General features: G+C 65.9%; 58 protein-coding genes and 1 tRNA gene (1 of these 59 only partly in view). 46 read left to right on the forward strand and 13 right to left on the reverse strand.

Translation table 11 applies throughout. The features are described from left to right. From FHG09_RS13545 to FHG09_RS13555, 3 genes are all read right to left on the reverse strand, one after another. Window positions 1-66 carry the 5' portion of a sodium:solute symporter family protein gene (locus tag FHG09_RS13545; RefSeq protein WP_152348183.1) on the reverse strand. 1,632 nt of this gene lie to the left of the window's left edge, so only the first 66 of its 1,698 coding nucleotides appear in the window; it begins with the start codon at window positions 64-66; its stop codon lies off the left edge, out of view. A gap of 150 nt (window positions 67-216) precedes the next feature. Further along, window positions 217-975 carry a DeoR/GlpR family DNA-binding transcription regulator gene (locus tag FHG09_RS13550; RefSeq protein ID WP_152348184.1) on the reverse strand — a complete coding sequence of 253 codons (759 nt, stop codon included), beginning with the start codon at window positions 973-975 and terminating at the stop codon, window positions 217-219. 135 nt (window positions 976-1,110) lie between these two features. After that, entirely contained in the window at window positions 1,111-1,827 is a 717-nt protein-coding gene (locus FHG09_RS13555) for an IclR family transcriptional regulator (protein WP_025777351.1), read from the reverse strand. A 175-nt stretch (window positions 1,828-2,002) separates the two neighbouring features. Here FHG09_RS13555 and leuC point away from each other — a divergent pair, with 175 nt between their 5' ends. The 7 genes from leuC (at window position 2,003) to FHG09_RS13590 (ending at window position 9,194) form a co-directional block, all read left to right on the forward strand. Then, the gene (gene leuC / locus FHG09_RS13560) at window positions 2,003-3,487 is read left to right on the forward strand and encodes a 3-isopropylmalate dehydratase large subunit (RefSeq protein ID WP_152348185.1); all 1,485 of its coding nucleotides are present in this window, start codon (window positions 2,003-2,005) and stop codon (window positions 3,485-3,487) included. A 16-nt stretch (window positions 3,488-3,503) separates the two neighbouring features. Further along, on the forward strand, window positions 3,504-4,103 hold the full coding sequence (gene leuD, locus FHG09_RS13565) for a 3-isopropylmalate dehydratase small subunit (RefSeq protein WP_152348186.1): 600 nt from the start codon (window positions 3,504-3,506) through the stop codon (window positions 4,101-4,103). Window positions 4,104-4,307: 204 nt separating this feature from the next. Continuing rightward, the gene (murA, locus tag FHG09_RS13570) at window positions 4,308-5,624 is read left to right on the forward strand and encodes a UDP-N-acetylglucosamine 1-carboxyvinyltransferase (RefSeq protein WP_152348187.1); all 1,317 of its coding nucleotides are present in this window, start codon (window positions 4,308-4,310) and stop codon (window positions 5,622-5,624) included. Next, window positions 5,621-6,394 carry a lysophospholipid acyltransferase family protein gene (locus FHG09_RS13575; protein WP_152348188.1) on the forward strand — a complete coding sequence of 258 codons (774 nt, stop codon included), beginning with the start codon at window positions 5,621-5,623 and terminating at the stop codon, window positions 6,392-6,394. Before murA ends, FHG09_RS13575 begins: the two co-directional genes overlap by 4 nt. Then, a complete protein-coding gene (locus FHG09_RS13580) occupies window positions 6,391-7,404 on the forward strand; it encodes an NAD(P)H-dependent glycerol-3-phosphate dehydrogenase (RefSeq protein WP_152348189.1) in 1,014 nt (337 codons plus the stop codon). The genes FHG09_RS13575 and FHG09_RS13580 overlap by 4 nt, the downstream gene beginning before the upstream one ends. Window positions 7,405-7,449: 45 nt before the next feature. Beyond that, window positions 7,450-7,983 (forward strand): YbhB/YbcL family Raf kinase inhibitor-like protein, encoded by a 534-nt coding sequence (locus FHG09_RS13585; RefSeq protein ID WP_152348190.1) that lies wholly within the window; start codon window positions 7,450-7,452, stop codon window positions 7,981-7,983. Between the two features lie 95 nt (window positions 7,984-8,078). Further along, window positions 8,079-9,194: a D-alanine--D-alanine ligase family protein gene (locus tag FHG09_RS13590; protein WP_152348191.1), complete on the forward strand. Its 1,116-nt coding sequence runs from the start codon at window positions 8,079-8,081 to the stop codon at window positions 9,192-9,194. A 21-nt stretch (window positions 9,195-9,215) separates the two neighbouring features. Here FHG09_RS13590 and FHG09_RS13595 read toward each other — a convergent pair whose 3' ends face one another. Beyond that, a complete protein-coding gene (locus FHG09_RS13595; RefSeq protein ID WP_152348192.1) occupies window positions 9,216-9,737 on the reverse strand; it encodes a DUF3515 domain-containing protein in 522 nt (173 codons plus the stop codon). 32 nt (window positions 9,738-9,769) lie between these two features. Between FHG09_RS13595 and thiL the strand changes: the two genes are divergently transcribed. Genes thiL through rsmD form a run of 4 tightly spaced genes read left to right on the forward strand, consistent with a single transcriptional unit; the run spans window position 9,770 to window position 15,131 of the window. Then, on the forward strand, window positions 9,770-10,807 hold the full coding sequence (gene thiL / locus FHG09_RS13600; protein WP_152348193.1) for a thiamine-phosphate kinase: 1,038 nt from the start codon (window positions 9,770-9,772) through the stop codon (window positions 10,805-10,807). Window position 10,808: 1 nt separating this feature from the next. Then, a complete protein-coding gene (locus FHG09_RS13605; RefSeq protein WP_152348194.1) occupies window positions 10,809-12,374 on the forward strand; it encodes a DAK2 domain-containing protein in 1,566 nt (521 codons plus the stop codon). Continuing rightward, on the forward strand, window positions 12,371-14,518 hold the full coding sequence (locus FHG09_RS13610; RefSeq protein WP_152348195.1) for an ATP-dependent DNA helicase RecG: 2,148 nt from the start codon (window positions 12,371-12,373) through the stop codon (window positions 14,516-14,518). The genes FHG09_RS13605 and FHG09_RS13610 overlap by 4 nt, the downstream gene beginning before the upstream one ends. 10 nt (window positions 14,519-14,528) lie before the next feature. Next, window positions 14,529-15,131 (forward strand): 16S rRNA (guanine(966)-N(2))-methyltransferase RsmD, encoded by a 603-nt coding sequence (gene rsmD, locus FHG09_RS13615; RefSeq protein ID WP_152348196.1) that lies wholly within the window; start codon window positions 14,529-14,531, stop codon window positions 15,129-15,131. On the opposite strand, the gene ehuA is transcribed toward rsmD, so the two are convergent. The 4 genes from ehuA to ehuB form a co-directional block, all read right to left on the reverse strand. After that, window positions 15,128-15,880 carry an ectoine/hydroxyectoine ABC transporter ATP-binding protein EhuA gene (gene ehuA / locus FHG09_RS13620; protein WP_193627395.1) on the reverse strand — a complete coding sequence of 251 codons (753 nt, stop codon included), beginning with the start codon at window positions 15,878-15,880 and terminating at the stop codon, window positions 15,128-15,130. The genes rsmD and ehuA overlap by 4 nt on opposite strands. 85 nt (window positions 15,881-15,965) lie before the next feature. Next, a complete protein-coding gene (ehuD, locus tag FHG09_RS13625; RefSeq protein ID WP_152348197.1) occupies window positions 15,966-16,625 on the reverse strand; it encodes an ectoine/hydroxyectoine ABC transporter permease subunit EhuD in 660 nt (219 codons plus the stop codon). Then, on the reverse strand, window positions 16,622-17,410 hold the full coding sequence (ehuC, locus tag FHG09_RS13630; protein WP_152348198.1) for an ectoine/hydroxyectoine ABC transporter permease subunit EhuC: 789 nt from the start codon (window positions 17,408-17,410) through the stop codon (window positions 16,622-16,624). The genes ehuD and ehuC overlap by 4 nt, the downstream gene beginning before the upstream one ends. 21 nt (window positions 17,411-17,431) lie before the next feature. After that, window positions 17,432-18,310, reverse strand: a complete 879-nt coding sequence (gene ehuB / locus FHG09_RS13635; protein ID WP_152348199.1) for an ectoine/hydroxyectoine ABC transporter substrate-binding protein EhuB — start codon at window positions 18,308-18,310, stop codon at window positions 17,432-17,434. 116 nt (window positions 18,311-18,426) lie between these two features. Here ehuB and FHG09_RS13640 point away from each other — a divergent pair, with 116 nt between their 5' ends. The 8 genes from FHG09_RS13640 (at window position 18,427) to FHG09_RS13675 (ending at window position 24,129) form a co-directional block, all read left to right on the forward strand. Further along, window positions 18,427-19,200, forward strand: a complete 774-nt coding sequence (locus FHG09_RS13640; RefSeq protein WP_152348200.1) for a GntR family transcriptional regulator — start codon at window positions 18,427-18,429, stop codon at window positions 19,198-19,200. Further along, window positions 19,197-19,706 carry a pantetheine-phosphate adenylyltransferase gene (coaD, locus tag FHG09_RS13645; RefSeq protein WP_152348201.1) on the forward strand — a complete coding sequence of 170 codons (510 nt, stop codon included), beginning with the start codon at window positions 19,197-19,199 and terminating at the stop codon, window positions 19,704-19,706. The genes FHG09_RS13640 and coaD overlap by 4 nt, the downstream gene beginning before the upstream one ends. A 3-nt stretch (window positions 19,707-19,709) precedes the next feature. Next, window positions 19,710-20,897 (forward strand): MFS transporter, encoded by a 1,188-nt coding sequence (locus tag FHG09_RS13650; protein WP_152348202.1) that lies wholly within the window; start codon window positions 19,710-19,712, stop codon window positions 20,895-20,897. A 74-nt stretch (window positions 20,898-20,971) separates the two neighbouring features. After that, the gene (locus FHG09_RS13655; RefSeq protein ID WP_227492764.1) at window positions 20,972-21,535 is read left to right on the forward strand and encodes a YceD family protein; all 564 of its coding nucleotides are present in this window, start codon (window positions 20,972-20,974) and stop codon (window positions 21,533-21,535) included. A gap of 2 nt (window positions 21,536-21,537) precedes the next feature. Further along, a complete protein-coding gene (gene rpmF, locus FHG09_RS13660; protein ID WP_025777330.1) occupies window positions 21,538-21,741 on the forward strand; it encodes a 50S ribosomal protein L32 in 204 nt (67 codons plus the stop codon). 4 nt (window positions 21,742-21,745) lie between these two features. Beyond that, window positions 21,746-22,450, forward strand: a complete 705-nt coding sequence (gene rnc, locus FHG09_RS13665) for a ribonuclease III (protein WP_152348203.1) — start codon at window positions 21,746-21,748, stop codon at window positions 22,448-22,450. 49 nt (window positions 22,451-22,499) lie between these two features. After that, a complete protein-coding gene (mutM, locus tag FHG09_RS13670) occupies window positions 22,500-23,399 on the forward strand; it encodes a bifunctional DNA-formamidopyrimidine glycosylase/DNA-(apurinic or apyrimidinic site) lyase (protein WP_152348204.1) in 900 nt (299 codons plus the stop codon). 334 nt (window positions 23,400-23,733) lie between these two features. Further along, entirely contained in the window at window positions 23,734-24,129 is a 396-nt protein-coding gene (locus FHG09_RS13675) for a DoxX family protein (protein WP_152348205.1), read from the forward strand. A gap of 21 nt (window positions 24,130-24,150) precedes the next feature. On the opposite strand, the gene FHG09_RS13680 is transcribed toward FHG09_RS13675, so the two are convergent. The 4 genes from FHG09_RS13680 to FHG09_RS13695 all read right to left on the reverse strand — a co-directional run bounded on the left by FHG09_RS13680 (window position 24,151) and on the right by FHG09_RS13695 (window position 27,770). Then, window positions 24,151-24,864 (reverse strand): CorA family divalent cation transporter, encoded by a 714-nt coding sequence (locus FHG09_RS13680; RefSeq protein WP_193627388.1) that lies wholly within the window; start codon window positions 24,862-24,864, stop codon window positions 24,151-24,153. Window positions 24,865-25,083: 219 nt separating this feature from the next. After that, window positions 25,084-25,557 carry a hypothetical protein gene (locus FHG09_RS13685; protein ID WP_152348207.1) on the reverse strand — a complete coding sequence of 158 codons (474 nt, stop codon included), beginning with the start codon at window positions 25,555-25,557 and terminating at the stop codon, window positions 25,084-25,086. Between the two features lie 90 nt (window positions 25,558-25,647). Next, entirely contained in the window at window positions 25,648-27,420 is a 1,773-nt protein-coding gene (locus tag FHG09_RS13690; RefSeq protein WP_227492765.1) for a BCCT family transporter, read from the reverse strand. 277 nt (window positions 27,421-27,697) lie between these two features. Then, a tRNA-Asn gene (locus tag FHG09_RS13695) sits at window positions 27,698-27,770 on the reverse strand. An 87-nt stretch (window positions 27,771-27,857) separates the two neighbouring features. Here FHG09_RS13695 and smc point away from each other — a divergent pair. The 18 genes from smc (at window position 27,858) to FHG09_RS13785 (ending at window position 47,086) form a co-directional block, all read left to right on the forward strand. After that, window positions 27,858-31,427 (forward strand): chromosome segregation protein SMC, encoded by a 3,570-nt coding sequence (gene smc, locus FHG09_RS13700; protein WP_152348208.1) that lies wholly within the window; start codon window positions 27,858-27,860, stop codon window positions 31,425-31,427. 237 nt (window positions 31,428-31,664) lie between these two features. Continuing rightward, window positions 31,665-32,066: a hypothetical protein gene (locus FHG09_RS13705; protein WP_152348209.1), complete on the forward strand. Its 402-nt coding sequence runs from the start codon at window positions 31,665-31,667 to the stop codon at window positions 32,064-32,066. Between the two features lie 162 nt (window positions 32,067-32,228). Continuing rightward, window positions 32,229-33,371, forward strand: a complete 1,143-nt coding sequence (gene ftsY / locus FHG09_RS13710) for a signal recognition particle-docking protein FtsY (protein ID WP_152348210.1) — start codon at window positions 32,229-32,231, stop codon at window positions 33,369-33,371. A 161-nt stretch (window positions 33,372-33,532) separates the two neighbouring features. Beyond that, window positions 33,533-34,753 carry an ammonium transporter gene (locus FHG09_RS13715; protein WP_152348211.1) on the forward strand — a complete coding sequence of 407 codons (1,221 nt, stop codon included), beginning with the start codon at window positions 33,533-33,535 and terminating at the stop codon, window positions 34,751-34,753. A gap of 529 nt (window positions 34,754-35,282) precedes the next feature. Then, complete coding sequence (ffh, locus tag FHG09_RS13720; protein WP_152348212.1) at window positions 35,283-36,893, forward strand: signal recognition particle protein; 1,611 nt, start codon at window positions 35,283-35,285, stop codon at window positions 36,891-36,893. Window positions 36,894-37,075: 182 nt separating this feature from the next. Continuing rightward, window positions 37,076-37,498, forward strand: a complete 423-nt coding sequence (gene rpsP / locus FHG09_RS13725; protein ID WP_152348213.1) for a 30S ribosomal protein S16 — start codon at window positions 37,076-37,078, stop codon at window positions 37,496-37,498. 1 nt (window position 37,499) lies between these two features. After that, window positions 37,500-37,730, forward strand: a complete 231-nt coding sequence (locus tag FHG09_RS13730) for an RNA-binding protein (RefSeq protein ID WP_152348214.1) — start codon at window positions 37,500-37,502, stop codon at window positions 37,728-37,730. 178 nt (window positions 37,731-37,908) lie between these two features. After that, window positions 37,909-38,409, forward strand: a complete 501-nt coding sequence (rimM, locus tag FHG09_RS13735) for a ribosome maturation factor RimM (protein WP_152348215.1) — start codon at window positions 37,909-37,911, stop codon at window positions 38,407-38,409. A 101-nt stretch (window positions 38,410-38,510) separates the two neighbouring features. Then, window positions 38,511-39,329, forward strand: a complete 819-nt coding sequence (gene trmD, locus FHG09_RS13740) for a tRNA (guanosine(37)-N1)-methyltransferase TrmD (protein ID WP_152348373.1) — start codon at window positions 38,511-38,513, stop codon at window positions 39,327-39,329. A 174-nt stretch (window positions 39,330-39,503) separates the two neighbouring features. Further along, a complete protein-coding gene (gene rplS / locus FHG09_RS13745) occupies window positions 39,504-39,845 on the forward strand; it encodes a 50S ribosomal protein L19 (protein ID WP_039210968.1) in 342 nt (113 codons plus the stop codon). Between the two features lie 31 nt (window positions 39,846-39,876). Then, complete coding sequence (gene lepB / locus FHG09_RS13750; RefSeq protein ID WP_152348216.1) at window positions 39,877-40,500, forward strand: signal peptidase I; 624 nt, start codon at window positions 39,877-39,879, stop codon at window positions 40,498-40,500. 160 nt (window positions 40,501-40,660) lie between these two features. Continuing rightward, window positions 40,661-41,368 carry a signal peptidase I gene (lepB, locus tag FHG09_RS13755; RefSeq protein WP_152348217.1) on the forward strand — a complete coding sequence of 236 codons (708 nt, stop codon included), beginning with the start codon at window positions 40,661-40,663 and terminating at the stop codon, window positions 41,366-41,368. After that, complete coding sequence (locus FHG09_RS13760) at window positions 41,368-42,156, forward strand: ribonuclease HII (RefSeq protein ID WP_152348218.1); 789 nt, start codon at window positions 41,368-41,370, stop codon at window positions 42,154-42,156. The genes lepB (FHG09_RS13755) and FHG09_RS13760 overlap by 1 nt, the downstream gene beginning before the upstream one ends. After that, complete coding sequence (locus FHG09_RS13765) at window positions 42,153-42,470, forward strand: DUF2469 domain-containing protein (protein ID WP_025777313.1); 318 nt, start codon at window positions 42,153-42,155, stop codon at window positions 42,468-42,470. Before FHG09_RS13760 ends, FHG09_RS13765 begins: the two co-directional genes overlap by 4 nt. A 169-nt stretch (window positions 42,471-42,639) precedes the next feature. Then, window positions 42,640-43,059 (forward strand): YraN family protein, encoded by a 420-nt coding sequence (locus tag FHG09_RS13770; RefSeq protein ID WP_227492766.1) that lies wholly within the window; start codon window positions 42,640-42,642, stop codon window positions 43,057-43,059. Continuing rightward, a complete protein-coding gene (locus FHG09_RS13775; RefSeq protein WP_152348219.1) occupies window positions 43,056-44,723 on the forward strand; it encodes a YifB family Mg chelatase-like AAA ATPase in 1,668 nt (555 codons plus the stop codon). Before FHG09_RS13770 ends, FHG09_RS13775 begins: the two co-directional genes overlap by 4 nt. Further along, window positions 44,720-45,949, forward strand: coding sequence for a DNA-processing protein DprA (gene dprA, locus FHG09_RS13780; RefSeq protein ID WP_152348220.1), 1,230 nt, complete (start codon window positions 44,720-44,722; stop codon window positions 45,947-45,949). Before FHG09_RS13775 ends, dprA begins: the two co-directional genes overlap by 4 nt. 27 nt (window positions 45,950-45,976) lie before the next feature. Further along, window positions 45,977-47,086: a tyrosine recombinase XerC gene (locus FHG09_RS13785; protein WP_152348221.1), complete on the forward strand. Its 1,110-nt coding sequence runs from the start codon at window positions 45,977-45,979 to the stop codon at window positions 47,084-47,086. 63 nt (window positions 47,087-47,149) lie between these two features. On the opposite strand, the gene FHG09_RS13790 is transcribed toward FHG09_RS13785, so the two are convergent. Further along, window positions 47,150-48,226: a D-alanyl-D-alanine carboxypeptidase family protein gene (locus tag FHG09_RS13790; protein WP_227492767.1), complete on the reverse strand. Its 1,077-nt coding sequence runs from the start codon at window positions 48,224-48,226 to the stop codon at window positions 47,150-47,152. 607 nt (window positions 48,227-48,833) lie between these two features. On the opposite strand from FHG09_RS13790, the gene rpsB reads away from it, so the two are divergent. The 9 genes from rpsB (at window position 48,834) to FHG09_RS20050 (ending at window position 57,097) form a co-directional block, all read left to right on the forward strand. Then, window positions 48,834-49,781, forward strand: coding sequence for a 30S ribosomal protein S2 (gene rpsB / locus FHG09_RS13795; RefSeq protein WP_152348222.1), 948 nt, complete (start codon window positions 48,834-48,836; stop codon window positions 49,779-49,781). Between the two features lie 33 nt (window positions 49,782-49,814). After that, window positions 49,815-50,642: a translation elongation factor Ts gene (gene tsf, locus FHG09_RS13800; protein WP_152348223.1), complete on the forward strand. Its 828-nt coding sequence runs from the start codon at window positions 49,815-49,817 to the stop codon at window positions 50,640-50,642. Between the two features lie 184 nt (window positions 50,643-50,826). Continuing rightward, window positions 50,827-51,579: a UMP kinase gene (gene pyrH, locus FHG09_RS13805; RefSeq protein WP_152348224.1), complete on the forward strand. Its 753-nt coding sequence runs from the start codon at window positions 50,827-50,829 to the stop codon at window positions 51,577-51,579. A 193-nt stretch (window positions 51,580-51,772) separates the two neighbouring features. Then, entirely contained in the window at window positions 51,773-52,330 is a 558-nt protein-coding gene (gene frr, locus FHG09_RS13810; protein ID WP_152348225.1) for a ribosome recycling factor, read from the forward strand. Next, a complete protein-coding gene (locus FHG09_RS13815) occupies window positions 52,330-53,352 on the forward strand; it encodes a phosphatidate cytidylyltransferase (protein WP_152348226.1) in 1,023 nt (340 codons plus the stop codon). The genes frr and FHG09_RS13815 overlap by 1 nt, the downstream gene beginning before the upstream one ends. A 136-nt stretch (window positions 53,353-53,488) precedes the next feature. Continuing rightward, window positions 53,489-54,793, forward strand: coding sequence for a 23S rRNA (adenine(2503)-C(2))-methyltransferase RlmN (rlmN, locus tag FHG09_RS13820; protein ID WP_319803264.1), 1,305 nt, complete (start codon window positions 53,489-53,491; stop codon window positions 54,791-54,793). Window positions 54,794-54,893: 100 nt separating this feature from the next. Beyond that, window positions 54,894-55,454, forward strand: coding sequence for a DivIVA domain-containing protein (locus FHG09_RS13825; RefSeq protein WP_152348227.1), 561 nt, complete (start codon window positions 54,894-54,896; stop codon window positions 55,452-55,454). Then, on the forward strand, window positions 55,447-56,160 hold the full coding sequence (locus tag FHG09_RS13830; RefSeq protein WP_152348228.1) for a hypothetical protein: 714 nt from the start codon (window positions 55,447-55,449) through the stop codon (window positions 56,158-56,160). Before FHG09_RS13825 ends, FHG09_RS13830 begins: the two co-directional genes overlap by 8 nt. Window positions 56,161-56,722: 562 nt before the next feature. After that, entirely contained in the window at window positions 56,723-57,097 is a 375-nt protein-coding gene (locus FHG09_RS20050; RefSeq protein WP_227492768.1) for a hypothetical protein, read from the forward strand. Window positions 57,098-57,112: the final 15 nt, after the last annotated feature.

The raw sequence follows: 57,112 nt of genomic DNA on the forward strand, positions 1-57,112 counted from the left end.
GAAGATGAAGTAGATCGCTATCAGCAGATAGTCGATCCACTGTGCGTCCAAGCGGATTGCTTCCAAGGTTCCTCCATATGCGTCAGTGCATGGCTGCGAAGTGCGTCAGTGCATAGCTGCGTGTGGTGTGTGACACCCCGAGTGGACACTTTAGAGGATTGTGAGCCTGATCGCTAGTGATCGAACCTGAACAGTTTTGATCGTTTGACGGAGGGGTCAGACGACCTCGACCTCGACACCCGCCTCACGCAGGGCCGCGAGTTCGGATTCCTCACTCTTCGAATCCGTGATGAGCTGCTGGATCTCGTCCGTCGGGACGGTGAGCACCGACGAGCGGAGGCCGACCTTCGTGTGATCGACGAGAGCAGTGACGTGCCCCGCCCCGGCGGCCATGGCCCGGTCGGTATCGGCGACGGGAAATGCCGGAGTCGACAGGCCGAAGTCCGCGGCCAGGCCGTTGCCGGAGAGGAAAACGGTATCGGCGCGCAGGCCGAGCAGCTGTGACACCGTGCCGCCGCCGACGAACGCCCGGATCGAATGGCGCAGCAGACCGCCGACGACGATGACCTCATTGTCGGGGGAGGAGACCATGGCCTCGGCGACCAGCAGCGAATTCGTCACCACGCGCAGACCGGAACGGGTCACGAGCTCCTTGGCCAGCAGCTCGGTCGTCGTACCCGGACCGAGCGCCACGACATCGCCGTTGTGCACCTGAGTCGCCGCGGCGCGAGCGATCGCCGTCTTCTCGGCCAGAGCCTGTTCGAGCTTCTCCGCGTAGCTCGACTCCCGCGCGCTCGAAGCGAGCACGGCACCGCCGTGGGTGCGGATGAGCCTGCCCTCCTCGGCGAGCTGATCGAGGTCGCGGCGGATCGTCACCGCCGAGGTGTCGAGCTTCTCCGACAGGGCGGTGATGGAGACGGCGCCGTCTCTCTCGATCGTATCGACGATGATGTTGCGTCTCTGGGCGGCGATCATGGGGCCATCGTACAAGCCCGGTGGTCGGGCCGATTTCAAGGACAGTGCAAGACCGCGGGCCCGGAGGGATGTTCCTCCGAGCCCGCGGTCAAATCGTTCGCAGCTGGGCGAGGTGCGATGGGGGCAGAGTCGGACTCAGCCGCGCACGAGCGCTTCGGTCAGCGCCCGCGCGGCATCGATGACCGACTTCGCATGCAGCCGACCGGGCTGGCGAGTGAGCCGGTCGACCGGCCCGGAGATCGAGACGGCGGCGACGACGCGATTGCTCGGCCCGCGCACGGGGGCCGACACCGAGGCGACGCCCCGTTCGCGTTCGGCGATCGACTGCGCCCAGCCTCGGCGACGGACGCCGGAGAGCATGGTCGCGGAGAATCGTGCACCCCGCAGGCCCGTGTGCAGGCGATCCGGCTCCTCCCAGGCCAGCAGCACCTGGGCGGCGGAGCCTGCGCGCATCGACAGCGTCGCGCCGATCGGCACGGAGTCGCGCAGACCCACCGGACGCTCGGCCGCGGCCACGCACAGGCGCAGATCGCCCTGGCGGCGGAAGAGCTGAGCGGACTCACCCGTCTGATCCCGCAGCTGACCCAGCACGGGTCCGGCCGCGGCCAGCAGGCGGTCTTCGCCGGCGGCCGAGGACAGCTCGGCCAGGCGCGGCCCGAGGACGAAGCGCCCCTGCAGGTCACGACCGACGATGCGGTGGAATTCGAGGGCAACAGCCAGGCGGTGGGCAGTGGGGCGTGCCAGTCCGGTCAGCGTCACCAATTCGGCGAGAGAGGCGGGTCCGGCCTCAAGTGCGGAGAGAACCATTGCGGCCTTGTCGATGACTCCGACGCCGCTACCATTGCTTGTCATAGGCACCATTGTGCGCGTCTCAGTGGGCGAGATGCAAGTTCGCATTGCGATACGGGCGAGTAGATTTCGAGTACGCACTCACTCCAGTGCGCTAACAGCAGTTCATCGACGTGCCGTACCTCGGCCCGTCAGGTCTACATCGGGTGCAGAGATCCCTGCACCGGCGGGAGGAACCATGCCACGCACATTGGCCGAGAAGGTCTGGGCCGATCACGTCGTCTCACTTGGTGTTGACGGTGCGCCGGACCTCATCTACATCGACCTCCACCTCGTCCACGAGGTGACCAGCCCGCAGGCCTTCGACGGACTCCGACTCGCCGGGCGCCCCGTGCGCCGGCCCGACCTCACCATCGCCACCGAGGACCACAACACCCCGACCTGGGACATCGACAAACCGATCGCCGAACCCACCTCGGCCACGCAGATCAACACCCTGCGCAATAACGCCGAAGAGTTCGGGATCCGCCTGCACAGCCTCGGCGACGCCGACCAGGGCATCGTCCACGTCGTGGGACCGCAGCTGGGCCTGACCCAGCCGGGCACCACCGTCGTCTGCGGCGATTCGCACACCTCCACCCATGGAGCCTTCGGGGCGCTGGCCTTCGGCATCGGCACCTCCGAGGTCGAACACGTGCTCGCGACACAGACGCTGAGCCTCAAGCCCTTCAAGACGATGTCGATCACCGTCGACGGTGATCTGCCCGAGGGCTCGAGCGCGAAGGACATCATCCTCGCGATCATCGCGAAGATCGGCACCGGCGGGGGACAGGGCTACGTCCTCGAATACCGCGGCGAAGCGATCCGCCAGCTGTCGATGGAAGCCCGGATGACGATCTGCAATATGTCGATCGAAGCCGGCGCCCGCGCCGGAATGGTCGCCCCCGATGAGACGACCTTCGACTACGTCAAGGGCCGCCCGCACGCCCCTGAGGGCGAAGACTGGGACGCCGCCGTCGAGTACTGGAAGACCCTCTACACCGACGAAGGTGCCGAATTCGACGCCGAGGTGGTCCTCAAGGCCGAAGACATCGAACCCTTCGTCACCTGGGGCACGAACCCCGGCCAGGGCCTGCCGCTCTCGGCCTCGGTGCCCAGCCCCGACGACTTCACCGACGAGAACGACAAGGCCGCAGCGGCCAATGCGCTGGCCTATATGGGTCTGACCCCGGGCACCCCGCTGCACGAGATCGAAGTCGACACCGTCTTCCTCGGCTCGTGCACGAACTCCCGTATCGAAGACCTCCGAGCCGCCGCCGAGGTGATCCGCGGCCGGAAGAAGGCCGACAACGTCCGCTTCATGGTCGTCCCCGGCTCCGCGAAGGTCCGCCTCCAGGCCGAAGAGGAAGGCCTCGACGTCATCTTCAAGGACTTCGGCGGCGAATGGCGCTTCGCCGGCTGCTCGATGTGCTTAGGCATGAACCCGGACCAGCTGGCCGAAGGCGAACGCTGCGCCTCGACCTCGAACCGCAACTTCGAAGGACGCCAGGGCAAGGGCGGACGCACCCACCTCGTGTCCCCGCTCGTGGCCGCGGCCACCGCGGTGCGCGGCACGCTGTCCTCACCCGGCGACGTCGCCGACCTGCCACGGGACGCCGAACCCGTGGAATGGGCCGATGACCGCCTGTCACTGAACCTGACACCCGTCTCGGCGAACGACTGAAGTAGGAGGACGAGCCATGGAAGCTTTCACCACCCACACCGGCATCGGCGTTCCTCTGCGCCGATCCAATATCGACACCGACCAGATCATCCCCGCGAAGTTCCTCAAGCGCGTCACCCGCACCGGCTTCGAGGACGCCCTGTTCTACCGCTGGCGGTCAGGCGAGGACTTCGTCCTCAACGACCCCGACTTCGCGGGCGGCTCCGTCCTCGTCGCCGGCCCCGACTTCGGCACCGGGTCCTCCCGTGAGCACGCCGTCTGGGCGCTCAAGGACTATGGCTTCCGCGTCGTCCTGTCCTCCCGGTTCGGCGATATCTTCCGCGGCAACTCCGGCAAGGAGGGGCTGCTGGCCGCCGAACTGGAGCAGTCCGACATCGAACTGATCTGGAAGATCCTCGAGAACCATCCCGGCACTCCGATCACCGTCGACCTGGTTGAGAAGACCGTGACGTGCGACACCGTCACCGTGTCCTTCCAGATCGACGACTACACGCGCTGGCGCCTGCTCGAAGGCCACGACGACATCAGCCTCACCCTGGCCAAGGAAGATGACATCGTCGCCTACGAATCCGCCCGGTTCGCGTTCAAGCCGACCACCCTGCCCGCGAAGGTCTGACCCCCACCGAGGCGACCCACCGGAACCATCGGACCCCCGCCGAGGCGCCCCTCGGTCACCATCGGACGTGACCTCGGAGCCGCCTCGGCGAATCGGTGGGATCCCATCGGCTGGGTTAGTCTAGGACGGTGCCCGCAACAACGGTCGGGCACCGTCTCCGGGTGGAATCCCGCCCGGACCCGGTCATCGGAATCAGGGAGGAACATGCTCGAAGTACGTGGGGGAAACCCGCTGGACGGCACCGTCAGGGTCCGCGGCGCCAAGAACCTGGTGCCCAAGGCGATGGTGGCCTCCCTGCTCGGTGAGACCCCGTCCGTGCTGCGCGGCGTGCCCAACATCCGCGACGTCGAGATCGTCACCGGACTCCTCGAACTCCACGGAGTCCGCGTCACCTCCGGCCCCGACGGCGACCAGCCCGACGGCGAGCTCCACCTCGACCCGGCAGAGGTGGCACAGGGATCCATCGTCGACATCGACGCCCACGCCGGGTCCTCCCGCATCCCGATCCTCTTCTGCGGACCGCTGCTGCACAGCCTCGGTCAGGCCTTCATCCCCGACCTCGGCGGTTGCCATATCGGCGACCGCCCCATCAACTTCCACCTCGACGTGCTCCGCAAATTCGGTGCTGAGGTCGACAAGACCCCCGGCGGCATCATGCTCAAGGCCACCAGCCGGCTGCAGGGCACGAAGGTCAAACTGCCCTACCCCTCGGTCGGCGCCACCGAACAGGTGCTGCTGACCGCAGTGCGCGCCGAAGGCGTGACCGAGCTGCGGGGCGCTGCGATCGAACCCGAGATCATGGATCTCATCGCGCTGCTGCAGAAGATGGGCGCGATCATCACCGTCGACACTGACCGGGTGGTGCGCATCGAAGGCGTCGATTCGCTGCGCGGCTTCATCCACCGTGCCCTGCCCGACCGCAATGAGACTGCATCGTGGGCCTCGGCCGCGCTGGCGACCGGGGGAGACATCTTCGTCGCGGGTGCCAGCCAGCCCGAACTCATCACCTTCCTCAACATCTTCCGCAAGATCGGTGGGGAATTCGACGTCCGGGAGACGGGCATCCGGTTCCGCCACCCCGGCGGCAAACTCCGGTCCTTCGCCCTCGAAACAGACGTCCACCCCGGCTTCATGACCGACTGGCAGCAGCCGCTCGTCGTCGCCATGACCCAAGCCGAAGGGCTGTCGATCATCCACGAGACCGTGTACGAGAACCGCTTCGGCTTCACCGACGCGCTGCGCTCGATGGGGGCCAAGATCCAGCTCTACCGCGAATGCCTCGGCGGCACCCCCTGCCGCTTCGGACGGCGGAACTACCAGCACTCGGCCGTGATCTCCGGACCCACCGACCTCAGAGGCACCCGCATCGACGTGCCGGATCTGCGCGGCGGATTCAGCCACCTCATAGCCGCCCTGGTCGCCCAGGGCACGAGCGAAGTCCACGGAATCGAACTCATCAACCGCGGATACGAGAACTTCCTCGACAAGCTCGTCGGCCTCGGCGCCGAGGTGTCCGCATGAGGGCTGAACCCTCGCCCCGGGCCGCCCCCGAGTCGAAGCCCCTCGTCGCGTTCGACCCCGCCTCGGTGCGCTCGCAGAACCGGGCGGGCACCGTCGCCGCCACCGCGGCCTTCGGACTCATGCGCACGGCCACGAGGATGACCGTCCGCGGGCTCGAACACCTGCCGCCGCAGGGCACCGGCATGATCGTCGCCGCCTACCATGCGAACCATCTCGATCCGATCCTCGTCGGGCTGGCTCTCAAGCGCAACGGTCGGATGCCGCACTTCCTCGCGAAGTCCACACTCTTCACAGGTGCCCTGGGCGCCATCCTCAAGCGCATTGGGCAGATCCCGGTGTTGCGCGCCTCGGCGCAGGCCGGGGACTCCCTGGCATATGCGAAACAGGCCCTGGCCAACGGGCAGACCGTCGTCATCTACCCCGAGGGCACGCTGACGAAGGACCCCGAACTCTGGCCCCAGCACTTCAAGACCGGCACCGCCCGACTCGCTCTGGAGACCGGAGCCACGATCATCCCCGCCGCCCACTGGGGACTGGACACGATCTACCCGCGCGGCCAGAAGAAGGTGCGCTTCAGGCCCTTCAGCCATGACACGGTCGTGGCCTTCGGCCCCGCCGTCGACTATTCGGATCTGTGGGATCACCGGGCTGAGAAGAAGACGATGGGAGACCTCTCCCAGCGTGTGAAGAACACCGTTGCGGCGATGGTGGCCGAACTGTCGGGCCGCGAACTGCCGCAGCGTTTCACGAGCAAGGAGACAGGCGAATGAGCGTCGACAAGATCACCGTCCTCGGGGCCGGATCCTGGGGAACCACCTACGCCGCGGTCATCGCCGACGCCGGCTTCCCCGTCACCCTCTGGGCCCGCCGCCCCGAGGTCGCCGCGGAGATCAACAGCTCCCACACCAACGACCGCTACCTGGGCGAGCGAGTCCTGCCCGATGGTCTGAGCGCGACCGACGATGACCTCGCCGCCGTCACCGACGCCGACGTCATCGTCCTCGCCGTCCCCGCCCAGACGCTGCGGGAGAACCTCACCCGATGGAAGCCGCACCTGCGCGCCGGAGTGAAGCTCGTGAGCCTGATGAAGGGCATCGAGGTCGACACCGGCAAACGCATGTCCGAGGTCATCGCCGAAGTCGCCGAGGTCGCCGAATCCCAGATCGCCGTCGTCTCCGGCCCGAACCTCGCCCGTGAGATCGCCGACCGTCAGCCCACCGCCACCGTCGTCGCGTCCTCGGACATCACCACCGCCGAGGCGGTCGCGGAGATCAGCGCGAACGCGTACTTCCGACCGTATACGAACACCGACGTCGTCGGCGTCGAGATCGGCGGGGCGATCAAGAACATCATCGCCCTGTCCGTGGGCATCGCCGACGGGCAGAAGCTCGGCGACAACTCGAAGGCCTCGATCATCACCCGCGGGCTCGCCGAGACCTCCCGCCTGGCCGCGGCCATGGGCGCGGAAGCGCACACCCTCTCCGGGCTCGCCGGACTCGGCGATCTCGTGGCCACCTGCGCCTCGCCCCTGTCGCGCAATCGCACCTTCGGACGCCACCTCGGTGAGGGGATGAGCCTCGAGGACGTCATCGCCCATACCTCGCAGACGGCCGAAGGCGTGAAATCGGCTCCGGCCGTGCTCGCCCTGGGCCGCAGATACGAGGTCGACCTGCCGATCACCGAAGCCGTGTGTGCGGTGCTGGGCGGAAGACTGCAGGTTGACGAACTCGCCGGATTGCTGTTGTCTCGGAAACGTAAGCACGAAGGACCACCGGCCTGAGCCGACCCGGCTGTCAGGCCGCCCGCTGGAAAATGAGGAGCACAAATGAGCGCCAACTCACCGTTCTACAATCTTCCCGAACTTCCGACTTTCACGCTGACCAGCACCGATGCCGAAGACGGCGGGGTGCTCGCCGGCCCCCAGCTCTCCGGTGCCATGGGCGTTCCCGGTGGACAGGACATCTCCCCGCAGCTGTCCTGGTCCGGTTTCCCCGAAGAGACCAAGGCCTTCGCAGTGACCTGCTTCGACCCCGACGCCCCCACGGGTTCGGGTTTCTGGCACTGGGTCGTCACCGACCTCGACGCCTCCGTCACGAGCCTGCCCACGGGCGCCGGTGACCCGGCCTCCGACCTGCTGCCCGCCGGTGCCGTGACCCTGCGCAACGATGCCGGCGAACCCCGCTTCGTCGGCGCCGCCCCACCGCAGGGCCATGGGCCGCACCGCTACTTCTTCATCGTCACCGCCCTGGCCGAACCGCTGGGCATCGACGAATCCGCATCCCCGGCCTTCGCCGGCTTCAACATGTTCTTCAAGGGCATCGGCCGGGCGTGGCTGGAATGCACGTTCGAGGCGAAGTGAGCTAGAGTCTTTCAGTCCGCGCACACGTGAACCGCTGTGCGCAGCCCCCGTGACCGGTCCCAGTTCGCGGGCGTACCACTTCAGCAAGGAAACTCATGGCAGACAACGATCACCGGCCCCTTGTCGCAGTCCTCTTCGGAGGCCGTTCGAGCGAGCACTCCGTCAGCTGCGTCACGGCGGCCGGTGTGATCGGTGCCATCGACGCTGAGGCCTTCGACGTCCTGCCGATCGGCATCACGAAGACCGGTGTGTGGCGGGTCGTCGACGACTGGTCGAGCATGCGCTTCGACCCTGAGAACATGCCCGAGGTCACCGACAACGGCACCGAGGTGATCCCACCGCTGTCCGCCGATGGGGCGCCTCTGCTGCACCGGGATGCCGACGGCAGCTGGTCCGAACTGGGGTCGGTCGACGTGTTCTTCCCGCTCCTGCACGGACGCTTCGGTGAGGACGGAACCCTGCAGGGCCTGTTCGAACTCAGCGACACCGCATTCGTCGGCTCAGGGGTGTTCTCCTCGGCCGCGAGCATGGACAAGCACTATACGAAGTCGCTCATGGCCCAGGCCGGGATCCCGACCTGCCCGTGGGAGCTCGTCACCGAGACGATGTGGGCCACAGGTCGCGCCGAGGTCGAGAACCGTGTGGCCGACCTCGGTCTGCCCGTGTTCGTCAAGCCCGCCCGTGCCGGATCCTCCATGGGAGTCAGCCGGATCGCCGAGGCGGCCGACCTCGACAAGGCTCTGGCCGGTGCGTTCGAACACGATTCCAAGGTCATCGTCGAACCCGAGGTCAGCGGCCGCGAAGTCGAATGCGCCGTGCTCGGGTCCGTGTACGACACGGACCTGCGTGTGTCCTCACCAGGGGAGATCCGCGTGAGCGGGGACCACTCGTTCTACGACTTCAACGCCAAATACCTCGACCTCTCCGCCGCAGAGGTCACCTGCCCGGCCGACCTCGACGAGGAGGTGACGGCCCGCGTCCGGGAACTGGCCGCCTCGGTGTTCCGTCTCTTCGACTGCACCGGACTGGCCCGCGTCGACACCTTCGTCACCGACACCGGCGACGTCGTCATCAACGAACTCAACACCCTGCCCGGGTTCACCCCCACCTCGGCGTACCCGTTCATGTGGGCGCAGTCCGGACTCGAATACTCCGAACTCATCGGCGAACTCATCTCGATCGCGCTCGTCGATCACGCCCGCGCGAAGTAGGGCGTCCGCGGTGGGCGAGCTCTAGCCGTCGATGTCCTCGGCGCCGACGCATTCGGTCTCGGGCGGGAACTTCGACAGGGTCGGTGAGATCGCGGCGAGGACGTCGTTGCCGGACTCGGCCTTGCGGTTGACGAGCACCTCGACGGCGGGTGCGCGCCCGTAGCTGGTGAACTTCCACGTCGTCTCGTCGCCCTCGGCCGGCTTCGAGATCCAATCGACCCCGGACACGCTGACGCAGCTGTCGGTCGTCGGACCGGGAGGAGTGACTCCGCAGCGCAGCACCGCGACATTGGGATCTCCCCACGCCTTCGTGCCCTGCGAGGAGGTCGTGCGCGCCTTCTGACCCGAGATCTCCTCGGGCAGGGTGAGCATGATGTCGGCGCACTTCGGGTTCGCCGCATCCTTGGCCGGTTCGACGATGACGGTGCGCGCACACCCGGTCACCGCGAGACCGGTGAGCACCGTGGCCAACGCGACGAGGGTGAGAGGACGACGGTGCGGCGACCGCGTGAGGCGGCGCGTCGAAGCAGGGCGAGATCGCATAGGACCACCGTATCTCCCGATAACCTGGAGCCATGACCCGACTGTCCGAACTTGGCGAATCACACATCATCTCCCGCGTGCTCACCCGTAATCCCACCGGCGCGCATGTGATCGTCGGACCCGGAGACGACGCGGCCGTGACCGCACCGGACGGGCGGCTCGTCTCGACCGCGGACATGCTCGTGGAGAACGAGGACTTCACTCGCGACTGGTTGGACTGGGGACTGCTCGGACGCAAGGCCGCCGCCCAGAACCTCGCCGACGTCTGCGCCATGGGCGCCCGCCCGCACGGACTGCTCGTGTCCCTGGCCGTCCCGGATGACACGGACATCGCCGACCTCGAGGCCTTCTACTCGGGACTCTTCGCTGAGGCGGAACGCGCAGGACTGGCCCTGGACCGCACCGTGCCGATCATCGGCGGGGACCTGTCGTCGTCGAACCTCATCGTCATCGCCATCACCGCACTCGGGACGGTGGGGGAGACCTCCGCGATTCTGCGCTCCGGGGCTCGGCCCGGCGATGCGCTCTTTCTGGCCGGAACGGTCGGTCGGGCGGCCGCCGGCCTCGATCTGCTCTTCTCCGGTCTCCGCCGCGACACCGCCGCCCCGGAACTCGCCGCCCTCATCGACACCCAGCTGGCCCCACAGCCGGACTACGGCGCACTGCTCACGCTCGGGGCCGCCTCGGCGATGATCGACGTCTCCGACGGACTCAGCCTCGACCTCGCCCGGGTGGCGGCCGCCTCGGGGGTGGGAATCGACCTCGACCGGGCTCTGCTCCAGGAGTTCGTCGACCCGCTGCTGCCTGCGGCCGATTTCGTGCTCGCCGCGAGAGCGCCGGCCGGGTCAGGCGACGCGGGCGGGGCAGGCGGCTCCGCGATGACGGCAGAGGATCTGGCCCTGGCCTGGGTCCTCGACGGGGGAGAAGACCACGGCTTCGCCGCGTCGAGCCGTTCGAGTCAGAGCCCTGGAGTAGGCTGGCGGAGAATCGGACGGATCCGCACCGGACACGATGTCAGCCTCGACGGCACACCCGTGCCGGCGAGCGGTTTCAGCCATTTCGGGAAGTGACATGAGCAACGCCATCAGCCTCAACGGTCGTCTGGCCGCACGCTGGGCCCGACGCGCGGTCGACCGGCTGCGCAAGGAACGCACCGAGATCGACGAACTCAACGTCTTCCCCGTCCCCGACGGCGACACCGGCACGAACATGTACCACACTCTGCGTGCCGCCTACCTCGCCGTCGAAGAGCTCACCGGGCCCGTCACCCTCCCGCACGTCGTCGCCGCACTCGCCGCCGGGGCCGGACGCGGTGCCCGCGGCAACTCGGGACTCATCCTCGCCGTCGCCCTCCAAGGAGTCGCCGACGCCCTGGCCGGAGTCACAGTCGCCACCGCCGACGCCATGGCGACCGCCCTCGAGACCGCCTCCGATCGGGCACGCTCCGCCGTCGCCCGGCCCGTCGACGGCACCATGCTCACCGTCCTCGACGCCATGGCCGTCGAAGCCCGCGAACGCGCCGACGACGGGGCCGACCTGTTCGAGGTCATCGAAGCCGTGCGCGAACGCTCCCGGTCCGCGCTGCGGGAGACCACCGGACAGCTCACCGTGCTGCGCGAGGCCGAAGTCGTCGACGCCGGATCGACGGGAATCGTCGAACTCTTCGACCTCCTCTACGCGACCGTCACCGGACGCACCCCACAGGATTCGATGCTCGCCGAGGTGGCCCGCGCCCCGAAGATCATCCACGAAGCCACCGCCGACGAACTCGAGATCGTCGCCATCCTCGCCACCACACCCACGGACGCGCTCGCGGACGAACTCGACCGCCTCGGCGGGACCTCGATCGTCATCAACGCGGCCAAGGTCCACGTCCACGTCGCCGACGAAACGACCGCCGCGACCGTCATCGACCGCCTCGGCGAGTACGGGATCGCCCGGCTCGATATGGAAGATCTGCGCATGCACGAGGAGGAGGGGGAGACGAAGCTCATCGCCCTGGTCAAGGGCACGGGACTGCTCATGCACACCGCCCTCAACGGGGCCACGGCCTTGACCCCGGAGGTGGGGGATCTGTTCGAGACGATGTCCGAACTCATCGCCGCCGAGGACCGGGAGGTCATCGTCATCCCCAGCTCGACCTCGGCGCTGAAGTCCCTGGCCGGGCTGCATGCGCATGTCGTGCGCTCCCGCAACGTCGGCACCCTGCTCTCGGCTTTGGCCGTCTACGACCCCTTCGCCCCGGCGGCGGAGATCTTCGCGGATATGACCGAAGCGGCCGCGGGCACTCGGGTGGGCACGATCTACTCGGCCGACCAGCTCGCCTCCGACCCGCCGACAGGGATGCTGCCGATCATCGGCGAGGACGGAGCGGCTCATCCGGCGCAGTTCTACCGGGTCTTCATCGAAGGCAGAGCGAAGACGCAGAGCACGGAGCTGCGGACCCTGGTCGAGAAGCTCGCCGATCGGCTGCTCGGGGCCGGGGGAGAGCTGCTCACCGTCGTCCACGGCCCCGACTGCGCACCGGAGGTGCTCGAACACCTGCGGGACTGGATCCAGAAGTCACATGCGACCGTCCACTTCCAGGACATCGATGCCAGAGACCCCGGGGTGCTCGTGATCATGGGGGTCGAATGACGACGCGGCTCGAAGACAACTTCCGCAAGGCCGACCGCACTCACCTGGCCAAACGCGGGGTGCATTCGGTCACCGACCTGCTCCGCTTCTTCCCCCGCCGCTACCTCGTGCCGGGCGAGCGCACCGAACTCGGCGCCCTGCCGCTGGGCGAGACCGCCATCATCCAGGCGGAAGTCATCCGGGTGGAGACGCGACGGATGAAGCAGCGGCGCGGAACCATCACCGAGGTCATCGTCCACGACGGACAGCAGTCGATGAAGATCGCGTTCTTCAATCAGCACTGGTTGGAGAAGACGCTGACCCCGGGTCTGACCGTCGTCTTCGGCGGCAAGGTCGAATCGTTCCGAGGGCAGCTGACCCTGGCGTCTCCGGTCTGGCTCAACCGCACCGAGGATGACCACGAGTGGACCCCCGAGGACCTCAATTCGCCGTTCCCGATCTACCCGGCCGTCAAAGGCATCGCCCAGTCCCGGCTGTGGAGTTCGATCAAGACTCTGCTCGCCGTCGCCGGGGACGAGGAGTTCGACGACCCGCTGCCGAAGGGGCTGCGGGAAGCTCATGAGCTGCCGGATCTGCGCACGGCGCTGGAGGCCATGCACCGGCCGCGGACGATCGAGGACGTCGAACGGGCGCGGCTGCGGTGGAAATGGGAGGAAGCGCTCGCCCTGCAGACCGAGTTCGCCGCCCGCAAGGCCACCCTGGCCGCCCAGAAGGCGACACCGCTGCTGACCCAAGGGGAGAAGAGCCGCCGCTTCGACGACGGGCTGCCCTTCACTCTCACCGCCTCGCAGGTCAGGGTCGGTGAGGAGATCGCTGAGGACATGGGCGCCGATCGGCCGATGCACCGGCTCCTCCACGGTGACGTCGGCTCGGGTAAGACTCTCGTGGCTCTGCGGGCCATGCTCACCGCCGTCGACTCCGGTGCCCAGGCCGCCATGCTCGCCCCCACCGAGGTGCTCGCGGCTCAGCATTTCCATTCCATTCAGAGCCTGCTGAACGAACAGATGGCACTGTCGCCGCTGCTGGCCGATGACGATCAGGTGACGGTGGCGCTGATGACCGGGTCGATGCCGGCGAAGGACCGTCGCGAACTCGCCCTCGACCTGGTGACCGGGAACATCGACATCGTCGTCGGAACCCATGCGCTGCTGTCGGAATCGACGATGTTCGCCGCCCTCGGTCTCATCGTCGTCGACGAGCAGCACCGCTTCGGTGTCGAACAGCGTGAGGCGATGCGCGCCAAGGGCGGGGAGACGACTCCGCACACGCTCGTGATGTCGGCGACCCCGATCCCGCGCACGGTGGCGATGACGGTCTTCGCCGACCTCGACATCTCGACGCTGGACGAGATGCCGGCGGGCCCGAAGGACATCGCCACGCATGTGGTGCCGATCGTCGAGCAGCCGAACTGGTACGCCCGGGTCCGGGAGCTGATGCGGCAGACCGTCGAGGACGAACGGGGAGTCTTCGTCGTGTTCCCGCGGATCGAACCCATGGACGTCGAAGATCCGGAGTCCGGGGAGGTGCTCGGGCAGAAGCAGGGGATCGAGGACATCACGCGCAAACTCCAGGAGACTCCCGAACTCACCGGCAGGAAGTTCGGTCTGCTGCACGGGCGGATGTCCGCCGCGGAGAAGGACCGGGTGCTCGCGGACTTCCGCAAGGGCGATATCGAGATCCTCGTCTCGACGACGGTCATCGAGGTCGGAGTCGACGTCGCGCGGGCGACGATGATGGTCATCATCGAAGCCGAGAACTTCGGTGTCGCCCAGCTGCACCAGCTGCGCGGACGCGTCGGCCGTGACGGCAGCGCGGCCATGTGCTTCCTGCTCACCGAGATGAGCGAGACGGATGAGAGCTACGGGCGCCTGCAGGCCGTGGCCGAGACACTGGACGGATTCACCTTGGCCGAATACGACCTCGACTCCCGAGGCGAGGGCGACGTCCTCAGCGGCTCCCAGTGGGGCGGGTCCTCGCTGCGGCACCTGTCGATCCTCCGCGACTCCGAGATCGTGGCCGAAGCGAAGAGGGTCGCCGAACAGATCGTCGCCGTCGACCCCACTCTCGAGGCGGTGCCTGCGCTCAGGGCCTTCATCAGGCGCGTCCTGCCCGAGGACGACGCCCACTTCATCGAGGCAGGCTGAGGAGGCAGACATGAGAATCATCGCCGGAGCACACAAAGGGGCCAAGCTGACCTCCCCGTCGGGGGCGAACACCAGACCGACGTCCGACCGGGTCAAGGAATCGCTGTTCTCCATGCTCGAGGGCTACGGTGTGCTGCAGGCCGCGAACGTCCTCGACCTCTTCGCCGGTTCCGGTGGTCTCGGCTTCGAAGCGATGTCGCGGGGAGCCGCTCAGGTGGACTTCGTCGATTCCTCCCTGGCGGCGACCCGCGCCCTGGAGTCCAATGCGGACAAGCTCGGCCTCGACCATTCGGCCGAGGTCCACACCGGGGATGTGCTCCATTTCCTTGCCGGGCTGCCCGGTCCTGACGATCCGGAGTCGCGGGTCTTCGACCTCGTGTTCATGGACCCGCCCTATCCCTTGGGCGAGGACGCGGTCACGCAGATCCTCGGTCGCCTGAGCGCACACCTGGACATGGAGTCCATCGTCGTCATCGAACGCGCCTCGCGCTCGCCCGAGCCGACGATGCCCGACGGGCTGGAGGTCTTCCGTTCGAAGACCTTCGGCGAGACCGCGATCCACTTCGTCCAGCTCACAGCGGAGCCGGACGTTGCGGGCGCAGCGGAGGGCTAGAGCACGCTGGAGAGGAACGAACGGGTGCGCTCGTGCTGCGGGTTGTTGAAGATCTGGTCCGGCGGGCCCTCCTCGAGGACCTGACCGCCGTCGAACATCATCACCCGGTGGGAGACGTCGCGGGCGAACTGCATCTCATGCGTGACCAGCAGCATCGTGATGTCCGTGGTCTCGGCGATGTCGCGCAGGACGGCGAGAACGTCGCCGACGAGCTCTGGGTCGAGTGCCGAGGTGACCTCGTCGAGGAGGAGGATCTCCGGGCTCATCGCCAATGCGCGGGCGATCGCCACACGCTGCTGCTGACCGCCGGAGAGCCGCGTCGGATGCTCGTCGGCCTTCTCCGCCAGTCCGACTCGCTCGAGCAGCTCCTCGGCTTCCCTGCTCGCCTCCGCCTTCGACTTGCCGAGCACGTGCACAGGGGCCTCGATGATGTTCTCGAGCACCGTCATGTTCGGGAACAGGTTGAACTGCTGGAAGACCATGCCGATGCGGGTGGTCATCTCACGCGTGCGCTTCTTCGGCAGCTCGACCCGCTTGCCGTCGCGCTCCTCGAACGTCAGCGGCTGCCCGTCGACGAAGATGTAGCCGCCGGTGAGCTCCTCGAGGGTCATCACCAGGCGCAGGATCGTCGTCTTGCCCGAACCGCTGGGTCCGATGAGGGTGACGCGTTCGCCGGGAGCCACAGTGAAGTTGAGGTCCTTGAGCACGGTGGTCTTTCCGAACCGCTTCTCCACGTCCTTGAATTCGATCGCCGGGGTCGCCGAGGCAGACGGCGATGGTCCCGGAGTCGAGGCGGCCGCTGCAGTGGGATCGGTCGGGTTCGTCGGGGTGTTCTCAGTAGCGGGCAAGGCGTCGGTCCAATCTCTGAATGAGCAGTGAGGTCGGGTAGCTGGCGACGAGGAAGATGATTCCGGCCAGTGTGAAGGCTTCCGTATAGGCGAATTTCGCCGCTCCGAACTGCTGCGCCGAGGTGACGAGCTCGACCACGGAGATCGCGAACAGGAACGGTGTGTCCTTGAACATCGCGACCGCGTAGTTTCCCAGAGAAGGGATCGTCGCTCGCAGGGCCTGCGGCAGCACGACCGCGGTGAAGGTCCTCACCGGCGGCAGCGAGAGCGCGGTGGCCGCCTCGAACTGTCCCGGCGGCACCGAATCGATGCCGGCACGGTAGCTTTCGGACATATACGTCGAATAGTGGATGCCGATGACGATGAAGCCGATGACGAGCGCCGGCACATCGACCAGGCCGGGTATGCCCGCGAAGATGTAGTAGACGAAGATCAGCTGCACGACCAGCGGCGTGTTGCGGACGAAGGCGACGAGCAGTCGGACGAGCCAGTTGATCCAGCGCGGCAGTCCGCGGATGGCCACGGCGATGATGAGGCCGAGGACTGTGGCGATGAGCGTGCCCACGACGGTGGCGATGAGCGTGTTGACGAAGCCGCGGAGCAGGATCGGCAGGGCTTCGAAGGCGAATTCCCAATTCCAGATCATCGGTCTCCCCCTCTCGAGCCGGCGCCGGCACCCCTGATCTGAGACTTGAGGCGGTCCTTGCGTACGGCATCCTCACGGGCGAGGCGCCTGGCCTTGCGACGGTCGGATCGCGAGTTCGGTCGTCTGCGTCCCAGAGCGGCCGTGGCTCTGCGTTCGAGGAAGTTCATGAGCTCCTGGATCAGCCAGGCGATGACGAAGTAGATGATGAGGCCGACGGTGAAGGCGAAGTACGTGTCATTCGTGGACTGACGCAGCTGCGTGATCTTGTCGGTGAGGTCCTGGAGAGTGATGAATGAGACGACCGCGGTGCCCTTGAGCAGCTGAATGAGCAGGGTGGCCAGCGACGGGATCATCAGAGCCCAGGCCTGTGGGAAGATCACGCGGATCATCCGTCGGGTGGGGGAGAGGCTCAGTGCGATCGCGGCCTCCCATTGCCCTTTGTCGACGGTGGTGATCGATGAACGGACCACCTCGGCGGAATAGGCGCCGTAGTTGAGCGCCAGCGCTCCGATGCCGCAGATCATAGGGTCGAGCTCGACCCCGAGGAGCGGGAAGACGTAGAACAGCCAGAACAGCTGCACGAGCAGGGAGGTGCCGCGGAAGAATTCGACGATGATCCGCGCCGGGACGCGCAGCCACGCATGCGTGGACGTCATCGCGAGTCCGAGAACGAGCGCGATGATGATGGCGCCGAGGCTTCCGACGACCGTGAGGATGATCGTCGTCTGAACTCCCTCCCACAGCTGTGGGAGGAAGTTCAGCAACGTCGTGAGGTTTTCGGTCATGGTGTTTCAGTTCGCGTCGGCTCAGGAGTCGGCGGTGGGAAGTTCGCCCTTGCACAGCTGATCGGTCGTGATCGAACCGTCCGGACGCTCCTCCTTCGTGAAGCCGTAGTCCCCGACGATGTCGAGGTAGGACTTCTCGTCGGAGACGATCTTCTCCAGGGCCGTGTTCCATTCGTCGCGGATCTCGTCGTCACCGGTGCGGAAGACCGTGGCACCGGCTCCGACCTGCGGGACTCCGTCGATCTCCTGGACGAAGGATTCGCTGACTTCGACGTCGGCGTCCTTGTTGTTCTTCGCCATCCAGTTGAGCGAGATGCCCGTGAGGGCGAAGACATCGGCACGACCGGTGGTCACAGCGTCCATGCCGTCCTGCGGGGTGCCGACCTGCTGAGCCTTGATACCCAGGCTCTCCGCGTAGTCGGATTCGATCGCACCGGTCATGGTGGCGAGCTTGAGGCCCTTCTCCTTGACGTCGTCAAGGGTCTTCATCCCCTCCTGCTTGCCCTTCTTCGTCATCAGAGCCGTGGTGTACATGAACTCGGGATCGCCGAACGAGGCCTGTTCGCAGCGGTCGGGCAGAATCGACATGCCGGCCGAGATCGCGTCGAAGCGCTCGGCGTTGAGACCCGGGATGAGTGAGCCGAACTCGGTGTTGACGCCTTCGACGTCATCGACGCCGAGCTCCTTGAACACCGCCTTGGCCAGAGCCACGGACGCTCCTTGGAGCTCACCGCCCTCTTCGAAGCTGTACGGGGCTTCACCGGCGAAGCCGACCGTGATCTTTCCCTCGTCGACGGCCTTCTGCAGAGTCGACTTGTCCGAGTCGCTTCCGCCGCAGGCACCGAGGGTGAGCGTCAGCGCGAGGATCGATGTCGCGGCGGCCAGTCCTTTGAGTTTCATTTGCTGTTCCTTCCTTGAACGTCGACACATCAACGTGACGTGCGTCTCTGAAACAGTATTCAATACTCATGTTGTCCGAATGTCACACTGTCTGACAACGTTATATGATCGTGACCGTGACGAATTCTCCTGCCTCCGAGCTGCCGGTGCTGCGCAAAGTGGTCCGCTCCTCGACGATCGACCTCATCGTCGATCAGATCCGCAACGCCATCTACAGCGGTTCGCTCGAGCCCGGCCAGTCGATCAACGAAGTGCGCACGGCCGAGCTGCTCGCGGTGTCGCGCCCGTCCCTGCGGGAGGCCCTGCAGCGTCTCATCAGCGAAGGCGTGATGACGCATGCTCCCGGACGGGGCGTGCATGTGAGGCGGATGCGCACCGCCGATATCGATGACGTCTATGCCGTGCGCGAGGCGATCGAATCGCAGGCGGTCAAGCTCGTCATCCGTCACGGTCGGGCCACCTCCCGGATCGGGCAGTCGCTGCGGGAGCTGGAGTATGCCATCGAGGACAACGTCGCGCGCACGATCGGCGACGCCGACCTCAACTTCCACCATGCGATCGTCGCGTGTTCCGGATCGACGCGACTGACCGACCTCATGAAGGTCTCGATGGTCCACACCCGCCTGCTGTCACTGTCCGACAAGCGCGGCTACGAGGTCCGGTGCGACCTCATCGACAGTCACCGCAAACTCGCCGAGGCGGTCGCCGCCGGCGACGAACCCCGTGCTCTGGCCATCGTCGCCGGGATCATGGCCGAGTCGGCCTCCCGCCTGCACGGATTCGGTGACGGCTTCGACGGACGGACCCTCAAGGGCCGCGACGATGAGTCACAGGCCGATGACCAGTGGCTGCAGCTGCGCGAGCAGCCGAACGATACGATGAGAGCATGAAGGTCGTCTGCCCCGGTTCCTATGACCCGATCACCATGGGTCATCTCGATATCATCGCCCGCAGCTCTCGGCTGTTCGAGCAGGTGGTTGTGGCGGTCGTCCACAATCCCTCGAAGTCCGGTCGCTTCGACCCGGAAGTCCGCGCGGACCTCATCCGCCGGTCCCTGACCGAGGACGACCGCACCCGGGATGCCGCGAACATCACCATCGACCTCGTCTCCGGCGGCCTCCTCGTCGACTACTGCGCGAGCATCGGCGCCCCCGCCGTCGTCAAGGGTCTGCGTTCGGGCACCGATTTCGCCTACGAACTGCCGATGGCGCTGATGAACAGGCACCTGTCCGAACTCGAGACGATCTTCGTCCCCGGCGACCCGAAGTTCGAACACGTCTCCTCCTCGCTCATCAAGGAAGTCCACTCAGGCGGCGGGGACATCGAAGGCCTCGTCCCCACCTCGGTGCTGGCGGCTCTGCGGGGCGACGTGCCCGGCGACGACGGCGCCCGCTGAGGAATGAGCGCGGCAGCACCGGCCAACCGGGCCTGGTTCCCAGGCCTCGTCATCCACACCGTGCTCGCGCACGCCACCTACAACGGCGTCCGCGTCCTCATCTCCTACCGCACCCTCGAGCTCGGCGGAACGGGATTCGTCCTCGGCCTGATGACGGCCGTGTACTCCCTCGTCCCGCTGCTCACCGCCCTGTTCATCGGCCGCCTCGTCGATCGCGGCTACGCCACCGCGGTGCTGTGGACGGGGACGGTGCTGTCGGTCCTGCCCGTCGCGCTCGCGGCCATGGCCCCCAACCTCGGCGTGCTGCTGGTCGCCACGATGAGCCTGGGCGTCGGGCAGCTGCTGACCACGGTCGCCTCCCAGGCGCTCATCCCGCAGAGCTTCCCGGCCGCACAGATGACCTCGAAGTTCGGCCACCTCACCCTCGGCGTCTCGATCGGACAGACCATCGGACTGCCCCTGGCGGGAATGGTCGCCGACGCCACCTCCGGAGACACGGCGATCACGAACGCCCTGTGGTTCATGACCGCGGTCTCCGCGCTCACCCTCATCGCCGCCGTCATCGTCATGCTCCGCGGCAGAACCCCGCACGTCTCCCGCGCCGAGGCGGCCGCAGGTGCGCAGACACCGTGGACTCTGCTGTCGCTGCGGGGGATGAAACCGGCGATCTTCGCGTCCATGGCCACACTGGCCGCCGTCGATCTGATGACCGCCTACCTGCCGCTCATCGGGCAGCAGAACGGACTGTCCGTGACCACGGTGACCTGGCTGCTCGCGCTGCGCACCCTGGCTTCGGTGGTCTCACGGCTCTTCATCGGAAGCCTCACGGCCAGGTGGCGGAACCTGTCCCTGCTGTGGACCGCCTCGGCGACGGCCGGAATCAGCGTCGTTCTCATCCCCGTACTGAGCCAGCCGTGGATGCTCGGCGTGCTGCTCACGGTCGCAGGATTCTGCTTCGGGCTCACCCAGCCGCTGACCATGTCCTGGGTCTCCACTCTCGCCGATGCGAAGAACCGGGCCGCGGTGCTCTCGATCCGCTTGGCGGGCAACCGACTCAGCCAGGTCGCGATTCCGTCGGCCGCCTCGGCGCTGACGGTCGTCGCCGGATCGGGGATCGTGTTCACGATGTCCGGGGTGCTCCTCGTCATCGCCGGCGCCGTGACATGGCGCAGCGAACACGAACGATGGTGACGAGGAACACCTTCGCGGGCAGCGACGGCCGATTGGTATTGGCCGCCCACAATGATTAGAATGGTGAGTCGCGTGTGAACGCAGGAGCGACATCCTCAAACGCACCAGGAGGACAGGGCATGAAGAACAGATCTGAATTCGTCTATGATCTCAGATCCATGGGATTGCTCGGTCATCCGGGTGAGTGGGAACGGGTGAACACCACCTTGTCGGCTCCAGCGGATCTCAAGATCGAAGTGATCGGGGTTGCGGAAGGTTCACCACTGACGCTCGAGCTGATGTTCGAGAGTGTGTCGGAGGGGATCTACGTGTCGGGCACAGTCTCGGCGACGGCCCGCGGCGAAGACGCAAGGACGCTCGAACCCATCGAGCTGCCTATAGATGTGGACATCCAGGAGATGTACGTCTATGAGCAGGCCGAAGGGGACGAGGACTCCTACGTCATCGACCGGGATCAGCTCGACCTCGAGCCCGCGATCAGAGACGCCGTCGTGATGGCTCTGCCGTTCAATCCCTCACGGGATGAGAGCGAGGAGTTCAGCTACACCTTGGGGGAGGACCTCGAGGTGGACGAGGACGAATCCGAATCGCCGTTCGCATCATTGAAGAATCTGTTGGAAGAGAAGAAAGAGAGCTAGACGTGGCTGTTCCGAAGCGTAAATTGTCGCGCAGCAACACCCGCCACCGTCGTTCGCAGTGGAAGGCCAAGGCTCCGAACCTGGTCAAGACTGTGGAGAACGGTCGCGTTGTGTACTCGCGCCCCCACCAGGCCAAGGTCGTCGAAGACGCAGCCGGCACCCCGCTGTACCTCGAGTACAAGGGCCGCAAGGTCGCTGACGTCTGAGACTGTGGACACTGATACCACAGCAGCACTGAAGAAGAGTCTCGGGATCGATATTGATCCCGAGACTTTTCGTCTCGCGCTCACGCACCGCTCCTTCGCCTTCGAGGCCGGTGGCATCCCCACCAACGAGCGCCTCGAGTTCCTCGGCGACTCCGTTCTGGGCCTCGTCGCCACCGAGTCGCTGTTCTACGACAACCCGGACCTGCCCGAAGGCCAGTTGGCCAAGATGCGTTCGGCCGTCGTCAACACGCGCGCCCTGGCATCGATCGCTCGCCGCCACGGCATCGGCGAGCACATTCTGCTGGGCAAGGGCGAGGAGCTGACCGGCGGCCGGAACAAGGACTCGATCCTCGCCGACACGGTCGAGGCCCTCATCGGCGCCACCTTCGTCTCCCGCGGACGCGAAGAGGCCTTCGCCTTCGTCCACCGGCTCATCGACGGCATGCTCGACGACGCGGTCAACCTCGGCGCGGGCATGGACTTCAAGACCACCCTGCAGGAGGCCGCGGCCGACCTCGACCTCGGCGCCGTGAGCTACGACATCACCTCGTCCGGGCCCGACCATGCGATGGTCTTCACCGCCACAGCGATGCTCGGCGCGAACAGCTGGGGCGCCGGCGACGGGTCCTCGAAGAAGGCCGCCGAAGCCGCAGCCGCCGAGGTGGCCGTCAAAGCCATCCGCACCATCTACCCGGACTACCGGCGCTGAGTCTCTTCGTGCTACCGGGTTCTTCGCTGACCGACGGGACGATGTCCTGATGCCTGAGCTTCCCGAGGTCGAAAGCGTTCGTCGCGGCGTCGACGAATGGACGGCCGGAACCACGATCACCGGCGCCGAGGTGTCCGACCCGCGAATTCTGGGCACGACGTCCCAGCGACGCATCGATCCGTCCGCGGTCGACGGATTCGTCAGCGCCGTCCAGGATGCCCGAATCCTCGGAGCAGAGCGGCGCGGGAAGTTCATGTGGCTGAGCCTGGCGGAGCAGGCCGGACTCTCTGCCGGTCCCGAACTCGGCATTCTTCTTCATCTGGGCATGAGCGGTCAGCTGCGCATCCACTCACCCGGTGAGGAGGTCCACCGGCACACTCGGGCGGTCCTGCACCTCGACAGCGATCGCGAACTGCGCTTCGTCGACCAGCGGATCTTCGGCCATATCGGCGTCCAGCCTCTCGTGCACGGGTACGGTCGCCTCGTCCCCGCCTCGGCGGTGCACATCGCCGCCGATCCTCTCGAGTCCGCGTTCGACCTCGGGGCGGTCGTCGGTGAGCTGGCGCGCAAGCGCACGGCGATCAAGTCGGCGCTGCTCGATCAGACGCTCATCAGCGGGATCGGGAACATCTATGCCGACGAGGCCCTGTTCCGGGCGGGAGTCCACCCGTTGGCGGTGCCCGCGCGGACACGGAAGAGCCGCCTCGCCGCCGTGCTCGAATCCGCGACGAAGGTGATGAGCGATGCCCTGGCAGTCGGCGGGACGAGCTTCGACGCTCTCTACGTCAACGTCAACGGCGAGTCCGGCTACTTCGACCGGGCGCTGCTCGTCTACGGGCGCGGCGGCCAGGAATGCGTGCGCTGCGGGACCGAGATCGCGAAGATCACCGTCGGCGGCCGCGGCACCCACTACTGCCCGAACTGCCAGAGGTCCCCGCGGTACCGGTAGCCGGTGTCAGCCGTCCGGCGTTGCCGGGCAGGTCGGTGCGGTTGCCTGACCACCTGTGCCTGACCACCTGAGCATGAGCGACACAGTTTCCTCACTATGAGACTGGCACGACTCCAGAGCATGCCTCACCGATACGTGCTCGCGCCACACGTCGCCGCGCTTCCTACTGTTGGCGCTCCACCAGTCACCGGCAGCGACTTCTCATCCCGTTGCACAGGTGCGAGATGACGCTGACGGTGATGGATGCTGCGCTGAGGCGGCTCCTTCGCAGTGATTGCCGCGTAGAATCGGGGCAAGACACTGCTGGTTCGGCCGGCGGAGGGGAGGAACAGACATGTTCACGGTTCCGACTTTCATCGGTGCGGTCGTGCTGCTGCTCGTCAGGGCACTGCTGACCGTGGCCTTCGTCCGCGAATTCTTGGTCAAGGCCAAAGACATTCCGGCGTTTGCGAGGAACGACGGTCTCAACGTTCCGACCGCGTGGTTCGTCGCCGTTGCCGAGCTCGCCGCCGCACTCTCATTTGCGACCGGCGTCCTCGCACAGTTGGCCGGAATCGGCGTGATCGTCCTGATGATCATCACGTCCAGTCTGCACGTCTTCAAATGGCATTCGACGTATTGGGCCTCAGCCGGCGGACCCGAATACGACCTGCTTCTGCTGGTGCTGGCCGCCGTCATCACAGCATTCGGGGCCGGCCCGATAGCGATCCCAGCCCTGTTCGGCATGTGACGGCGACGCGATCCAGTCGGCTCAGGACGAACGCGTCAGCCGGCGGATGAAGAAGAGCGTCGCCACGGTGAGCAGACCGGGTACCGCAAGCCCGAAGACGATGAATGCCGGCAGGGCGTCCAGTCGGTCGAGCATCCATTGGAAATTCATGCCGAAGAAGCCCGTCGCCAAGGTCAGCGGCAGGAAGATCGTCGCCACGAGGGTCAGCCGTTCGGACACGACGCTGTCCTGTTCGTTGAGGACGTCGCCGAGCATCGCGTAGAGGCGGGTGGTCATCGAATGGTTGGCTCCGAAGGCGGTCTCCGCTCGGGCGAGCAGCCTCTGATGATCCTCGCCGAGGCTCTGCGAGAGCTCCTCGTCCGCCGATAGGAGGTTCTTCTGCGCCGCCTGGGTCTCTCCGATGCGGAAGAGCTCGGCGCGCAGCCGTCCCATGGACCGTCGCTGCGGGGACGATGCGTAGCCGATCGCCTGTGTTTCGAGTTCCTGGCACCGTTCATCGATCTCATCGAGAGCCTCCTCGCAACGGCGAGCCACGATGAGCACGAGCCCGACCAGCACCGACCAAGTGTCGTCCGAACCGACGGGGAGTCCCGCTTTGATGGCGGCCAGCGCCTTGTCGTCGCCGACGACGAGCAGGCCGCGGTCGCGAGCATGGAGCCGCAGAGTGTGCTGCTCTCTGTCCTCGTCGAGAATCAGCAGCACCAGACTGATCTGATCGTCTGAGAGAGCAGCCATCGGTCGCCTCGGCGAAGGATGCGCGGTGTGCAGCTTCAGGTCGAGGACTGTCGACGCCTCGTCCGCAAGCTCCCTGTCTTCGGGCGTGGCGAGGACACAGAGCGTGTCGGAAGTGTGTTCACGCAACGCCGCGATGCCGTCGACAACGATCATCCGTCTCGCCCTCCGTCTCTCACCACCAGCAGTGCTGCATGCGAACACAGTACCAAGACGCGGGTGTCAGGGTGTCCTCGCAAGATACGCCTGGTGGCCGTCGATGAGTGCCCTCTGCGCCTGCGAATGGTCGGGGGCGCTGAGCAGGTTCGCAGGATTCGTCGGTGAGAGCCACAGCGCCTCGATCTCCACGACAGCTCCGGTCCTGAGCCGAGCGGCCGCGGCCAGGCGGGGTCTGGACCCTGGCACCGGGATGAGGATCCGATCGAGATCCCGCCACGCGATGCGGTGGGGACGTCCGGTGAAACCGCACCAGATGAACTCCTCAGGAGTGATCTCCAACCGGGCACGCGAACCCATGTGGAAATTCACCCAGGCGCCGATGAGCAGGATGACCGGTCCGAAGAGGAAGATGAGAAGCATAGGCTCTGCCAGGATGGCCAAGACGATCACTGTGGCGAACGCGAGCACCGCCATGACGACGAGCATCCAGCCGATGAACGTCGAGATGTTCCCCTCGCATCTGATGACCCTATTCATCTGTCGACGTCCTTTCCTTCAAAACACCCGACGGCGGCCCAGCAACCGCGCGCGGGGTTGCTGGGCCGCCGTCGGGTAGCACGAGGGGTGTCAGGCCTTGTCCGCGGACGAATCCTCGTCCTCGACCTGCAGCTCAGAGGTCTCGAGGCCGAAGATCTCGCCGTTGTACTCGTCGACCGCAGTGGCCACCGAGGTCTCGAGCACGTGCGCCGCCAGCTGCTCCTGGATGATGAGGGGATCCTTCGACAGGTCCTTCCACACCGCCACGCACAGCAGCAGCATGACGAGGACGAACGGCAGGGCGGAGACGATCGTGATGTTCTTCAGCCCGTCGAGGGCCTCGGCGGGATCGGAACCACCGGCCAAGAGCATGACTGCGGCCACGGCACCGGTCGCGGTGCCCCAGAAGATGACGAGACCCTTGCCCGGTTCCTGCATGCCGTTGGCAGACAGGGTGCCCATGACGATCGATGCGGAGTCCGCACCGGTGACGAAGAAGATCGCGATGAGCACGACCGTGACGATCATGAGGATGATCGCGATGAGGTTCGGCAGCGGCAGAGCGCCGAGGAGGTCGAACAGGACCGTGTCCATGTCGATGTCCGGCTCGCCGTCGACCATGTTAGCCAACGCCTTGACCGTGCCCTCGCCGCGTTCGGCGCGTTCCTGGATGCCGATGGCACCGCCGCCGAAGATCGCGAACCAGATGGTCGAGACGACGGAGGGAACGATGAGCACACCGGTGACGAACTGGCGCACCGTGCGACCGCGCGAGATGCGGGCGATGAACAGGCCGACGAAGGGCGACCAGGACACCCACCACGCCCAGTAGAAGACAGTCCACGACGACAGCCACTCATTCACACCCTGCCCGTCGGCCGCGGTCCGCGAAGCCAGCTGCGGCAGGTCCTGGATGAACGAACCCACCGAGGAGGGGATGACGTTGAGGATGAACAGAGTCGGGCCGCCGATGAAGACGATGAGGGCGACGATGACGGCGAGCACCATGTTGATGTTCGACAGCCACTGGATGCCCTTCTCGACACCCGAGACCGCCGAGGCGACGAACGCAGCGGTGAGGATGGCGATGATGATGACGAGCACCGGTGAGGAGACATCGGACATGATGCCTGCCGACTCGATGCCGCCGCCGATCTGAATGGCGCCCAGCCCCAGCGAGCAGGCCGAACCGAACAGGGTCGCGAGGATCGCGAGGATGTTGATGATCTTGCCGCCGAAGCCGTTGACGGCGCGTTCGCCGAACAGCGGGGTGAACATCGAGGAGAACAGCTGGGAGCGTCCCAGGCGGAACGAACCATAGGCCACACCGAGACCGACGATGGCGTACATCGCCCACGGGTAGAGCGTCCAATGGAACAGAGTCGTTCCCATGGACGTGCCCATCGCCTCAGCCGTGGACCCGTCGACGGTGTTCGGGGGAGGGGACATGTAGAAGAACAGGGGCTCGCCGACGGCGGAGAACACGAGTCCGATGCCCATGCCCGTGGCGAACATCATCGCAATCCACGAGGAGGTCTTGAACTCCGGCTTCTCATCGTCCTTGCCCAGCGGGATCCGCCCGAAACGGCTGACGGCGACGACGATGACGAAGATCGTGAAGATGGTGGCGGCGATGACGAAGAGCCAGCCGAAGTTGTCCATCACACCGGTCAGCAGCGTGCCCGCCACATTGCCGAGACTGTCGGGGGAGACGAAGCCCCAGACGACGAAGGCGACGGCGAGGATGCCGGCCGCGAAGAAGACCACCTTGTCCAGACCCTCACGTTTGAAGGGCCGGAGCGCGGTCGTCGGATTCTTCAGGTGCTCGATGAGCTCCTGGATCTTGGTATGTTCACTGCTCATACTCAATCGGGCCGACAGGAAGCGGGTCCCTCGATGGCGCAGAGGAGGGCGGGCATTCCCGTCGGCATTCCTTCCTTGAATGGACTGCATCGGACTGGCTCCGAAACGATTCGAGCAGAGCGCACTTCATCGCATCTCAGCTGATCTCTGCAGACGATGAGGAAATAGTGGAGCATTTTCGTCTGCTCGGTCCGCTTCGTCGCCTTCACTGTGCTTCACCGCCGTATCCCGCAGTGAGAAGTCGGGGCCCCGTCGCGCACGACGGGGCCCCTTCCAGCTCCCCCGGCTGGGCTCGAACCAGCGACCCTTCGATTAACAGTCGAATGCTCTGCCAACTGAGCTACGGAGGAAAACGGCGCAGTCGTCTGCGCACGAGGAGAAACTCTACCAAAAGATTCGGGATCTCGCCGCCGCCTGCGGATATGCTGGTGCCCAGTATGCATCTCAAAAGCCTGACACTGCGGGGATTCAAGTCCTTCGCCTCGGCGACGACCCTCCGATTCGAGCCGGGGATCACCTGCGTCGTCGGACCCAACGGCTCGGGCAAGTCCAACGTCGTCGACGCCCTGTCCTGGGTGATGGGCGAGCAGGGTGCGAAGAATCTGCGCGGCGGGAAGATGGACGACGTCATCTTCGCCGGAACCTCGAAACGGCAGGCCCTGGGGCGCGCCGAGGTGACTCTGACCATCGACAACACCGACGGAGCCATCCCCGTCGACTACACCGAGGTGACCATTTCGCGGACCCTGTTCCGCACCGGCGGATCCGAATACGCCGTCAACGGGGCCCCGGCCAGACTGCTCGACATCCAAGAGCTGCTCAACGACTCCGGCCTGGGCAAGGAGATGCACGTCATCGTCGGGCAGGGCCGCCTCGACGCGATCCTCCACGCCGACCCGCTCGAACGACGCAGCTTCATCGAAGAAGCCGCCGGAGTGCTCAAACATCGACGTCGCAAGGACAAAGCGGTCCGCAAACTTACCGGACTGCAGACGAACCTCGACCGCCTCACCGATCTGCGCACGGAACTCAACCGGCAGCTGGGCCCGCTGGGCCGGCAGGCCGAGGCCGCCGCGAAGGCCGCAACGGTCCAAGCGACCCTGCGCGATGCCACCGCCAGGCTGCTCGCCGACGATGCCGTGCGGATGCAGTCCTCCCTGGCCTCGACCAGCGACGGCGAAGACCACAGCGACCGCATCGCCGATCTCGACCGCACTCGCACCCGCACCGAGGCGCGACTGTCGGAGATCGAAGCCCGACTGTCCGAACTCGACAGTGAACTCGAAGTCCAACGCACCGCCGAATCGCGGACACAGACTTTGGTCGTGCGCGCCCAGGGACTGAGCCAACGTGCCGAGGACAAGAGATCCCACCTGCTCTCCGAGGTCACGAGCCTGGGGCGGCGGGAATCGAAGTCCCCCGAAGAGCTGCGCGCCCAGGCCGAACGGTTCCGTTCCGAACTCACCGACGCCGAGGCGGCCGTGACCGAGAAGACGAGTGCACTCGAGGCCAGCCAAGAGCGGAAGGAAGAACTCACCCAAGCGCTGCGCACCGCCGAAGACGAGGTCAAGGCCGCCCAGATCGCCATCACCGAAGCGGTGAAGAACCGTTCGGCGCTGCAGTCGAAGCAGACCCAGGCAGCCGAACGGATCACCGACCTCAGATCCCGGATCGAAGCCAATCGCACGGAGATCGAAACCGTCACCGCCCGCATCACGGAGCGCACCAGGGAACTCGACTCCGCCGAGACCGGAGTCGAGGACGTCGAGGCCGGAGAGACCGAACTCGACTCCGCCTACGAGACCGCGACGGAGGCGCAGGAGAAGTGTGAGACCGAACGCAGCCGGCTGCAGGAGCAGCGGGCGCAGGTCGCGTCCGAACTGTCCTCGGCGAAGGCCCGCGCAGAAGCCCTGGCCCTGGGCACCGCCTTGGAAGCCGACCTCGAAGACATCGTCAACGCGAATCTGCCGGGAGTGCGCACTGCCGTGACCGAACGGCTGAGCGTCGACCACGGGTTCGAAATGGCCGCGGCAGCGGCTCTGTCGACGACGGTCTCCGGCGTCATCGTCGATGACAGCGAAGTGGCGCTGGCAGTGCTCGACCACCTCGGCGAGGACACGAACGTGTCCCTCACCATCCCCGCCGGTGCCGAAACGACGGTCGGGAAGGGCGGCGGAAGTGCCCTTCCCACGCTGCCGGACCTGCCAGCGCCGGGACAGCTGCCCCGGGTGGGGGAGTCGGCAGGAGAGCTGCGGTGGCTCTCCGACATCGTCGACAGCGACGTTCCCGAACTGCGCACCCTGCTGGCCCGGGCCCTGCACGGAGTCGTCTGCGTCCCCGATGCACGGACCGGAATCGCCCTGACCGAGACCCGGCCCGAACTCACCGCCGTCACCGTCCACGGCGAAGTGCTCACCGCGACCCGCATCAGCCGGGCCCGCACCGCCTCGGGAACCCGCCTGGCCTCACAGACAGCGCTCGAGGACACACATTCCCTGATCGCCGACCTCGAGGGGCGAGCCGAGAAGCTCGACGCCGCTCTCGACGAGCTCGACCCGCGACTGACCGCCGCCCGAGAGGAAGCGGCCGCAGCGCTCGATGCCCTCCACTCCTCGGACGCGAAGATCATGGCCGCCGCCGAAGAGGTCTCACGCATCACCGGTGAGATCGGTGTGGCCCGCACGCGTCTGCAGCGCTCGCAGGAGAACGCCGCCGAACTCGAAACCCGCCTGGCTGCGGCCGAACGCGACTCGCAGTCGGCCGCGGCGGCGCTGGCCGGAGCCGCCGAAGTCGACGAAGTCGTCGACACCGCCGCCCGCGACGAACTCAGCGCACAGGTCGCCCAATCGTCGGAAGACCTCGTCGAAGCCCGCATCAGCCACCGGTCCGCAGCCGACCGGGCCCGGTTCCTGAGCGACCGCGTTGACTCCCTCCTGAGAGCGGCGAACGCCGAAGAGGCGGCGCGGGAGCAGACGCAGCGCACGATCGCGAAGAAGAAGCGCGCGGCCGCCTCGGTGCAGCTCATCGCCGAGACCGCGGCCGAAGCCGCGGAGTTGGCCACCTCCACGGTGGCCGAACTCGGTGAGGCGATCCAAGTCCTCGTCGACGAACGCGGCGGTCTGCGCGAAGAGAAGGGCCGCCTCGGCGAGGAATTGGGGTCGACGCGGACCCAGCTGCAGAAGCTCAGGGACGCCGCCGCCGAAGCGGAGCTCGCGAAGGAGCGGTTCCGGCTCAAGCTCGAGGAGATCGCGCACCGGTCTGAGGAGGAGACGGGGCTCGGCATCGACCGCCTCATCGACGAATTCGGGCCGCATCTGCCGGTGCCGTCGTTCGACGACGTAGCGGAGGACCGGCCGTATGTGCGTGCCGAGGTCGAGAAGCGGCAGAAGCAGGCTGCGTCGCAGCTCAAGCGCATCGGCACGGTCAACCCGCTCGCACTCGAGGAATACGAGGCGCTGAAGGAGCGGCATCAGTTCCTCGAGAAGCAGATCGCGGACATCGAGTCCTCACGCAAGGACCTCATGCAGCTCGTCGATGAGGTCGACCGGCACGTCGAACGCGTCTTCGCCGAAGCCTATGCGGACACGGCTCGGGAGTTCGAGGACATCTTCTCGCGACTCTTCCCCGGCGGTGAGGGTGCACTGAGCCTGACCGATCCCGACGATATGCTCACCACCGGCGTCGATGTGCACGCCCGGCCGGCGGGTAAGAAGGTCAAACGGCTGTCCCTGCTCTCAGGTGGCGAACGGTCGCTGGTGGCCGTGGCCATGCTGGTCGCGATCTTCAAGGCTCGGCCGAGCCCCTTCTACGTCATGGACGAGGTCGAAGCGGCCCTCGACGATCTCAACCTGTCGCGGCTGCTCACCGTGTTCGAAGAGCTGCAGGACTCCTCGCAGCTCATCGTCATCACCCACCAGAAACGGACCATGGAGATCGCCGACGCCCTCTACGGAGTGACGATGCACGGCGACGGAGTGTCGAAAGTCATATCGCAGCGGATTCCGTGATCGCCAGCCGACGTTTCAGCGAACGTGCCCGAGGTGACGGGCCGCCGTCTGGGCACAAGGCTGTTTGACGGTGACGCCCAGGACAGTCCCAGGGAATTTTGCAACTGCCGTATGGCGGCCGAGCACACTTCTCGTGGCCAGGGACTATAGACTTGGGCCGAGACACAGGTATTCGAAGAACGTGAGGAGCGAGACGTCCATGGCCGAGGCTGCTGAACTGCGAGGTGGCTCGAGGGCATGAATTCGGTACTGGTCGTCATCGTCGGACTTGCGATCTCGTTCGCTCTGGCACTCGTCGTCGTCCTCCTCGTGGCTCTGCCCGGCCTGCGTGCCGAAGGACGACTGCGATACTCCTCCGACGTGCAGCGATTCCGCCTGCCCTCCGAATGGACCGGCTACGACGACGAGGTCCACGAATTCTTCGGCCACGATGACGGCACCTCGCACCTGGCGACCAGGGAGCAGGCGGCGGTGACCGCGATCCGCGATCACTCCTATGTGCTGCGCCCCCAGCCAAGACGCCACGCGGCCCCCTCGCTCATCACGGTGCGCCCGCGCACCCGCCATTGGAAGATCCCGGAGTCGGGAACCGGGTGGAAGACCACTGCCGGGCTGCTCTTCGGCAGCCGCGGCTCCTGACCTCTGACCCACGCGGCCTCGAGCGCTCGAGGCTGAGAACAACGGAGACCGCGCCGACTGATTCCCGCGCGCTCACCGACAGACAGACACCAGCCCGGATGATTCCGGGAACTCGAGTGCCGGCGGCCTGACCGGCGGGGCTCAAAGGAGGACGGAAGAACCATGGATCAGCCGATCATCTTGCTCATCGTCGGGGCGATCGTGTTCGCCCTCATCGTCACCCTGGGCATCTCCCTGCGTGTCAACGCCCGCAGGAAGGGACTGGACGAGAAGCGCGGCATCGACGCCGAGGTCACCGGTGAGCTGAGCATCGATGACGTCGCCGAGGCGGTCGAGAAGGAAAAGGTCGAAGCGCGCGGTTCCGAGGTTCCCACCGAACCGGCCAGCCGCCTCGTGCGCCTGCGCGAGCGCCTGGCCAAGTCGAACACCGGGCTCGGCCGCGGACTGCTCAACCTCCTGTCACGCGACAACCTCGACGAATCCGCCTGGGAGGAGATCGAAGACACGCTCATCCTCGCCGATGTCGGGGTCGAACCGACGACCGAACTCGTCGACCGTCTGCGCGAACGCGTCAAAGTGCTCGGCACCCGGGACCCCGAAGAGGTCCGCGGACTGCTGCGCGAAGAGCTCATCAAACTCGTCGACCCGACGATGGACCGGTCCCTGGCCGACACCGGCAAGGGAGATGACCCCTCCGTCATCCTCGTCGTCGGTGTCAACGGTGCGGGAAAGACGACGACGGTGGGCAAGATCGCCCGTGTGCTCGTCGCCGAGGACAAGACCGTGCTGCTCGGTGCCGCGGACACCTTCCGTGCCGCCGCAGCCGAACAGCTGTCCACGTGGGGCGAACGCGTCGGCGTCGAAACCGTCCGCAAGGAAGAAGGTGCCGACCCCGCCTCGGTGGCGTACTCGGCCGTCGAGAAGGGGCAGGCCGACAACACCGACGTCGTCCTCATCGACACCGCCGGCCGTCTGCAGAACAAACGCGGACTCATGGATGAGCTCGGCAAGGTCAAACGGGTGGCCACCCGCCCGCTGGGGGAGGGCCATGAGATCGACGAAGTGCTCCTCGTCCTCGACGCGACCACCGGACAGAACGGCATGCAGCAGGCGAAGGTCTTCGCCGAGGCGGTCGACATCACCGGAATCGTGCTCACCAAGCTCGACGGCACCGCGAAGGGCGGAATCGTCGTCGCCGTCCAGCGTGAGCTCGGAGTGCCGGTCAAGCTCATCGGCCTCGGCGAGGGTGCAGACGATCTTGCACCATTCACCGCCGAAGGATTCGTCGACGCTCTGCTCGACTGAGTTCGCCTACTGATTCCGCCGGGCCTCGCCCTTGTATCTGCTGGGTGAGGCCCGGCTTGTCATAATCACGAAACATGACTGAAGCATCACTGTGACATGCGTCATGGAGACTGTCTCTGCACGGTTCGCTCCGGAACCGGCTTCGACAGATGAGAGACGACATGGAACTCGATGCAGTGAACGTATGGATGATGGTCGCGGCAGGGCTGGTGCTGCTCATGACCCCGGGGGTGGCGTTCTTCTACGGCGGGATGACGCGAATCACATCGGCCATCAACATGATGATGATGGTCTTCTCCGCAATGGCCGTCGGCGGACTCGTCTGGGTGCTGTACGGATACGGTCTGAGCTCGGGTGATTCGATCGCCGGAATCGTCGGCAACCCGCTGTCCCAGCTGGGACTCACGGGTGCCGTGGCCGATGATCCCGCCTCGCTCATCTCGATCGGCTACGGATCGACCTTCGCGATGATCGCGATCGCCCTCATCGCCGGAGCCGTCGCCGACCGAGCGAAGTTCTCCACCTGGCTCGTCTTCTCCGCCGCCTGGGTGACTCTCGTGTACTGCCCGCTGGCGTTCATGGTCTGGGGAGACGGGCTGCTCAGCGAATCCGGTGCGATCGGCCGCCTGTTCGGACCCGCCATCGACTTCGCCGGCGGCACCGTCGTCCACATCAACGCCGGTATCTCCGCCCTCGTCCTCGTCATCGTCATGGGACGCCGTGCCCGATTCTCGGCCCCGCACAAGCCGCACAACATTCCGATCACCGTGCTCGGAACGGCCCTGCTGTGGTTCGGATGGTTCGGCTTCAACGGAGGCGCCGCCTCGACGATCGAACAGGGCGGTCTGATCTGGATCAACACCCTGGCCGCCCCGGCCGCCGGCATGATCACCTGGATCATGATCGAACGGCTGAGGGCCTCGCGACCGAGCAGCATCGGCAGCGTCTCGGGTGCGATCGCCGGCCTCGTCGCCATCACCCCGGCGTGTGCGAACGTCGACCCCTACGCTGCCGTGCTCATCGGCATCGCCGCAGGTGCGGGAGCGATCTTCGCCGTCGAAGCGAAGAACCGTCTGCGGTATGACGATGCGCTCGATGTGGTGGCCGTCCACCTCGTCGCGGGTATCATCGGCACTGTGATGATCGGCTTCTTCGCCTTCCCGCACGAGGACGGACCGGCCGGTCTCTTCTACGGCGGCGGTGTCGAACTCCTCATCGCGCAGGTGCTCGCCTGCCTCGTGGCCGTCGTCTTCGCCGGGCTCGTCACGCTGGCCATCGCGCTGGTGCTGCGCCGGACGATGGGGCTGCGGATCGACCCGCGCGAGGAGCTCGAAGGGATCGACGCCTTCGAGCACGCGGAGCAGGCCTACTCCTTCCGGTGACCCGCGGCCGACTGGACGTCACTGCAGCCTGTGCCTCGTTGGTCACTGCTCGCGGCCTCGTGGTCACTGCTCGCGGCGATTCTTCCCCTTGCCGCCACTTCCTACAGGTACACGGGCATCCCTCACCGTTCCTCGCACCTCACCGCGCTGCGACGAGGTGGTGAGCCGGGAACGGTGAGGGATGCCTGGTTCTGATTGCGAAAACGACGCCCATGCAGAGGGTTTTTCGCCAACTCGGTGTGCGTCGGTGCCGCACCTGGCCTCGCCGACGCCACCTCTGCGGCCCGCTGCATCACTCACCACTGGCGCTGTCTCCTCCAGGTACTCGGGCATCCCTCACCGTTCCGGGCAATTCGCCCTGGTGGAACGAGAGGGTTTGCGATTGCCAAGGCGTTGTGCGAGCAAGTGTCGGGTATGGCACTCGCGGCGAGGGGTTCACGGGGCATTGTCAGGGCACGTGGTTTCAGCCGGACGCGGGTGACTTGCTAGTCTAGAGAGTCGACCAAACCATCGTGAAGAAGGCTTGTACGTGTTTAACTCTCTGTCCGACAGGCTCACCGCGACTTTCAAGAATCTGCGCGGGAAGGGCCGGCTGTCCGAAGCCGACGTCGATGCCACCATTCGTGAGATCAGACGTGCCCTGCTCGACGCCGACGTCGCCCTGCCTGTCGTGCGCTCCTTCACCGGCCGAATCCGCGAACGCGCCCTGTCCGAGGAGGTCTCGGGCGCACTCAACCCCGGCCAGCAGGTCGTCAAGATCGTCAACGACGAACTCGTCGGCATCCTCGGCGGTCAGACCCGACGTCTCGAGTTCGCCAAGCGTCCGCCGACGGTCATCATGCTCGCCGGCCTCCAGGGCGCCGGTAAGACCACCCTGGCAGGAAAGCTCGCCCACTGGCTGAAGTCAGAGGGCCACCGGCCGATGCTCGTCGCCGCCGACCTGCAGCGACCCAATGCGGTCAACCAGCTCCAGATCGTCGGCGAGCGTGCCGGTGCTGTGGTCTACGCCCCGGAGCCGGGCAACGGTGTGGGCGATCCGATCCAGGTCGCCACCGACTCGATCGAGGTCGCGAAGTCCAAACTCCACGACGTCGTCATCGTCGATACGGCCGGCCGCCTCGGCATCGACGAAGAGCTGATGAAGCAGGCCGCGGACATCCGCACCGCGGTCAACCCCGACGAAGTCCTCTTCGTCATCGATGCGATGATCGGTCAGGACGCGGTGAAGACCGCCGAGGCGTTCCTCGACGGCGTCGACTTCACCGGTGTCGTCCTCTCGAAACTCGATGGCGACTCCCGCGGCGGTGCTGCGCTGTCCGTCGCCGAGGTGACCGGAAAGCCGATCATGTTCGCCTCGACGGGCGAATCGATGAAAGACTTCGAACAGTTCCATCCGGATCGGATGGCCGACCGGATCCTCGACATGGGCGACATCATGACGCTCATCGAACAGGCCGAGAAGAACTTCGACGAAAAAGAGACCGAGAAGCTCAAGAAGAAGGTCGAATCCGGCGAGGACTTCGACCTCAACGACTTCCTCACCCAGATGTCGGGCCTGAAGAAGATGGGCTCGATGAAGAAGATGCTGGGCATGATGCCCGGGATGAGCCAGTACAAGGATCAGCTGGCGAACTTCGACGAGCGGGAGGTCGATCGGGTCGAAGCGATTGTGAGATCGATGACACCCCAGGAGCGGACGAACCCGAAGATCCTCAACGGCTCTCGTCGTGCCCGCATCGCCAAGGGCGCCGGCACCACCGTCACCGCGGTCAACCAGCTCATGGAGCGCTTCACCCAGGCGCAGAAGATGATGCGGTCGATGACCCGCGGTGGAGGGATGCCCGGAATGCCCGGTGGCGGCGGCATGCCGCAGATGCCCGGAATGGGCGGAATGCCCGGCGCCTCGGGCGGAAAGAAGAAGAAAGCCGCAGGGAAGAAGAAGGGCCGCAAGGGCGGCCAGTCGGGCAACCCGGCAAAGCGTGCGCAGGAGGCGCAGGCACTGGCCGATAAGAAGGCGGGCAAGACCCAGGATCCGGTCGGTTCGGCCTTCGGCGGAGTCGATCTGGACAAGGACGAGGAATTCGATCCGGCGAACCTGCCCAAGGGCTTCGGCGGAATCTTCCCAGGCGGAAAGAAGTAGAGTCTTCCCAAGTGGCAAGAAGCAGAGCCTTCTGGCACAATTGACTCTTGTACTTTTGCTCTCGGTCCGGGCCCTCTCATCCGCGCCGAAGTGATAGTCCGAGCCGCAGCTCCCGGCAGGTCAACCCCACGATTCTTCTGGGACAGCTGTGCACACAGAACACAAAAGGAGACACCACTAAAGTGGCAGTCAAAATTCGTCTGACCCGCATGGGCAAGATCCGTGCACCCTTCTACCGCGTCGTCGTCATGGATTCGCGCACGCGTCGTGACGGCAAGGCAAAAGAGCAGATCGGCATCTACCACCCGACGCGCGAGCCTTCGGTCGTGGAGATCGACTCCGAGCGCGCTCAGTACTGGCTCTCGGTGGGCGCCCAGCCCACCGATCAGGTGCGTGCACTGCTCAAGCTCACCGGCGACTGGCAGAAGTTCAAGGGTGAAGGTGAAGCGGTCAACACCGTGAAGCCGCAGCCGGAGAAGGAGGCCTACGTGGCTCCCAACGCCGAATCGGTGATCAAGGAAGCCATCACCCAGAAGGGCGGCAGCAAGTCCGAGGCTCCGGCCGAGGAAGCAGCCGAGGTCGCTGAAGAGAGCGCTGAAGCCTGAGATGTTGCCTGATTCGCTCGAACATCTGGTCCGCGGAATCGTCGATCATCCCGACGACGTCTCCGTTCGTTCGCGTTCTTCGCAGCGCGGCACGACCCTCGAGGTCCGGGTTCACCCCGACGACCTCGGGCGGGTCATCGGCCGTGCAGGCAGGACCGCCAAGGCCCTGCGCACCGTGATGAACTCGCTGGCCGGCCGTGAGTCGGTGCGAGTGGACCTCGTCGAGGCGTAATCCGAACATCCGAGAGGGGATGCAGCGCACTGCCGCTGCATCCCCTCTCGTGCATTCACTCACCGGTCGCCGACTAGACTGGTGCCAGAACACGGCGGTCGGCCGACGGACTGCAAGTGCAGCCACCGATGCGCGTGGTCGGCCGGACAGACATCGACAGCAATCTTCGAGGAGCAGTATGGACACGGTGATCGCCCGGCTGGGCAAGCCGCACGGAATCAAGGGCGAGTTCACCGTCGAGGTGCGCACCGACCGACCCGAGGACCGGCTGAATCCCGGAGCGAGCTTCGCCACCGATCCCGATATCGGACCGCTGACGCTGAAGTCGGCGAGGTGGCACCGCGACCGCCTGCTCCTGGCCTTCGACGAGGTCCCCGACCGCAACCGCGCCGAGGAGATCCGCAACACCCTCATCCTCGCCGAGGCGGCCGACGACGAGGACGATTCCGACGCCTGGTACCTCGACGACCTCATCGGACTCTCGGTCTATGAGAACGACGCCCTCGTCGGCGAGATCGTCGACGTCACGAACGGCACCGCCCAGGATCTGCTGCACATGAAGCACACCGACGGACACGTTGTGCTCATCCCGTTCGTCACCGAGATCGTGCCCGACGTCGACATCGACGCCGGTCGCATCAACGTCACCCCGCCCGCCGGCCTCTTCGACGCCGAATGAGCGAAACGTCTCCGATGACCGGCAACGACAGCCCCGCCGAGGCGGTCCCACCCGAACCCGTGACGCCGGATCCCACCCCCGCCGAGGCGGCCGGACCGCAGATGTCGATCGACGTCGTCTCGATCTTTCCCGAATATCTCTCCGGGCTGCAGCTCTCGCTCATCGGCAAAGCCGTCGACCGTGGGCAGCTGAGCCTGGGCGTCCACGACCTGCGGGACTTCACCTTCGACCGGCACAACACGGTCGATGATTCGCCCTACGGCGGGGGAGCGGGCATGGTCATGAAGGCCGAACCCTGGGCCCTCGCTCTCGAGCACATCCTCGCGAGACGCGGCAGCGCTGCGGTGGGTGACAGTCCGGAAGGCGGCCGGAACGACAGTCCTGCGGTCGGATCAAAACCGACGCTCATCGTGCCCAGCCCCGCCGGGCAGGTGTTCGACCAGCGCATCGCCGAAGACCTCGCCGACCGGGACCACCTTGTCTTCGCCTGCGGACGCTACGAAGGCATCGACCAGCGCGTCATCGACTGGGCGGGAGAGCACTTCGAACTGCTGCCCATGAGCATCGGCGACTACGTCCTCAACGGCGGGGAAGTCGCCTCGATGGTGATGATCGAGGCCGTCAGCCGCCTCATCCCCGGTGTCATCGGCAATCCCGAGTCGCTGGCCGAGGAGAGTCACGAAGACGGGCTGCTCGAATACCCCATCTATACGAAGCCGGCGAACTGGCGCGGACGTGAGGTGCCCGAGATCCTGCTCAGCGGCAACCATGCCGCGATCGCACGCTGGCGACGTGACCGACGTCTCGAACGCACCGCAGAAGTCAGACCCGACCTGCTCGAGAGACTCGATGACCTGAACAAGGACGACCTGGCGGCGCTCGAGCGGTTTGAGTCTGAGCGCTCAACCGTGACAGAATAGAGCGTCGCGTTTGTTGGCGCTCACCTGCTTCAGGGGGATGAGTGCCCACGGTGGCTCGTCGCGTAAGATTCGGCGGGTCGACGGGGAGAGATCCCGACAGACGATCCAGTTGCCGGTTCACCGGTCCGATATGCGTGTCCTCGACCTGAAGCAGAGGCCACAGGAGAAACCACAATGCAGAAGCTCGATGTTGTAGATGCAGCCTCGCTGAAGTCTGATGTTCCCGAATTCCGTGCGGGCGACACCCTCAACGTTCACGTCAAGGTGATCGAAGGTTCGCGCTCGCGTATCCAGGTCTTCAAGGGAATCGTCATCCGTCGCCAGGGCGACGGCGTCCGCGAGACCTTCACCGTCCGTAAGATCAGCTTCGGCGTCGGTGTGGAGCGTACCTTCCCGGTGCACTCGCCCAACGTCGACAAGATCGAGGTCCTCACCCGCGGCGCCGTCCGCCGTGCAAAGCTGTACTACCTGCGCGAACTGCGCGGCAAGGCCGCTCGCATCCGCGAAAAGGCCTGATTTGCCCGGCACTGTGGGAGATGATCACACGGTGCCGAACAGACATGAAGACGCGACCTTCGGGTCGCGTCTTCTGTCTTCGGCACGCTTCTGGAAGGCGATCGTGGCGATCGTCGTCGTCATCGTCGTCCTCGGCGGGTCGATCCGCGGATTCGTCATCCAGCGCTTCACGATTCCGAGCGCGTCGATGGAGCCGACGCTGCAGGTCGACGACTCGATCACAGTGTGGCGTCCGGACGCCCTGCGCGGAGACATCCGACGCGGAGACATCGTCGTCTTCGACGGTCGCGGGTCGTTCGTCGACGATGCGCTGCCCACCCCTCTGCAGAAGATCGGATCCTGGGTCGGACTCGGCCCCCGCGACGTCTACTACGTCAAACGCGTCATCGCCGTCGGCGGTGACACCCTCGAATGCTGCGACGCGAAGGGGCGTCTGCTCCTCAACGGCAAGCCCCTGAACGAAGACTATGCCCCGTCCCCAGCCTCCGCGGTGGAGTTCTCCGTCGAAGTCCCCGAGGACACCATGTGGATGATGGGCGACAACCGCAACGACTCCGCCGACTCACGATCGCTGCTGGGACGGCCCGGTGGGGGCTTCATCCCCACCGATCGGGTCATCGGCCCCGTGATCGGTCACGGCTCATCGATCGACTGAGAGCCGCCTCGGCGAGGGGCATCTGGGTCGTCTGAGCCTTCGCACGGTCGACTGAGCGTTCGCACGGAACTGTACTGCGGCTGAGCGTGCGGTGCCGGTCGTGCTGATACGCTCGGTTCAGTCCACAGCCGCAGCCCTGGTCCGATGTGAAAGCGAACGAATGACAAGCGAATCCGAAGCTTCCCCGCCACCTGCCTCGAAACGGTTCGCGCGCGGGCTGTTGGAGACCGTGGCGATCATCGTCATCGCCCTGCTCATCTCGACGGCGCTGAAGACGTGGGTCGTCCGCGCTTTCTATATTCCGTCCGAATCCATGATGACCACCCTCCAGGTCGATGACCGCGTGCTCGTCAACCAGCTGGCTCACCGCTTCGGACCCGCGGACCGCGGCGACATCATCGTCTTCGACGACCCGGATCATTGGCTCTCGGCCGCCGAGACCACCGAATACACACCCAACCCGTTTCTCGAATTCATCGGCTTGGCCCCCTCGGACGCGGGAAATCAGCTGATCAAACGCGTCATCGGCGTCGGCGGCGACACCATCCGCTGCTGTGACTCAGAAGGACGCCTGCTGGTCAACGGCGAACCGATCGACGAGACCTACCTCGACGAAGGCACCGCCCCCTCGGATGTCGAATTCGAGATCACCGTGCCCGAGGGCCACTACTGGGTGATGGGCGACAACCGCGGCAACTCCGCTGACTCCCGGTACCACATGGACACCGACCCCTATGTGGCCGAGGACGACGTGGTCGGCACCGTGTTCCTCATCAACTGGCCGTTCAAGCACTTCAGCTGGGTCTCCACCCCCGACGAGGTCTTCGCGGACGTGCCGGACACCGCAGAGGGAATCACCGGGAACTGATGGCCGTACGTGGACTCACCGACCTCAGCGTCGAACGCGGACTGCTGAGCGAGGGATTCGATTTCGTCATCGGCGTCGACGAGGTAGGCCGCGGCGCTCTGGCCGGCCCGGTCAGCGTCGGCGTCGCCCTGTTCGATCTGCGCGCCCTCACTGCCGCCGAGGTGCCTGCCGGCATCCATGATTCGAAGCAGCTGAGCGCGCAGTCCAGACGGGATGCCACCGACCGCGTGCGATCATGGGCGGCCGCCGCGGCGGTGGGGTCGACGACCCCTGCCGAACTCGACGAGGTGGGGATGACGATGGCGCTCAACCTCGCCGGACGTCGCGCCATGCTCTCGGTACTCCGGGAATGGGCCGGCGCCGGTTCGGTCGGGCACGGTCCGAACGGGTTCGACGAGACCGGCGTGACCGCCTCGGCGAGGGTTCTGCCTGACCGGACGATGGTCCTCCTCGACGGGCGGCACGATTGGCTGTCTGCTCCACTCACCCTCGATTGCCTGGGGATATTCGGCGACTGTGCCAACCTCGAACTGCCGCCGGTGCGCACCATCATCAAGGGCGACGGCTCCGTTCCGGCGATCGCGGCGGCGAGCATCGTGGCGAAAGTGGCACGCGATGAGGCGATGATCGTACTCGCCGAAGCCCATCCGCACTATGGTTGGGAATCGAACGTGGGATACGGGACGGTGAAGCACCGGCAGGGCATCGCCGAACTCGGACCCTGCATCCACCACCGGAGAAGCTTCCGCCTGAGCGCGGACACAGGAGCGAAGGAGGGCCTGTCATGAGTGCCGATGATCTTGACGACTACGAAGCACAACTCGAGCTTGCGCTGTACAAGGAATACCGAGACGTCGTCGGTCTCTTCGCCTACGTCGTCGAGACCGAGCGCCGGTTCTACCTCGCCAACCATGTCGACCTCAAGGCTCACAACGATGCCGGCGACGTGTACTTCGAACTCACCCTGCGCGATGCCTGGGTGTGGGACAGCTACCGGTCGGCACGGTTCATCAAGACCGTGCATGTGCTGACGTTCAAGGACGTCAACATCGAGGAGATCGCGAAATCCGATCTCGAGCCGCCGACCGCGATCCGCGGCTGAGGCTGCTCTCTCAGTCCTTCGACGAATCCTGGGCTCACCCACTCCTGCGCCGATCGCTGGGGATGAGGCCCTGACTCGATCGTCATGAGCCTGTGGAGGAGTGAGCCTCCTCCACAGGCTCTGTCTCCTCCCTTCCCCCAGGCAGTGCCGCCGTGGTCATCTGGCTGACATGGGACGGACACGAACACCCGGTCGGACACGCACGGCGAAGAGCACACGGACCGCCAAAGGGATGCGCAGACAGGCGCTCGGCAGCAGGGGAGAGGACCTCGCCGCCGGGTTCCTCGAAGCCGCCGGTCTGGTCGTTCTCGAACGCAATTTCCGGTGCGCTCGAGGTGAGCTCGACATCATCGCCCGCGACGGCGGCACCGCGGTCTTCGTCGAGGTCAAAACGCGTCGCACCGCCATGCTGGGATCTCCGCTGGAGGCCGTGACCCCGACCAAGCTCGCCCGCATCCGCACACTGGCAGGCATCTGGCTGCGGGAACAGGACGAGTATTTTCCGGCCACACGCATCGATGCGCTCGGCATCATCACGGAACCGCGCGTCCAGTACTTCCACTGCCCGAACATCCAGGTCGACTCATGAGCGAGGCGACACCGGGACACGAGCACCCGCCACCGGAAGCGGTCGGTGCGGACGATGCCGAGCCCGAATGCTCTGAGCCTGAGACAGGAGGCGGGGGAGCAGAGCCGGAACCGTCTGGACCCCAGCCAACGACTCACATCATCGGGCGGGCCTCGGCCGTGGCCCTGTGGGGACTGACCGGGAAGATCGTCTCGATCGAAGCCGGCGTCAGCGCCGGACTGCCCGGAATCGACATCGTCGGACTGCCCGATGCCTCGGTGAGCGAATCACGCAAACGACTCCGAGCCGCCCTGGCCTACCTCGGCAGACCCGTTGCCACACAACACCTGACGATCAACCTCACCCCCGGCACTGTGCCGAAGATCGGCACCGGATTCGACCTCGGCATCGCCGTGGCCGTGCTCAGAGCACTGTCGCTGATCACCAACGACGACACCGGCGATGTCGTCCACTGCGGTGAGATCGGACTCGACGGCAGGATCCGTCCCGTCACCGGAGTGCTCCCTTCCCTGCACACAGCACTGCAGGCAGGCTTCGACCGCTTCGTCGTCCCCGTCGGCAACGCCGACGAGGCTGCCCTCATCGGACGGGCCAGAATCCTCCCGGTCGCCTCACTGGCCGAAGTCGTCAATGCCTACGGCGGATCGATGGCCGTGCCCGCATTGCCCGCGGTCCTCGAAATGGACCGCCCCGTCCCCGTCGCCCCGGAACTCCACGACCTCGCCGAGGTCCAAGGACAGGCCGAAGGACGATTCGGTCTCGAAGTCGCCGCCGCGGGCGGCCATAACCTGCTCATGCGGGGCACACCGGGAGCAGGCAAAACCCTGCTGGCTCAATGCCTCCCCGGAATCCTGCCGGCCCTCGATGACGATGAAGCCGTCGAAGTCGCCACCGTCCGCTCTCTGCGCGGAGAACTCGACGGCAGCGACGGACTCGACCACCGGCCCCCGTTCGAAGCACCCCACCACCGCAGCACCGCCTCGGCGCTCATCGGCGGACGCCGCCCCGGAACGGTCGGGGTCCTCAGCCGCGCCCACCGCGGGGTGCTGTTCATGGACGAAGCCCCCGAATTCTCCCGCGACGTCCTCGAAGCCCTGCGGCAGCCGATGGAATCCCGTCGCGTCCACATCCACCGCGCCTGGGGATCGATGGTGCTTCCGGCCTCGTTCCAACTCATCATGGCCGCGAACCCCTGCCCCTGCGGAGTCGGGATGGCCGGAGCCGGCGCGGACTGTCGGTGCACGCCCTTGGACAAGCGCCGCTACCGCAACCGTCTGTCCGGGCCGCTGCTCGACAGAGTCGATCTGCAGCTCGAACTCTTACCAGTCTCACCCGCCGACATCAGGCTCGGCGGAGGCCAGGAGACCAGCGCCACTGTCGCGGCCCGCGTCCTCGAAGCGCGGGAGCGACAGGTCGAACGCTTCGCTGACTGCGACTGGCGGCTCAACGCCGACGCACCCGGAACCTGGCTGCGCGAACACTTCGCACTCACACCGGCGGCCCTGACCGACCTCGACCGGGCCCTCGACACGGGCCGGATCACAATGCGCGGCTACGACAGGGTGCTGCGAGTCGCGACCACTCTGGCCGATCTGGTGGGAAAGCCAGGACCCGACCCCGACACGATGAGAATGGCGCTCGCCCTGAGGACCCAGGAGTCATGACCGTGAACACACATGATGAAGTCCGCGCAGCCATCGCCTCGCTCCTGCGCATCGGCGAGCCCGGTGACGGTCTGCTCAAACGCCTCGTCGACGGCATCGGTCCCGTCGCCGCCCGTGCGATCATCGCCGCGGTCGGCCGGGGTGAGACCACAGCCCACGACGCAGTCCAGGGTCTGGTCACCACCGGTGCCGAGGCGGCTGAACATGGGCAGATGCCAGAGGCCATCGACCGGTGGGCGGTGCGAGCCGGGGAAGCCGGTGCTGTCGGGAATGATCTGGACAAGATCGCGAGAATCGGTGGGCGCCTGGTCACCCCCGATGACGATGAGTGGCCTCGAATGCTCGACGACCTCGGTCCCGCAGCACCCTTGGGCCTGTGGGTGCGAGGTGCCGCCTCTCTCAACACCGTGCTGACTCGTGCCGTTGCCGTCGTCGGTGCCAGAGCGGCCAGCAGCTACGGAACCAAATCCGCCTCGGACCTCGCGTGGGACCTCGCCGCTCGTGGAATCACCGTCGTGTCCGGGGGAGCGTTCGGCATCGACGCGGCCGCCCACCGTGCCGCCGTCGCTCGGGAAGCACCGACGGTGGCATTCATGGCCGGGGGCGTCGACCGCTTCTACCCGGCGGCGAACGCCGAACTGTTCGAACAGATCCTCACCACCGGTGCCATCGTGTCCGAGACCGCTCCGGGAATGACGCCGATGCGCCACCGATTCCTGCTGCGCAATCGGCTCATCGCCGCCTCGGCGCAGGTGAGCGTCATCGTCGAAGCCGGTTGGCGCAGCGGGGCACTCAACACCGCCCGGCATGCCCTCGAACTCTCCCGGCAGGTCGCGGCTTTCCCCGGGTCCGTCTATTCGGCGTCCTCGGCCGGGGCCCACAGGCTCGTGCGTGAACACCAGGCGGAGCTCGTCACCTGCAGCGACGATGTCATCGCGCTCATGGACGATGACACCCCGGCGCTGTTCGACGCTGCCGCAATGGGAGACGCCCCGCACAGCGGAGATCGTTCGCCGTCGTCCGACCCCCGCGAAGCGCTCGACGAGCGGGAGAAGATCTGTCTGAATGCGCTGACCGTATCGAAGCCGCTCGACGTCGGCACCATCGCCTCTCGGGCGGGTCTGACGATTGCCGACGCGCTCAACTCCCTGACCGCACTCGACCTCGCCGGTTTGGCGGCTCGGCGCGACACAGGGTGGGTGAAACTGCGCAAGTCCCGCGGCTGAACCCAGCCGCTCGCATATCCTGGGGATGTGAGCACAGACTCGACCGTCGCCGAGGTGGTGTCCGGCTATGCCGACCACCTGCGGTCCCGTGATGTCTCCGAACACACCGCTCGCGCCTACGTCGCCGACGTCACCGACTTCCTCGACCATGCCGTGCACTCGACGAAGATCCGAGGCGGCTCCGAGAAAGGCGCGACAACGGCGACGTCCAAGCGGACCTCGTCTGACGGCGGACAGGGCCTGTCGGACGGAGCAGGAGACTCGTCGAAGACTTCCGGGCCGCGAATCGATGTTGCTGGCGTCGAACTCGATGACCTGCGGTCTTGGCTCATCGCGCTCGACGACGCCGGGGCCGCGAAATCGACGGTGGCTCGCAAGATCGCGGCCGTGCGTTCCTTCTTCGCCTATGGTGTGAGCAATCTGGGGCTGCCGAACAATCCGGCCGCACGTCTGCGGACACCGAAGAAGGACTCGCGTCTGCCTACGGTGCTCAAACCCCAGCAGGCCGCCGACCTCATCTCCGCCGCTGAGAGGTCCCGGTCAGGAAACACCGCGGCTGGACATGAACAGCAGGATGAATCCGGGGCGAGCGGTTCGAACACACTTGGGGAAAGGCCAGACCCGCTCGATGCGGCCAAACGCATTCGGGATGCCGCGATCCTCGAAATGCTCTATGCCACCGCGGTGCGCGTCTCGGAACTCACCGGGCTCGACCGCACCGATATCGATCACCGGGCATCGATGATCACCGTGCTCGGCAAGGGCGACAAGGAACGTCGTGTCCCCTTTGGAAGCCCAGCGCGCAGGGCCCTCGAGGACTGGCTCGCCGCGCGCGAGCTGTTCGCCGGTCCCAACAGCGGCGACGCACTGTTCCTCGGCGTCCGCGGGGCACGCATCGGTGCGAGGCAGGTGCGCGAACTCGTCCACCGCTACGGCTCCGACGACCCCAGCGCCCCGGACATCGGTCCGCACGGACTGCGTCACTCGGCGGCAACCCATATGCTCGACCGCGGCGCCGACCTGCGGCAGATCCAAGAGCTGCTCGGCCACTCCACCATGAGCAGCACCCAGATCTACACCCAGGTGTCCATGCAGCGGCTGCAGGACACCTACCGTCGAGCACATCCGCGGGCCTGAGGCTCACAGAGCTGCGGCCGGCCGGCAATGTCCGATCGGAAGCGCCCTGCCGGCAGCGGTTCTCTACTTGCGGAACTCCCAATGCCACGGCTCGGGGAGCGACCCCGTCTGCCTCGCCCATCCGGGGTGGATCCAGCCGAACTTCGGTGCGTTCGCCCGCATCCACTGATGCTGTGCGGTGCCGAAGGAATTGATCCCGCTGCCGAGGTCGACCGCCAGCGCCCATCCGTGGTTCGATGTCCCCGGTGTCGCCGCCATCCGCCCCTTTCGACGTTTGAGGATGACCTGCGTGGCGTAGTCCCGGTAGGCGTCGGTGACGGAGATCGGAGCACCGAAACGGGCCTCGAACGCCTTCGAGAGCCGATCGAACGCGACCTGAGCATCACAGCGCAGCATCTGACCGGGGGCCGTCTCCAACCGGCACATCGCCGAGGCGGGTATCCGCCCGTTCCTGTGACCGCCCCATGCACCAGCACCCGAGGTGGTCGAATCCCCACCGCCTTTCGGTTCCTTCGCCGGCTTCCGAGACAGCGGCAGCAGAGCCGACTGCTCCTGGCCGAAGAACCTGCCCGGATCGACATATCTCTTCTCGCTCGCGGCCGGCCACGCCCCGATATGCAGGCACGAACGCTGACAATGACCACCCTTGCCCACCGCGCCGATCTGCTCACCGGCGGCGAAGCTCTCACCCTTTGCCAACGATGTGGCGGCCGGCTGGAACGTGAGCACATGACCGGAGTCGGTGAGGATGCTGACGGTGGCCATTCCCGCCACGGTCCCCGCAAAGCGAATTGTCCCCGTCGTCGGTGCCCGCAGCGGCTCACCGACGACTGCGAGCACGTCGATTCCGCGATGCCCCTTGAGCCACGGTTTGTCCGGAGGGTCGAAGGCCTCGATGATCTCCATCGCCGGCACCGGGGTGACCCAATTCTTCGAAGTGCTCGTCTTCGGAGCGCTCTGTGGTGCTGTCGAGCCAGGGCCAGCGGCGGCGCTCGCCGCCGGGGGAGTGGCCGTGAGCACGAGGGCCGCTGCGATGATCAGGGCGAGGAACGCAGACGGCGGCGAACCGAAACGTGAGCCGGTCTCGGCCTCACGCTGGTGAAAGCGTGGGCGGAATCGGTCGAGCGCGAAGAGATCCATAGGAGCATGCAAGCCTGTGGCGCACGTCCGTGTCACCCAGCGGAGACAGCCCTGTGGACGAGCCTTCTCCTTCCACAGGCTCCCGACGTTCGAGTCGACAGGCCATGCACAGTAATCGGTGGCCGAGTGAACCGGAACCACGGCGATTCAGCAGCCTGTGCCCGGATACGGTGTCCTGGCCCGGACTGGAACTGCTCCTGCCGGCCGTGGTCGCATCCATCCACACCGATCGACGCATGAGTCGACACATCGTGACCGGTCGACCTCGGGTCGACGCGCATGTCGACACGGCGGTGCGAGCCGGTGGGCCGCCTCGGCGAGGGGTCGATCTCGATTGGAAATGGCTTGCCCGACCGGGATAGACTTAAGACCAGCAGAAGCGTGTCTTCTGACTACGCGTATCCGAATTCTTCTCCTTCCCATGGTGCAGGCAGCCGTCAGGTGTGCCTGTGGGGCGGACGAACCGGGTACCAGGAATCAACCGAAAATGTCATCGACGCATCCCGTCGGTCCGATCGAAGCGAGCCCATCGGGTCTCGAACCGGCAGAGATCGGCGCGCGCGTGACGTAAAAGCACCTTGCGGTGCACAGAAAGGAGGGCGTCGGCATGGCCGTCGTCACCATCCGCCAGCTGCTCGACAGCGGCGTTCACTTTGGACACCAGACCCGTCGTTGGAACCCGAAGATGAAGCGCTTCATCTTCACCGAACGCAACGGCATCTACATCATCGACCTGCAGAAGTCGCTGGGCTACATCGACAACGCCTTCGAATTCGTCAAGGAGACCGTGGCCCACGGCGGCTCGATCCTCTTCGTCGGCACCAAGAAGCAGGCCCAGGAATCCATCGCTGAGCAGGCTCAGCGCGTGGGTCAGCCCTACGTCAACCAGCGTTGGCTCGGCGGTATGCTCACGAACTTCCAGACCATCTCGATGCGTCTGCGCCGGCTGAAGGAACTCGAAGAGATCGACTTCGACGACGTTGCAGGCTCCTCGCACACCAAGAAGGAACTGCTCATCCTGCGTCGCGAGAAGGACAAGCTCGAGAAGACCCTCGGCGGTATCCGCGACATGCAGCGCACCCCGTCGGCCGTCTGGATCGTCGACACCAAGAAGGAACACCTCGCAGTCGACGAAGCCAAGAAGCTGGGCATCCCGGTCATCGGTATCCTCGACACCAACTGCGACCCGGACGACGTCAACTACCCGATCCCGGGCAATGACGACGCCATCCGTTCGGTCTCGCTGCTGACCCGCGTGGTCGCCGACGCCGTGGCCGAAGGCCTCATCGCCCGCCACTCCTCGGACGACGCCAGCGGTGAGAAGAACGTCTCCGCCGTCGAGCCCATGCCCGAATGGGAGCGCGAGCTGCTCGAAGGCAACGCCCCCGCCTCTGAGGAAGCCACCTCTCCTGCCGCAGACGCCGCAGCCGCGGCTGAAGAGGCGACCGACGAGCCCCCAGCTGAGGCTGCTGCCGAAGCCGCTGACAAGGCGACCGAAGCACCTGCCGCTGAGGCCGCGGGAGCCGCCGACTCCACCGAGTCGACCGAGTCCTGATTTCGTTTAACTCCACCATCCTGAGGAGAAAGAATGGCAAACTACACTGCCGCTGATATCAAGGCACTGCGCGAGAAGACCGGCGCCGGAATGATGGACGTCAAGAAGGCTCTCGACGAGTCCGACGGCGACCAGGCGAAGGCCATGGAGGCCCTGCGCATCAAGGGCCTCAAGGGCGCCACCAAGCGCGAAGGCCGCTCGACCTCCGACGGTCTGGTCGCGACCTCCGTCGAAGGCGGATCCGGCACCATGATCGAGCTCAACTCGGAGACCGACTTCGTTGCGAAGTCCGAACCGTTCGTCAAGCTCTCCGAAGAGGTCCTCGAACTGGCCGTGGCGAACAAGGCCGACTCGGCCGAGTCGCTGCTCGCCGCTGAGACCGACGGCAAGCCCGTCTCCCAGTTCATCACCGAATCCGGTGCCTCCCTGGGTGAGAAGGTCGACCTGCGTCGCGTGGGCCGCCTCGAGGGCGCCAAGATCGCCTCCTATCTGCACCGCACCAACAAGGACCTGCCTCCGCAGGTCGGCGTGCTGCTGGCATTCGAAGGTGACGACGAGACCGTGGCATATGATGTCGCCGTGCACATCGCCGCCATGGCCCCGAAGTACTTCTCCCGCGAAGACGTTCCCTCCGACATCGTCGAGAACGAACGTCGCATCGCCGAAGACACCGCGAAGAACGAAGGCAAGCCCGAACAGGCACTGCCGAAGATCATCGAGGGTCGCGTCAACGGCTTCTTCAAGGAGAACTGCCTGCTCGACCAGGGATTCGCCAAGGATCCCAAGCAGTCCGTGGCCAAGGTGCTCGAGGCTGCCGGCGTCAAGGCCACCGGCTTCCTGCGCTACCGCGTCGGAGCATGATTCACCACTGACCGCGAAGCCGACACGTCTCTGCTTCCCAGGTTCACCGAGTGAGTGAGAACTCACCCGAGGAGCGGGGTCGGACCAATCGGTCCGGCCCCGTTTTTCGCTAGAATGACCCAGACGCCCGGCCACAGTGACGATCCCACCGGGCACAGACCTGCCCGCACGGAAGAAGGACTCCATGACAAGCACCCCTGTTCACGAATCCAGCTACGCCAGCCGAGCGGTGCGTACTCACCGCCGCCGTGTTCTGCTCAAGCTCTCCGGTGAGGTCTTCGGCGGCGGCAAGATCGGCGTCGATCCCGACGTCGTGGCCGCAGTCGCCCGCGAGGTCGCCCCCACCACCGAAGACGTCGAAGTCAGCATCGTCGTCGGCGGCGGCAACTTCTTCCGCGGAGCCGAACTCTCCCAGCGCGGAATGGACCGCACCCGTGCCGACTACATGGGCATGCTCGGCACCGTGATGAACTGCCTGGCCCTGCAGGACTTCCTCGAGCAGACGGGTGTCGACACCCGCGTGCAGACCGCGATCCCGATGTCGCAGGTCGCCGAATCCTATATTCCCCGCCGCGCCATGCGGCACATGGAGAAGAACCGCGTCGTCATCTTCGGCGCCGGCGCCGGACTCCCGTACTTCTCCACCGACACCGTGGCCGCCCAGCGTGCACTCGAGGTCCACGCCGATGAGGTCCTCATCGCCAAGAACGGCGTCGACGGCGTCTACACCGCCGACCCGAACGTCGACCCGAATGCCGAGAAGATCGCCGAGATCAGCTACCAAGACGCCCTGCAGCGCGGCCTCAAGGTCGTCGACGCGACCGCCTTCAGCCTGTGCATGGACAACAAGCTGCCGATGCACGTCTTCGGAATGGAAGGCGAGGGCAACCTGCGCAAGGCCATCATCGGTGAGAAGATCGGCACGGTCGTTCACTGAGACCCACTCCCACCGAGGTGGCCGGGCACTGAACGCAGGCAGCCCCTCACAGCGTGGAACCGCCGTCACCGAGGCGACCGCACCGTTGTGCATCCACGCTGGTGAGGACACCCCTGTGAAGTTTCGGTGCGGCATTTTTCAGCGATGACCCATAGAATGAACTCAAAGCTTTAAGAGATGGAAAGAGGCAACCGTGATTGAAGAGACACTGGCCGAAGCCAGAGAGAAGATGGACAAGGCCGTCGAATTCACGCAGGACGACTTCGCGTCGATCCGCACCGGCCGCGCCAACCCCGCACTGTTCGCCGACATCGAGATCGACTACTACGGTGCTCCGACGCCGCTGCAGCAGCTCGCCTCGTTCCAGACGCCCGAGGCTCGCACGATCCTCGTGACTCCCTACGACAAGGGCACGTTGGGCGATATCGAGACCGCCCTGCGCAACTCCGACATCGGCGCGAACCCCGCCAACGACGGCAACGTCATCCGCATCGTCCTCCCGGACCTCACCGAGGAGCGCCGCAAGGAGTACGTCAAGATCGTCAAGGGCAAGGCCGAAGACGGCAAGGTCTCCATCCGCAACATCCGCCGTCACGCCAAGGAGACGCTCGAGCGCATCAAGAAGGACGGCGAAGCCGGTGAGGACGAGGTCACTCGCAGCATCTCCGAACTCGACGATCTGACGAAGAGCAAGGTCGAAAGCGTCGACAAGCTGCTTGCGCAGAAGGAAGCTGAGCTGCTCGAGGTCTGATGATCGCCGTGACAGGGTCCGACAGCCCCGCCTCAGATCCGGCTCCCATCGGGGAGCCGGATCCGTCCGGCGAGGCAGCGCAGGTGGAGTCCCCGTTCCCCAGACGTCGGGATCTGCGCAACTCGGACAAGCCGTTTTCGCCCGACGACCCGGAGTCGAATCCCACCGTCGAGGAGGCAGAAAACGCGGCCGAACCGGAATCGAAGGACTACGGTCGGGCCGGCCGCAACCTGCCGGCCGCGATCGGCATGGGACTGCTCATCGGCGGCGTGGTGCTCGCCTCACTGGTGTTCCTGCCGATCTCCTTCCTCTTCATCATCCTCGTCGGCATCGTCGCCGCGATGTGGGAACTGGCGAACGCTCTGTCGCGTTCGGGTTCCCTGGTCTCCCGGGTACCGACCATGGTGTCGGCCGCCTGTATGGTCGTCGCCACTTACATCGGCGGCCGCGAAGCCCTCTGGGTGACGTTCGCCGCCAGTGCCGGAGCCGTCATGCTCTTCACGATGGTCGAGCGCCGGAAGAACGCAGTCAAAGACGTCTCGCTCTCCCTCTTCGCCCTGACCTACGTCGGCCTCATGGCCTGCTTCATCGTCTACCTTCTGACCCAGCCGGACGGCAATTTCTACATCATCATCTTCCTCGCCGCGGTCGTCGCCTCAGACACGGGCGGCTACGTCTTCGGCGTGCTGTGGGGCAAACACCCCATCGCCCCGCGGATCTCTCCGAAGAAGTCCTGGGAGGGCTACCTCGGCTCCACCGTCTTCGCCGCGGTCGTCGCAACGATCCTCGCGGTCACGGTCGTCGACGCACCGTTCTGGACCGGGCTGGTCATCGGCGCGGTCATCCCCGCCTTCGCCACCCTCGGCGACTTCAGCGAATCGATGATCAAACGCGACCTGGAACTCAAGGACATGGGCACCCTGCTGCCCGGCCACGGCGGCGTGATGGACCGACTCGACTCGATCCTGCCAACCGCCCCCGTCGCGCTCGTCCTCTTCTCGGTGCTGCCCGGCTACCTCTGAGCCGGTCGCCGAGGCGGTTCCTCGGCACCGAGTGGACCGTGCGTGCCGAGCCGCTGTCCCGACGTGGCGGCTCGCATCCGCCCGACGTGGCGGCTCACACACGACAGTCCAGCGGCGAACATGAGACAATGGCCGTGTGAGTTCTCAAGCAGGCAGAAGGCAGACCAGGCCCGTCGTCGAACATGCCGACGGCACGACATCGACGACCCCGATGCGCGATGGCCGTCCCCTTCTCAATTTCAAGTCCGCACGGGTCAAGCAGCCGCCTCAGCATCTGGCCGATATGACGATGGACGAACGCATCGACGCGGTCACAGAGATGGGACTGCCCGCATTCCGGGCCAAGCAGATCTCCACCCACTACTTCAGCCACTACGTCACCGACACCGAGGCGATGACGGACCTGCCCAAGGACAAGCGGGCGGAGATCCAGGAGCGGTTCTTCCCGCATCTGCTCACCGAGGTGCGTCGCCTGCGCACCGAGAACGGCGACACCATCAAGTTCCTGTGGCGCCTCTTCGACGGGGCTCTCGTCGAATCCGTGCTCATGCGCTACCGCAACCGAGTCACGCTGTGCGTGTCCAGCCAGTGCGGGTGCGGCATGAACTGCCCGTTCTGCGCCACCGGTCAGCAGGGTCTGACCAGGAACATGTCGACGGCCGAGATCGTCGAACAGGTCGTCCGCGCCAACCAGGTCATCGCCGCCGGAGAACTCGCCGAGGCTCCGAGATCGGATATGCCCGGTGCAGGTGAGACCGCGCTCGGCGCGGAAGCCGACGATGACGATGCGGCGGGGGAGTCCGCCTTCGACGGGGAGGCCACGGCCACCTCGGCGAGTGGGCCCGAACGGGTCTCGAACATCGTCTTCATGGGCATGGGCGAACCCCTGGCCAACTACAAACGGGTGATGAACGCGGTGCGCCGCTTCGTCGGGCCCGCCCCGGAGGGCCTGGGCATGTCGGCCCGTCGGATCACGATCTCCACGGTCGGGCTGGTGCCGGGCATCAACAAACTCGCCGCCGAGGACATCCCGGTCACGTTCGCACTCAGCCTCCACGCACCCGATGACGAGCTGCGCGATGAGATGATCCCGGTCAACACCCGGTGGAAGGCCGATGAGGCCATCGACGCCGCGTTCAACTACTACCAGGTGACCGGTCGGCGGGTGAGCATCGAATACGCGCTCATCAAGGACATGAACGACCACGTCTGGCGGGCCGAGCTGCTGGCGAAGAAACTCAACGCACGCGGTCGCGGCTGGGTCCACGTCAACCCGATTCCGCTCAACCCGACCCCGGGCTCGGTGTGGACGGCCTCCGAACCGGAGGTCGCCGACGAATTCGTGCGCCGCCTCATCGATCAGGGCATCCCGACGACGATCCGCGACACCCGCGGTTCCGACATCGACGGTGCCTGCGGACAGCTCGCCGCAGCCGACTGATCTCCGTCCGATTCGGCGCCCGCCGACCGCGGCCACGCAATTTCTGCGGCTTCCATCTATCATGGTGGAAACACCACAGCCACTCGCTTCTGGAGGAGACATGGCGGACACGACTTTCCCTCGAATGTCCGGTTGGAAGAACGGATACGACCCCAAGCAGGTCGACAGCTTCTTCAAGCGTGCACGTGAGTCCTTCGAACGGCCGACGCCGCAGCCCGGTGATCTCGACTCCCGGGCGGTGCGCACGGTCGGCTTCGACCTCGTCCGCAAGGGTTATCACGTGGCCGTCGTCGATGCTGCGCTCGACCGTCTCGAAGACGCCTTCGCCAAGCAGGCGCGTGACCGTCTGATCGCCCAGTCCGGTCAGGACGCATGGGTCTCCGAGCTCACCCGTGTCGCCGCGTCCCTGCGGGGACGTCTGGTCCGCGAGCCCGGAGAGCGCTTCGACAACCCTCCTCCCGGAGTCATCGGCTACGACATCGACCAGGTCGACGACATGTGCGACAAGGTCAACTCGTACTTCACGCAGGGCGTGGCGATGAGCGTCGACCAGGTCCGCCGCGTGCTGTTCAAGACCGGGAAGGGCAAGAAGGCGTACAACGAGGACCAGGTCGATGCGTTCATCGACCGCGTCGTCGAAGTGATGGCCTCCGTTGACTGATTTCCACTTCTTCGCGGTCCCGACCGCAACCGATCCGGGCACGCTCAACCCCGTCTACGAGCTCCTCGACTTCCCGATCGCGATGGGCCGGGCCGACGACGTCGTCCTCACCGGTCCCGCCCCGGAGAAACCCCTGGTCGACGGCCGCGAAGTCACCGATCCGCGCCTCATCAAGGCACTGTCGGTGCCCGTCGAGCTCGACCGCGCCGAGGTGCTCGACCGCAGTTCGAAGCTCGCCGGAGTTCTGCGCGCCATGGGAGTGGTCCCGGAGTCCGGTGCCAGCCTCACCCTCGCCGAGGATGTCCCGCCGCTGACGCGGGCGCTCGGTCTGCTCGCTGCCGCCCGCATCGGGTTGGTCGTGGACCTGCGCGCCGGGTCTGGTGGAGCGACGCCCGGTGTCGGTGAGGTTGCCGGTGCTGGTGCTGTTTCTGCCCAGGACGCGGTCGTCCTGCACACGATCGAAGCCGAACCGCTCGAGCCGGGTCGTGCCTCCGTCCGGGTCACCCGCTCTCGCTTCGAAGGCGTCGGTGTGACCATTGGATCCGAGACCGCGAACCTCGACCAGGCGATGCGTGACTCTCGCGTCGAATTCGCCGCCGTGGTGCCGCTTCAGCCACAGCACACCATGCTGCTTACCGACGACGGTGAGGTCGATGCCCAGTCGAGCCTCGACTGGTATCGCAACGAGGTCCTCTCTGCCTCCTGAGCCCCGGACGTCCGGGGGCTTCGACGCAGACGATGGTGTCGAAGTTCCGGCTTCTGCGGATCCGCGTTCTGCTGAGACGGTTTCTGCTCTGCGCACGGCCGGCTGCGTCTTCGCCGAAGACGAAGCGGCGATCCTCCTTGAGGCAGCGGACGGGCCCGCGCGGAGACTCGATGATCTCGTGGCCCGCCGCGTTGCCGGCGAACCCCTCGAACAGATCGTCGGCTGGGTCGACTTCGCGGGCCTGCGATTGAGTGTCCGGCCTGGAGTGTTTGTGCCACGGCAGCGGACTGCTCTGCTCGCGACTCAAGCGGTGTCCGCGACCCGGCGGATGATGAACTCACAAGGGAATGGGACAGAGACAGACGTCGCTGCTGTCCGACCTATTGTGCTCGAAGCGTTCTGTGGGATCGGACCGGTCGCCTCGGCGGTGGCCGCTGCGGTGCCGGGAGCCGAAATTCACCTCGGTGATGCGCAGGCGGAGGCTGTGCGATGTGCTGTGGAGAATGTTGATTGTTGCGTCCAGACAGGGGACTCCGCACAGGTGGGGGAGTCGGGTGCCACTGTGACAGGACATGTCATCGACTGTCTCCACGGACTGCCCGCCTCACTGCGGCAGTCAATCTCTGTCCTCGCGGCCGTGCCGCCCTACGTCCCTGAAACTGCGGCCGATTTTCTGCCCCATGAGGCCCTCGACTTCGAACCGAGCACTGCTCTGTTCGGCGGTGCTGATGGCCTCGACCTCGTCCGACGGCTCATCACGGAGTCGCTCGACTGGCTGGCTCCTGCCGGTGTGCTGCTCATCGAATTCGGTCGTGGGCAGGTCGCAGAGGCCACCACATTCGCAGCCGAGCGGGGGCTGGAAACGCGGAGCCACCTCGGCGAGGATGACCACACGGTGGTCCTCGAACTGCGGCGCGCACCTGCCGGCCACAGCTGAGTTCTGGGCGCCCCG

It is taken from the genome of Brevibacterium sp. CFH 10365, from assembly GCF_009299785.1.
Lineage (GTDB): Bacteria > Actinomycetota > Actinomycetes > Actinomycetales > Brevibacteriaceae > Brevibacterium > Brevibacterium limosum.

Coding starts and splice junctions, on each gene's coding strand:
- FHG09_RS13550 (WP_152348184.1), bottom strand. CDS start 975: ATGATCGCCGCCCAGAGACGCAACATCATCGTCGATACGATCGAGAGA.
- FHG09_RS13555 (WP_025777351.1), bottom strand. CDS start 1,827: ATGACAAGCAATGGTAGCGGCGTCGGAGTCATCGACAAGGCCGCAATG.
- leuC (WP_152348185.1), top strand. CDS start 2,003: ATGCCACGCACATTGGCCGAGAAGGTCTGGGCCGATCACGTCGTCTCA.
- leuD (WP_152348186.1), top strand. CDS start 3,504: ATGGAAGCTTTCACCACCCACACCGGCATCGGCGTTCCTCTGCGCCGA.
- murA (WP_152348187.1), top strand. CDS start 4,308: ATGCTCGAAGTACGTGGGGGAAACCCGCTGGACGGCACCGTCAGGGTC.
- FHG09_RS13575 (WP_152348188.1), top strand. CDS start 5,621: ATGAGGGCTGAACCCTCGCCCCGGGCCGCCCCCGAGTCGAAGCCCCTC.
- FHG09_RS13580 (WP_152348189.1), top strand. CDS start 6,391: ATGAGCGTCGACAAGATCACCGTCCTCGGGGCCGGATCCTGGGGAACC.
- FHG09_RS13585 (WP_152348190.1), top strand. CDS start 7,450: ATGAGCGCCAACTCACCGTTCTACAATCTTCCCGAACTTCCGACTTTC.
- FHG09_RS13590 (WP_152348191.1), top strand. CDS start 8,079: ATGGCAGACAACGATCACCGGCCCCTTGTCGCAGTCCTCTTCGGAGGC.
- FHG09_RS13595 (WP_152348192.1), bottom strand. CDS start 9,737: ATGCGATCTCGCCCTGCTTCGACGCGCCGCCTCACGCGGTCGCCGCAC.
- thiL (WP_152348193.1), top strand. CDS start 9,770: ATGACCCGACTGTCCGAACTTGGCGAATCACACATCATCTCCCGCGTG.
- FHG09_RS13605 (WP_152348194.1), top strand. CDS start 10,809: ATGAGCAACGCCATCAGCCTCAACGGTCGTCTGGCCGCACGCTGGGCC.
- FHG09_RS13610 (WP_152348195.1), top strand. CDS start 12,371: ATGACGACGCGGCTCGAAGACAACTTCCGCAAGGCCGACCGCACTCAC.
- rsmD (WP_152348196.1), top strand. CDS start 14,529: ATGAGAATCATCGCCGGAGCACACAAAGGGGCCAAGCTGACCTCCCCG.
- ehuD (WP_152348197.1), bottom strand. CDS start 16,625: ATGATCTGGAATTGGGAATTCGCCTTCGAAGCCCTGCCGATCCTGCTC.
- ehuC (WP_152348198.1), bottom strand. CDS start 17,410: ATGACCGAAAACCTCACGACGTTGCTGAACTTCCTCCCACAGCTGTGG.
- ehuB (WP_152348199.1), bottom strand. CDS start 18,310: ATGAAACTCAAAGGACTGGCCGCCGCGACATCGATCCTCGCGCTGACG.
- coaD (WP_152348201.1), top strand. CDS start 19,197: ATGAAGGTCGTCTGCCCCGGTTCCTATGACCCGATCACCATGGGTCAT.
- FHG09_RS13650 (WP_152348202.1), top strand. CDS start 19,710: ATGAGCGCGGCAGCACCGGCCAACCGGGCCTGGTTCCCAGGCCTCGTC.
- mutM (WP_152348204.1), top strand. CDS start 22,500: ATGCCTGAGCTTCCCGAGGTCGAAAGCGTTCGTCGCGGCGTCGACGAA.
- FHG09_RS13675 (WP_152348205.1), top strand. CDS start 23,734: ATGTTCACGGTTCCGACTTTCATCGGTGCGGTCGTGCTGCTGCTCGTC.
- FHG09_RS13680 (WP_193627388.1), bottom strand. CDS start 24,864: ATGGCTGCTCTCTCAGACGATCAGATCAGTCTGGTGCTGCTGATTCTC.
- FHG09_RS13685 (WP_152348207.1), bottom strand. CDS start 25,557: ATGAATAGGGTCATCAGATGCGAGGGGAACATCTCGACGTTCATCGGC.
- FHG09_RS13690 (WP_227492765.1), bottom strand. CDS start 27,420: ATGAGCAGTGAACATACCAAGATCCAGGAGCTCATCGAGCACCTGAAG.
- smc (WP_152348208.1), top strand. CDS start 27,858: ATGCATCTCAAAAGCCTGACACTGCGGGGATTCAAGTCCTTCGCCTCG.
- FHG09_RS13705 (WP_152348209.1), top strand. CDS start 31,665: ATGAATTCGGTACTGGTCGTCATCGTCGGACTTGCGATCTCGTTCGCT.
- ftsY (WP_152348210.1), top strand. CDS start 32,229: ATGGATCAGCCGATCATCTTGCTCATCGTCGGGGCGATCGTGTTCGCC.
- FHG09_RS13715 (WP_152348211.1), top strand. CDS start 33,533: ATGGAACTCGATGCAGTGAACGTATGGATGATGGTCGCGGCAGGGCTG.
- FHG09_RS13730 (WP_152348214.1), top strand. CDS start 37,500: ATGTTGCCTGATTCGCTCGAACATCTGGTCCGCGGAATCGTCGATCAT.
- rimM (WP_152348215.1), top strand. CDS start 37,909: ATGGACACGGTGATCGCCCGGCTGGGCAAGCCGCACGGAATCAAGGGC.
- trmD (WP_152348373.1), top strand. CDS start 38,511: ATGTCGATCGACGTCGTCTCGATCTTTCCCGAATATCTCTCCGGGCTG.
- rplS (WP_039210968.1), top strand. CDS start 39,504: ATGCAGAAGCTCGATGTTGTAGATGCAGCCTCGCTGAAGTCTGATGTT.
- lepB (WP_152348217.1), top strand. CDS start 40,661: ATGACAAGCGAATCCGAAGCTTCCCCGCCACCTGCCTCGAAACGGTTC.
- FHG09_RS13760 (WP_152348218.1), top strand. CDS start 41,368: ATGGCCGTACGTGGACTCACCGACCTCAGCGTCGAACGCGGACTGCTG.
- FHG09_RS13765 (WP_025777313.1), top strand. CDS start 42,153: ATGAGTGCCGATGATCTTGACGACTACGAAGCACAACTCGAGCTTGCG.
- FHG09_RS13770 (WP_227492766.1), top strand. CDS start 42,640: ATGGGACGGACACGAACACCCGGTCGGACACGCACGGCGAAGAGCACA.
- FHG09_RS13775 (WP_152348219.1), top strand. CDS start 43,056: ATGAGCGAGGCGACACCGGGACACGAGCACCCGCCACCGGAAGCGGTC.
- dprA (WP_152348220.1), top strand. CDS start 44,720: ATGACCGTGAACACACATGATGAAGTCCGCGCAGCCATCGCCTCGCTC.
- FHG09_RS13790 (WP_227492767.1), bottom strand. CDS start 48,226: ATGGATCTCTTCGCGCTCGACCGATTCCGCCCACGCTTTCACCAGCGT.
- rpsB (WP_152348222.1), top strand. CDS start 48,834: ATGGCCGTCGTCACCATCCGCCAGCTGCTCGACAGCGGCGTTCACTTT.
- tsf (WP_152348223.1), top strand. CDS start 49,815: ATGGCAAACTACACTGCCGCTGATATCAAGGCACTGCGCGAGAAGACC.
- pyrH (WP_152348224.1), top strand. CDS start 50,827: ATGACAAGCACCCCTGTTCACGAATCCAGCTACGCCAGCCGAGCGGTG.
- FHG09_RS13815 (WP_152348226.1), top strand. CDS start 52,330: ATGATCGCCGTGACAGGGTCCGACAGCCCCGCCTCAGATCCGGCTCCC.
- FHG09_RS13825 (WP_152348227.1), top strand. CDS start 54,894: ATGGCGGACACGACTTTCCCTCGAATGTCCGGTTGGAAGAACGGATAC.